At 36.7% G+C, this 57,671-nt stretch carries 58 protein-coding genes and 2 pseudogenes (2 of these 60 only partly in view); 31 read left to right on the forward strand and 29 right to left on the reverse strand.

Annotated features, from left to right (window positions below):
- Window positions 1-214, reverse strand: the 5' portion of a protein-coding gene (locus tag AA637_RS08145) for a diflavin flavoprotein (RefSeq protein WP_446682334.1). Its footprint begins 1,535 nt before the window's first position; only the first 214 of its 1,749 coding nucleotides appear in the window; it begins with the start codon at window positions 212-214; its stop codon lies beyond the left edge, outside the window.
- Between the two features lie 345 nt (window positions 215-559).
- Between AA637_RS08145 and AA637_RS08150 the strand changes: the two genes are divergently transcribed.
- Window positions 560-1,144, forward strand: coding sequence for a hypothetical protein (locus tag AA637_RS08150; RefSeq protein ID WP_446682335.1), 585 nt, complete (start codon window positions 560-562; stop codon window positions 1,142-1,144).
- 253 nt (window positions 1,145-1,397) lie between these two features.
- Here the strand turns inward: AA637_RS08150 and AA637_RS08155 are convergent, their stop codons facing one another.
- Window positions 1,398-2,687, reverse strand: coding sequence for a proton extrusion protein PcxA (locus AA637_RS08155; RefSeq protein WP_446682336.1), 1,290 nt, complete (start codon window positions 2,685-2,687; stop codon window positions 1,398-1,400).
- Between the two features lie 127 nt (window positions 2,688-2,814).
- Between AA637_RS08155 and hisD the strand changes: the two genes are divergently transcribed.
- A complete protein-coding gene (hisD, locus tag AA637_RS08160) occupies window positions 2,815-4,119 on the forward strand; it encodes a histidinol dehydrogenase (protein WP_446682337.1) in 1,305 nt (434 codons plus the stop codon).
- A 124-nt stretch (window positions 4,120-4,243) separates the two neighbouring features.
- Here the strand turns inward: hisD and AA637_RS08165 are convergent, their stop codons facing one another.
- From AA637_RS08165 to larE, 3 genes are all read right to left on the reverse strand, one after another.
- Window positions 4,244-5,017 (reverse strand): DUF1868 domain-containing protein, encoded by a 774-nt coding sequence (locus AA637_RS08165; protein WP_446682338.1) that lies wholly within the window; start codon window positions 5,015-5,017, stop codon window positions 4,244-4,246.
- Window positions 5,018-5,493: 476 nt separating this feature from the next.
- Window positions 5,494-5,994 (reverse strand): cupin domain-containing protein, encoded by a 501-nt coding sequence (locus AA637_RS08170; RefSeq protein ID WP_446682339.1) that lies wholly within the window; start codon window positions 5,992-5,994, stop codon window positions 5,494-5,496.
- Between the two features lie 168 nt (window positions 5,995-6,162).
- Window positions 6,163-6,996 carry an ATP-dependent sacrificial sulfur transferase LarE gene (gene larE, locus AA637_RS08175; RefSeq protein ID WP_446682340.1) on the reverse strand — a complete coding sequence of 278 codons (834 nt, stop codon included), beginning with the start codon at window positions 6,994-6,996 and terminating at the stop codon, window positions 6,163-6,165.
- A gap of 135 nt (window positions 6,997-7,131) precedes the next feature.
- On the opposite strand from larE, the gene AA637_RS08180 reads away from it, so the two are divergent.
- The 3 genes from AA637_RS08180 to AA637_RS08190 all read left to right on the forward strand — a co-directional run bounded on the left by AA637_RS08180 (window position 7,132) and on the right by AA637_RS08190 (window position 10,153).
- A complete protein-coding gene (locus AA637_RS08180) occupies window positions 7,132-7,524 on the forward strand; it encodes a hypothetical protein (protein ID WP_446682341.1) in 393 nt (130 codons plus the stop codon).
- Window positions 7,525-7,693: 169 nt separating this feature from the next.
- The gene (locus tag AA637_RS08185) at window positions 7,694-8,617 is read left to right on the forward strand and encodes a carbohydrate ABC transporter permease (RefSeq protein ID WP_446684558.1); all 924 of its coding nucleotides are present in this window, start codon (window positions 7,694-7,696) and stop codon (window positions 8,615-8,617) included.
- 234 nt (window positions 8,618-8,851) lie between these two features.
- Window positions 8,852-10,153 (forward strand): phospholipase D-like domain-containing protein, encoded by a 1,302-nt coding sequence (locus tag AA637_RS08190; RefSeq protein WP_446682342.1) that lies wholly within the window; start codon window positions 8,852-8,854, stop codon window positions 10,151-10,153.
- Window positions 10,154-10,211: 58 nt separating this feature from the next.
- Here the strand turns inward: AA637_RS08190 and AA637_RS08195 are convergent, their stop codons facing one another.
- The 6 genes from AA637_RS08195 to AA637_RS08220 all read right to left on the reverse strand — a co-directional run bounded on the left by AA637_RS08195 (window position 10,212) and on the right by AA637_RS08220 (window position 17,977).
- Window positions 10,212-11,282, reverse strand: coding sequence for a phosphotransacetylase family protein (locus AA637_RS08195; RefSeq protein ID WP_446682343.1), 1,071 nt, complete (start codon window positions 11,280-11,282; stop codon window positions 10,212-10,214).
- A 435-nt stretch (window positions 11,283-11,717) separates the two neighbouring features.
- Entirely contained in the window at window positions 11,718-12,362 is a 645-nt protein-coding gene (gene hisB / locus AA637_RS08200) for an imidazoleglycerol-phosphate dehydratase HisB (RefSeq protein WP_446682344.1), read from the reverse strand.
- Between the two features lie 355 nt (window positions 12,363-12,717).
- Window positions 12,718-13,530, reverse strand: a complete 813-nt coding sequence (gene recO / locus AA637_RS08205; protein ID WP_446682345.1) for a DNA repair protein RecO — start codon at window positions 13,528-13,530, stop codon at window positions 12,718-12,720.
- A gap of 87 nt (window positions 13,531-13,617) precedes the next feature.
- A complete protein-coding gene (gene murI / locus AA637_RS08210; protein ID WP_069790553.1) occupies window positions 13,618-14,496 on the reverse strand; it encodes a glutamate racemase in 879 nt (292 codons plus the stop codon).
- A gap of 521 nt (window positions 14,497-15,017) precedes the next feature.
- On the reverse strand, window positions 15,018-16,946 hold the full coding sequence (locus AA637_RS08215) for an N-acetylmuramoyl-L-alanine amidase (RefSeq protein ID WP_446682346.1): 1,929 nt from the start codon (window positions 16,944-16,946) through the stop codon (window positions 15,018-15,020).
- A 575-nt stretch (window positions 16,947-17,521) separates the two neighbouring features.
- Window positions 17,522-17,977: a hypothetical protein gene (locus AA637_RS08220; protein WP_446682347.1), complete on the reverse strand. Its 456-nt coding sequence runs from the start codon at window positions 17,975-17,977 to the stop codon at window positions 17,522-17,524.
- 192 nt (window positions 17,978-18,169) lie between these two features.
- Between AA637_RS08220 and AA637_RS08225 the strand changes: the two genes are divergently transcribed.
- On the forward strand, window positions 18,170-18,787 hold the full coding sequence (locus AA637_RS08225) for an SMI1/KNR4 family protein (RefSeq protein WP_446682348.1): 618 nt from the start codon (window positions 18,170-18,172) through the stop codon (window positions 18,785-18,787).
- Window position 18,788: 1 nt separating this feature from the next.
- On the opposite strand, the gene AA637_RS08230 is transcribed toward AA637_RS08225, so the two are convergent.
- From AA637_RS08230 to AA637_RS08245, 4 genes are all read right to left on the reverse strand, one after another.
- Window positions 18,789-20,327: a mercuric reductase gene (locus AA637_RS08230; protein WP_446682349.1), complete on the reverse strand. Its 1,539-nt coding sequence runs from the start codon at window positions 20,325-20,327 to the stop codon at window positions 18,789-18,791.
- The gene (locus AA637_RS08235) at window positions 20,324-21,064 is read right to left on the reverse strand and encodes a TVP38/TMEM64 family protein (RefSeq protein ID WP_446684559.1); all 741 of its coding nucleotides are present in this window, start codon (window positions 21,062-21,064) and stop codon (window positions 20,324-20,326) included. Before AA637_RS08235 ends, AA637_RS08230 begins: the two co-directional genes overlap by 4 nt.
- Window positions 21,065-21,098: 34 nt before the next feature.
- Window positions 21,099-21,833 carry a TVP38/TMEM64 family protein gene (locus AA637_RS08240; protein ID WP_446682350.1) on the reverse strand — a complete coding sequence of 245 codons (735 nt, stop codon included), beginning with the start codon at window positions 21,831-21,833 and terminating at the stop codon, window positions 21,099-21,101.
- Between the two features lie 244 nt (window positions 21,834-22,077).
- Window positions 22,078-22,938, reverse strand: coding sequence for a sulfite exporter TauE/SafE family protein (locus AA637_RS08245; RefSeq protein ID WP_446682351.1), 861 nt, complete (start codon window positions 22,936-22,938; stop codon window positions 22,078-22,080).
- Between the two features lie 186 nt (window positions 22,939-23,124).
- Between AA637_RS08245 and AA637_RS08250 the strand changes: the two genes are divergently transcribed.
- Window positions 23,125-23,679 (forward strand): sigma-70 family RNA polymerase sigma factor, encoded by a 555-nt coding sequence (locus AA637_RS08250; protein ID WP_446682352.1) that lies wholly within the window; start codon window positions 23,125-23,127, stop codon window positions 23,677-23,679.
- 2 nt (window positions 23,680-23,681) lie between these two features.
- A complete protein-coding gene (locus AA637_RS08255) occupies window positions 23,682-24,446 on the forward strand; it encodes an anti-sigma factor domain-containing protein (protein ID WP_446682353.1) in 765 nt (254 codons plus the stop codon).
- Window positions 24,447-24,519: 73 nt separating this feature from the next.
- On the opposite strand, the gene AA637_RS08260 is transcribed toward AA637_RS08255, so the two are convergent.
- Together AA637_RS08260 and AA637_RS08265 are read right to left on the reverse strand one after the other, a co-directional pair.
- Window positions 24,520-24,774, reverse strand: a complete 255-nt coding sequence (locus AA637_RS08260; RefSeq protein WP_446682354.1) for a hypothetical protein — start codon at window positions 24,772-24,774, stop codon at window positions 24,520-24,522.
- Window positions 24,762-25,115 (reverse strand): transposase, encoded by a 354-nt coding sequence (locus AA637_RS08265; RefSeq protein ID WP_446682355.1) that lies wholly within the window; start codon window positions 25,113-25,115, stop codon window positions 24,762-24,764. Before AA637_RS08265 ends, AA637_RS08260 begins: the two co-directional genes overlap by 13 nt.
- 130 nt (window positions 25,116-25,245) lie before the next feature.
- Between AA637_RS08265 and AA637_RS08270 the strand changes: the two genes are divergently transcribed.
- From AA637_RS08270 to glgB, 3 genes are read left to right on the forward strand one after another with little or no spacing between them, the layout of a single operon-like run.
- The gene (locus AA637_RS08270) at window positions 25,246-26,013 is read left to right on the forward strand and encodes an ATP-binding response regulator (RefSeq protein WP_446684560.1); all 768 of its coding nucleotides are present in this window, start codon (window positions 25,246-25,248) and stop codon (window positions 26,011-26,013) included.
- Window positions 26,014-26,047: 34 nt separating this feature from the next.
- Entirely contained in the window at window positions 26,048-26,197 is a 150-nt protein-coding gene (locus AA637_RS08275) for a hypothetical protein (RefSeq protein ID WP_446682356.1), read from the forward strand.
- 49 nt (window positions 26,198-26,246) lie between these two features.
- Entirely contained in the window at window positions 26,247-28,526 is a 2,280-nt protein-coding gene (glgB, locus tag AA637_RS08280; RefSeq protein ID WP_446682357.1) for a 1,4-alpha-glucan branching enzyme, read from the forward strand.
- A 122-nt stretch (window positions 28,527-28,648) separates the two neighbouring features.
- Here glgB and AA637_RS08285 read toward each other — a convergent pair whose 3' ends face one another.
- A complete protein-coding gene (locus AA637_RS08285; protein WP_446682358.1) occupies window positions 28,649-29,686 on the reverse strand; it encodes a PstS family phosphate ABC transporter substrate-binding protein in 1,038 nt (345 codons plus the stop codon).
- A 245-nt stretch (window positions 29,687-29,931) separates the two neighbouring features.
- Here AA637_RS08285 and AA637_RS08290 point away from each other — a divergent pair, with 245 nt between their 5' ends.
- The 4 genes from AA637_RS08290 to AA637_RS08305 all read left to right on the forward strand — a co-directional run bounded on the left by AA637_RS08290 (window position 29,932) and on the right by AA637_RS08305 (window position 35,452).
- Window positions 29,932-31,071: a hypothetical protein gene (locus AA637_RS08290; protein WP_446682359.1), complete on the forward strand. Its 1,140-nt coding sequence runs from the start codon at window positions 29,932-29,934 to the stop codon at window positions 31,069-31,071.
- Window positions 31,064-33,001: a phosphate ABC transporter permease subunit PstC gene (pstC, locus tag AA637_RS08295; protein ID WP_446682360.1), complete on the forward strand. Its 1,938-nt coding sequence runs from the start codon at window positions 31,064-31,066 to the stop codon at window positions 32,999-33,001. Before AA637_RS08290 ends, pstC begins: the two co-directional genes overlap by 8 nt.
- 35 nt (window positions 33,002-33,036) lie before the next feature.
- Entirely contained in the window at window positions 33,037-33,834 is a 798-nt protein-coding gene (locus AA637_RS08300) for a phosphate ABC transporter ATP-binding protein (RefSeq protein WP_446682361.1), read from the forward strand.
- 460 nt (window positions 33,835-34,294) lie between these two features.
- On the forward strand, window positions 34,295-35,452 hold the full coding sequence (locus tag AA637_RS08305; RefSeq protein WP_446682362.1) for a response regulator: 1,158 nt from the start codon (window positions 34,295-34,297) through the stop codon (window positions 35,450-35,452).
- A gap of 2 nt (window positions 35,453-35,454) precedes the next feature.
- Here AA637_RS08305 and ald read toward each other — a convergent pair whose 3' ends face one another.
- Entirely contained in the window at window positions 35,455-36,540 is a 1,086-nt protein-coding gene (ald, locus tag AA637_RS08310) for an alanine dehydrogenase (RefSeq protein WP_446682363.1), read from the reverse strand.
- Between the two features lie 307 nt (window positions 36,541-36,847).
- On the opposite strand from ald, the gene AA637_RS08315 reads away from it, so the two are divergent.
- Together AA637_RS08315 and AA637_RS08320 are read left to right on the forward strand one after the other, a co-directional pair.
- A complete protein-coding gene (locus tag AA637_RS08315) occupies window positions 36,848-37,723 on the forward strand; it encodes a mechanosensitive ion channel family protein (protein ID WP_446682364.1) in 876 nt (291 codons plus the stop codon).
- Window positions 37,724-37,930: 207 nt separating this feature from the next.
- A complete protein-coding gene (locus tag AA637_RS08320) occupies window positions 37,931-38,593 on the forward strand; it encodes a PEP-CTERM sorting domain-containing protein (protein WP_446682365.1) in 663 nt (220 codons plus the stop codon).
- Here the strand turns inward: AA637_RS08320 and AA637_RS08325 are convergent.
- Both AA637_RS08325 and AA637_RS08330 read right to left on the reverse strand, forming a co-directional pair.
- Entirely contained in the window at window positions 38,590-39,636 is a 1,047-nt protein-coding gene (locus AA637_RS08325; RefSeq protein ID WP_446682366.1) for a DUF3326 domain-containing protein, read from the reverse strand. The two genes, AA637_RS08320 and AA637_RS08325, sit on opposite strands and share 4 nt — an antisense overlap.
- 73 nt (window positions 39,637-39,709) lie before the next feature.
- Window positions 39,710-39,880, reverse strand: a complete 171-nt coding sequence (locus AA637_RS08330; protein ID WP_446682367.1) for a hypothetical protein — start codon at window positions 39,878-39,880, stop codon at window positions 39,710-39,712.
- Window positions 39,881-40,046: 166 nt separating this feature from the next.
- Here AA637_RS08330 and AA637_RS08335 point away from each other — a divergent pair, with 166 nt between their 5' ends.
- A complete protein-coding gene (locus AA637_RS08335; RefSeq protein ID WP_446682368.1) occupies window positions 40,047-40,319 on the forward strand; it encodes a 4a-hydroxytetrahydrobiopterin dehydratase in 273 nt (90 codons plus the stop codon).
- Here the strand turns inward: AA637_RS08335 and AA637_RS08340 are convergent, their stop codons facing one another.
- Window positions 40,320-40,712: a hypothetical protein gene (locus tag AA637_RS08340; protein WP_446682369.1), complete on the reverse strand. Its 393-nt coding sequence runs from the start codon at window positions 40,710-40,712 to the stop codon at window positions 40,320-40,322.
- A 185-nt stretch (window positions 40,713-40,897) separates the two neighbouring features.
- On the opposite strand from AA637_RS08340, the gene AA637_RS08345 reads away from it, so the two are divergent.
- The 3 genes from AA637_RS08345 to ilvC all read left to right on the forward strand — a co-directional run bounded on the left by AA637_RS08345 (window position 40,898) and on the right by ilvC (window position 44,569).
- Window positions 40,898-42,247 (forward strand): cation:proton antiporter, encoded by a 1,350-nt coding sequence (locus AA637_RS08345; protein WP_069791206.1) that lies wholly within the window; start codon window positions 40,898-40,900, stop codon window positions 42,245-42,247.
- Window positions 42,248-42,434: 187 nt separating this feature from the next.
- Window positions 42,435-43,397 carry a PRC-barrel domain-containing protein gene (locus AA637_RS08350; RefSeq protein ID WP_446682370.1) on the forward strand — a complete coding sequence of 321 codons (963 nt, stop codon included), beginning with the start codon at window positions 42,435-42,437 and terminating at the stop codon, window positions 43,395-43,397.
- A 179-nt stretch (window positions 43,398-43,576) separates the two neighbouring features.
- The gene (gene ilvC, locus AA637_RS08355) at window positions 43,577-44,569 is read left to right on the forward strand and encodes a ketol-acid reductoisomerase (protein WP_446682371.1); all 993 of its coding nucleotides are present in this window, start codon (window positions 43,577-43,579) and stop codon (window positions 44,567-44,569) included.
- A gap of 106 nt (window positions 44,570-44,675) precedes the next feature.
- Here ilvC and psbV read toward each other — a convergent pair whose 3' ends face one another.
- Complete coding sequence (gene psbV / locus AA637_RS08360; RefSeq protein ID WP_201150074.1) at window positions 44,676-45,164, reverse strand: photosystem II cytochrome c-550; 489 nt, start codon at window positions 45,162-45,164, stop codon at window positions 44,676-44,678.
- A 242-nt stretch (window positions 45,165-45,406) separates the two neighbouring features.
- Complete coding sequence (gene ispG / locus AA637_RS08365) at window positions 45,407-46,627, reverse strand: (E)-4-hydroxy-3-methylbut-2-enyl-diphosphate synthase (RefSeq protein WP_446682372.1); 1,221 nt, start codon at window positions 46,625-46,627, stop codon at window positions 45,407-45,409.
- A 223-nt stretch (window positions 46,628-46,850) separates the two neighbouring features.
- Between ispG and pabB the strand changes: the two genes are divergently transcribed.
- Window positions 46,851-48,902 carry an aminodeoxychorismate synthase gene (pabB, locus tag AA637_RS08370; protein ID WP_446682373.1) on the forward strand — a complete coding sequence of 684 codons (2,052 nt, stop codon included), beginning with the start codon at window positions 46,851-46,853 and terminating at the stop codon, window positions 48,900-48,902.
- Window positions 48,903-48,932: 30 nt separating this feature from the next.
- On the opposite strand, the gene AA637_RS08375 is transcribed toward pabB, so the two are convergent.
- The gene (locus tag AA637_RS08375; protein WP_446682374.1) at window positions 48,933-49,091 is read right to left on the reverse strand and encodes a hypothetical protein; all 159 of its coding nucleotides are present in this window, start codon (window positions 49,089-49,091) and stop codon (window positions 48,933-48,935) included.
- Between the two features lie 36 nt (window positions 49,092-49,127).
- A complete protein-coding gene (locus AA637_RS08380; protein WP_446682375.1) occupies window positions 49,128-50,009 on the reverse strand; it encodes an IS630 family transposase in 882 nt (293 codons plus the stop codon).
- A gap of 302 nt (window positions 50,010-50,311) precedes the next feature.
- Between AA637_RS08380 and AA637_RS08385 the strand changes: the two are divergent.
- Both AA637_RS08385 and AA637_RS08390 read left to right on the forward strand, forming a co-directional pair.
- Window positions 50,312-50,551: pseudogene (locus AA637_RS08385) on the forward strand (zinc ribbon domain-containing protein); the annotation flags it as partial.
- 337 nt (window positions 50,552-50,888) lie between these two features.
- Entirely contained in the window at window positions 50,889-51,416 is a 528-nt protein-coding gene (locus AA637_RS08390; RefSeq protein WP_446682376.1) for an RNA recognition motif domain-containing protein, read from the forward strand.
- Window positions 51,417-51,604: 188 nt separating this feature from the next.
- Here the strand turns inward: AA637_RS08390 and AA637_RS08395 are convergent, their stop codons facing one another.
- Both AA637_RS08395 and AA637_RS08400 read right to left on the reverse strand, forming a co-directional pair.
- A complete protein-coding gene (locus AA637_RS08395) occupies window positions 51,605-52,204 on the reverse strand; it encodes an ATP-dependent Clp protease proteolytic subunit (protein ID WP_069791200.1) in 600 nt (199 codons plus the stop codon).
- Window positions 52,205-52,305: 101 nt separating this feature from the next.
- Window positions 52,306-52,992 (reverse strand): ATP-dependent Clp protease proteolytic subunit, encoded by a 687-nt coding sequence (locus AA637_RS08400; RefSeq protein WP_446682377.1) that lies wholly within the window; start codon window positions 52,990-52,992, stop codon window positions 52,306-52,308.
- A 145-nt stretch (window positions 52,993-53,137) separates the two neighbouring features.
- On the opposite strand from AA637_RS08400, the gene AA637_RS08405 reads away from it, so the two are divergent.
- Entirely contained in the window at window positions 53,138-53,593 is a 456-nt protein-coding gene (locus AA637_RS08405) for a DUF4079 domain-containing protein (protein ID WP_446682378.1), read from the forward strand.
- Window positions 53,594-53,801: 208 nt separating this feature from the next.
- Here the strand turns inward: AA637_RS08405 and lpdA are convergent, their stop codons facing one another.
- The gene (lpdA, locus tag AA637_RS08410) at window positions 53,802-55,220 is read right to left on the reverse strand and encodes a dihydrolipoyl dehydrogenase (RefSeq protein WP_446682379.1); all 1,419 of its coding nucleotides are present in this window, start codon (window positions 55,218-55,220) and stop codon (window positions 53,802-53,804) included.
- A 221-nt stretch (window positions 55,221-55,441) separates the two neighbouring features.
- On the opposite strand from lpdA, the gene AA637_RS08415 reads away from it, so the two are divergent.
- From AA637_RS08415 to AA637_RS08440, 6 genes and pseudogenes are all read left to right on the forward strand, one after another.
- A complete protein-coding gene (locus AA637_RS08415; RefSeq protein WP_446682380.1) occupies window positions 55,442-55,789 on the forward strand; it encodes a hypothetical protein in 348 nt (115 codons plus the stop codon).
- A 44-nt stretch (window positions 55,790-55,833) separates the two neighbouring features.
- Complete coding sequence (locus AA637_RS08420) at window positions 55,834-56,529, forward strand: PDC sensor domain-containing protein (RefSeq protein WP_446682381.1); 696 nt, start codon at window positions 55,834-55,836, stop codon at window positions 56,527-56,529.
- A 24-nt stretch (window positions 56,530-56,553) separates the two neighbouring features.
- A pseudogene (locus AA637_RS08425) lies at window positions 56,554-56,610 on the forward strand (hypothetical protein); the annotation flags it as partial.
- Window positions 56,611-56,664: 54 nt separating this feature from the next.
- Complete coding sequence (locus AA637_RS08430) at window positions 56,665-56,805, forward strand: hypothetical protein (protein WP_446682382.1); 141 nt, start codon at window positions 56,665-56,667, stop codon at window positions 56,803-56,805.
- Window positions 56,795-57,070 carry a histidine kinase dimerization/phospho-acceptor domain-containing protein gene (locus tag AA637_RS08435; protein ID WP_446682383.1) on the forward strand — a complete coding sequence of 92 codons (276 nt, stop codon included), beginning with the start codon at window positions 56,795-56,797 and terminating at the stop codon, window positions 57,068-57,070. The genes AA637_RS08430 and AA637_RS08435 overlap by 11 nt, the downstream gene beginning before the upstream one ends.
- A protein-coding gene (locus AA637_RS08440; RefSeq protein WP_446682384.1) for an ATP-binding protein crosses the window boundary here: on the forward strand, window positions 57,067-57,671 show its 5' portion. Its footprint extends 289 nt past the window's final position; 605 of the gene's 894 nt are visible here — the first part of the coding sequence; it begins with the start codon at window positions 57,067-57,069; its stop codon lies off the right edge, out of view. The genes AA637_RS08435 and AA637_RS08440 overlap by 4 nt, the downstream gene beginning before the upstream one ends.

Consider the following 57,671-nt stretch of genomic DNA (forward strand, 5'->3'; position numbering starts at 1 on the left):
TTTGTTCTAGGGCATCGATAAAGGTTGCGGTGAAGGATTCCCCCGGGAGATCAAATAGGGCGATTTTTTCTCCTTCAATGACAAAAGAATTGGCGGTAGTGCCTCGATTTAGTCCGTATTCTACCTCAAATTTGAGTCTATCCCAAGTACGAGAACGGAATACCCTTGTGTTAAGGGCGATCGGGGTAATTTGAACATCTTTTGATTTTGTCATATTATACTCAGGGTTTAATATTTTTTTTGTTAATGGGGAGTGGAAATTTTATGTTTTATCGATATTTTCCATTTTATCGTCTAACTCTACCCTATCCATAATTTATCAGCAGGAGACAAAAGGAAAGGACTTTTTGTTGAAAAATCAGCTTTGTTAGTATCAATGACTGCTATTGGGGGGTAGTGAAAAAATAAAAATATTTACCAGTTAAACCTGTTAAAAATACCAACAAAGCCATTAATAATTGAGAATGAAACTTTTGATGAAAAAGTATTAAAACTATTCCCCGTTCCCTATTCCCTGTTCCCTGCCCTAAACAAAGTATTGTTTCATAAACACCTATCTATGAAATACAAAACTAACAAAAATCAACAACTAAGTTTATTTGAACCTTCTGCCACTTATAAGTTTAAAAAGCCATCTTTAAAAGCTGAATATAAGATGAGTGGGGAGTATTTACAAAGTTGGAAAAAAAGAATTTATAATTATCAACAAGAAGCGAAAAAAAAGCAAGTAAAACAAACTAATTTATTAACTTCTGAAAATAATATTACTTGGGATATAGATAGTTTTGATCCTTTTTCTATCCCTACCCATACAGATCAGTTTTATAATTTACCAAAATATAATGACAGTGAAAGCTGTTTATATTTTATTTTAGATACGGAATTACCTTTGTTATTGTATGTGGGAGAGACAAAATTATCGCCCTATCAAAGATGGATAAATCATGATTGTAAAGGTTATATTCAAAAGTATATAGAACTTCATCGTCAATACAAAATTAATAGTAATGTACGATCGGCTTTTTGGTGGGGAATTTCCCCTGAGCGTCATATTAGGCAAAGGTTAGAACGGGATTTAATTCTTAAGTGGCGATCGCCCTTTAACAAAGAATCATGGCAACATTGGGGACAACCTTTTAAATAAGGGTTGCTTAAAAAGCGGAATTGAGAGAAAAAAATGGATAAGTGAAAGAATACCTTACTCTCTAGCACTCATCCATTCTCAAGCAGTGAAAAATACTTGGAATGCGCGGGTACAGAGGAGAATATTTTGTGGTTATAAACTGAACAATATATTAAAAGACATTTAGCCGTGGATAGTCTTAGCTTTCCCTTTCTCACTTATTATACAAAGGCAAGTCCGATGATCGAAGAATTGAATTAATCATAATTATTCTTTAAGACTCATTCATATTTTTATAAGTAGCCACAGCAGAGGGGGAAATGCGATTGAGATAACGGAAAATCCAATATTTCAACACCGTATCAAGAATTACAGGGAAAGTGGCAATAAACAAAAAATTAAAATCCCGATTTTCTGCTAAGCCAAGATGACGAGCAACACTTTCCAAGACAATTTCCCAACCATGGGGAGAGTGGAAACCAACAAATATATCTGTAAAAAGAATGATTAAAAATGCTTTGGCAGAGTCACTTAAACCATAAATTAATTCATCCAAAAAAGATTTTAAAACCTGTAATTCTTGACGACTAGAAACGAGGATGATGGCAAAAGAAATAAAAGCAAATATGTCAGAAAAAATATTTTTGATACCATTGGCACTTTGACGACGATAATCTTGGGCTAACTCTTGGGCTTTCTCTTGGATGATAGTTTCTTTTTCTTGAGGGGATAAATTTGGCATTAAGCCAATCATAGTTTTTAGTTGTATATTCTCCTCAAAAATTCTCAATTCGTTGAGGGCTTCTTCCTGTAAGTCTTGATTGATAAAAACGATGTCTTGATGACTAGCAAAATAAGGATCAACAAATGCTCTACCAATGGCTATTTTACTAATATTGTGAACTAAAATAGGAATAATTATTAAGAATAAAAGAAATTTTACTGATACAGCAGTTTTATATTTGGAGCGACGAAAACGATTTATTAATTCTTCTTCTGTGTCGGTAGAATCTGGGTTAATTTCATCTTTTATTTTAGTTAATGTTCGTAAAAATGAACGAGGCAGGACGCTGGTTTTGTCGGAGACTGTTTCTTTTATTTTTTTATCTTCCCCTGCAGGGACATCAATAATGGGGTTTTTTGTTTCTTTGACAAGGTTCGGTACTGTTTTGGGATTAATTTCTGATTCTTGTTGATATTTATTAACTATTTGATCAATAAAATTTAATTTTTCAACAATTAATGATTGGCTAAGGGTTATATTTTTATTAGTCTCATAGGGATAATTTTGTTTATTACTAGCAAATAAGTTGTTAAAATATTGACTTGTTTTAAACTGAGTTAATTTAAGATCAATAGCTTTTAATTTACTATTTAATTCTCCTTGAAAATAGGCAAAAACTCGTTCGCTGTGATTTCCATTTTGAAGAGTTATTTTTTTGTTTTGAAAATGTTCTATTTCTATATTTTTAATAGTCAAAGCTGCTTGATAGGCAGATTCGAGGGAATTTTCGGCACTACGGGCAAGGGAGCGTTTTGTATAGCGAAAAATTTTGTTGAACATGAAAGCTAGACAACAGTTACATGATTTAATATTTTAGGGGTTATTTTTCGACATGGACGACAAATTGCCCAATAACATTGTTATCATAAAAAATATATTGTAAGGTACACCGTTTGATATATTACAAATGCTGAGAATAATCACAGATAAAGGTGAAGCAAAACAAGAGCTAAAAAGAATTGAAAACCGTACTCACAATGATGAGACTCATATTCAAGAGTCCATTGTGAAAGAAATCATTGCGACGGTGAGAAAGCATGGAAATCAAGCCTTGTTCGATTATACTCAGAAATTTGACCGACAAACTATCAATGAAAGTAACCTTAAGGTTAGCGGTGCGGAAATTGATGCGGCTTATCAGCAGATTTCTCGGGATTTATTATCAGCTATTAAGTTGGCAGCAAAGCAGATTGAAGCGTTTCATCAGCAAAAAGTACCTAAGTCTTGGGTAAATTTTCCTTGTGATGGGGTGGTTTTGGGGCGACGTTATACCCCTGTGGATAGGGCTGGTTTGTATGTGCCGGGGGGTAGGGCTTCTTATCCTAGTACAGTGTTGATGAATGCTATTCCTGCGAAGGTTGCTCGGGTACCTCGCATTGTGATGGTTACTCCCCCTAGTGAAGGGGGAAAGATTAATCCTGCGGTGTTGGTAGCGGCTAGTGAGGCAGGGGTGACGGAAATTTATCGGGTAGGGGGCGCCCAAGCGGTGGCGGCGTTGGCTTACGGCACGGAAACTATCCCTAATGTGGATGTGATAACTGGGCCTGGTAATATATTTGTAACTTTGGCGAAAAAGGAAGTATTTGGCACGGTGGGCATCGATTCTTTGGCAGGGCCTAGTGAAGTGTTGGTGATTGCTGATAAACAGGCAAATCCTGTTCATGTGGCGGCGGATTTACTGGCACAGGCGGAGCATGATCCTTTGGCGGCGGCTATCTTGATTACTGATGATGTCGCCCTTGCTCAGGCGGTACAAGGGCAGGTGGTAAAACAGTTGGAAAATCACCCTCGTAAGTTTTTGACGGAAAAGGCGATCGCCCACTATGGTGTAATTATCGTTACCGAAAACCTAGAGGAAGCGGCGGAATTATCCAACCTTTTTGCCCCAGAACATTTGGAATTAGAGGTGGAAGAGCCTTGGGATTTAACCACCCATATCCGCCACGCTGGAGCTATTTTCTTGGGTAATTCCACCCCTGAAGCGGTGGGAGATTATTTGGCTGGACCAAACCACACCCTGCCCACGTCAGGGGCTGCTCGTTACGCTTCTGCGTTGGGGGTCGAAACCTTTATGAAGTATTCGAGTTTAATTGAATATAGCCCCCAAGCCTTACAAAAGGTGTCTGACGCTGTTATTGCATTGACTGAGGCGGAGGGGTTACCCTCCCACGGGGATTCGGTAAGGTTGCGGGTGAATCCTGATGAAAAATAATATTTGATGGGGTGATAAGGGCGCTGGGTAACAAATACCTATGCTATTAGGCTTTGACTGCCACTTTGCGCACTGCGAAGCATCTCTGCGAGATCGCCCTTATAATAATCTAGTTTAGAGGTAATTAGTCTAACTTAATTACTGCCCAATCATCCTGACGAACAAAATTAGTCATATCAGTAAATTTTCTTAATTCAAACTGTTCTACTGTAAAAATAGAAGGGGAATTTGCTAACCATTGGTCATTAATTTTTTTCACCGCAGACTCTACTTTACCTTCGTCAAAACTATCTGTAACATCACCAAAATAACCCAGAGTGATATGCGCCGCAAACTCGTAGTTTTGTTCGATACCCAAAGAAACTATTTTTTCATCCTGATAAATCAGTTGACGCAATTTAATAATAGGTTCATAAAAAGTCTCCGTTGGTGCTAAACAAATGGCAATGGCACGGGGAAAAATAGAAAGTCCTAATACATCAAATTCATAAGGTTTTACATCTTTATAAACAGTCTTATAATCTTTAAAAATACTATCAATTTGTTTTATTAATAGCTCATCAAAATGAGCATCTTGGGCTACAGCATTTAAATATATATCGTCCCAAATTAAATCAGCTAAAGTAACATGAAAACTATCTGCTGGTACAGCTACAAAAAAATCTGAACCCAATGCTTTTACTACCTGTTGCTGAGTTTCAGCTAATTTTTGATAAAACTCTTGATTATGACTAGACTCCCCATGGGGAGGAGTAATAATGGTATATCCAGGAAATTTAACGGGTTTTTGTCCATCAAATTTAGGAGATGATTGGATATTTTGTATTTGTTGCTCATAGTTAGCAGGGGCAGTCATTTGCACAATTCTATTGATGTAGCTTTGATAGTTTCCATCCATTTTTTTATCCTCTATTTAGCTTTAAATTGATATTATTTATAACTTTTTTAAAAGTGATATTCATTATAATTTTTAATGGTATATTTGTCAATATATCTTTGCTTTAGTTGTGGTTGTTACGACTTTCAAGGAGGACAAGGTAGAAAAGTTAATATTAGTAATTATTGTGGTATTAACAAAATATTTTTTCTTTTTATTTACGAGTTTTAATATTTAGTAGTTTAGGTTTTTAATGGTTTAAACTGGTTCCTAAATGCCCTAGAAATCTATAAAATTAATCAAGGGTTTTACCATTATATTTTCTATGGTTAACCTTTAATTCTCACCAATACTATGTTTTGTCGGTGTTGTTAATTTTAGATATGATTTCTGGTTTATTAGGTGGGGAATAGATAATGGTGATAATATTTTCATGGCTCAATTTTGAGGGCAAGTAAATTATATTTCATACCACAACCTTGGCAACCCCGTGTTATTTACGAATAACTTAATCTAGTGATAAGTCGTTGATAATCTGGGTATTGATTAATTAATTCTTTTGCTGTGGCTAATTCAAAGTCTGTAAAGTCGAATCCGGGGGATACGGTGCAACCAATTAAGCTATAAGAGTTTGGTTGACTTACTTCTGATGCAAACCAATCTCCTTGATTAATGACTAACTGAAAAGTGGGATTTTTTCCTGTAGTATCTCCTAACAGTATGGATTTATATTCTCCTGATTTGGTGAGAATGTGGACTTGTAATGGTGTGCCACTGTAAAAATGGAATATTTCATCGCTTTTGAGACGGTGAAAGGCGGAAAATTCTTCCCCTGAGAGTAGGTAATAAATAGCAGTTGAGCAATTTCTTGATTCTGTGGCACGAGATGATAAACCGTTGCTTTTGATAATATCATTACTACGATAGGTTTCTCGATAGTAGCCCCCTTCGGGGTGTTTTTGTAGGTTGAGTTGTTTTATCCAATATTCTGCATTCACTGGTTTTATGGTGGTAAAGGTGGTTTTAAAAGTATTAGGTTATTTTTGCAAAATTTCTAATCCAACTAATTTTATCGTCATTAGAGGAAAGGAGACATTACTTTTGTCCTAATGGCTAACTCCTAACACTTCCAGCAGTAAAGCAATTTTTGTCACCCATGCTAAATACTACCGTAGGGCGAGGTTTTCGGATTGAGAGTTGTTGATAACTCGGTTTAGTTTTCCACTGCTATAACCTTCTAAGTCGAGGGTAACGTAGATAAATCCTAACTGTTGAAAGTAATGGACTAATGTGGGCAAGTCAACTTCATTGACAAAGGTGGCTATTTTTTGGGGTGATAGTTCAATTCTAGCGGTATCTCCTTGGGATCTCACTCTCAAATTAAGATAGCCTAAATTGCGTAAATAAACTTCTGCCCTACCGACACGATGGAGTTTTTGGATGGTGATTTCTTCTCCGTAGGGAAAGCGGGAAGACAGACAGGGTTGAGAAGGTTTATCCCACCATGGTAGGTTTAATAATTTACTGATCTCTCTTACTTGTATTTTTGATATACTTACTTCAGCTAATGGCGATCGCACTTTTCTCTCTTTTGCGGCTTCTATGCCGGGGCGATAGTCTTGTAAATCGTCATAATTTACCCCGTCTATCACATAAGGATAACCTCTTTTAAGGGCGATCGCTTTTAATTTATCGTGCAATTCACTTTTGCAAAAATAACAACGGTTGACAGGATTTGAGGTATAGTTAGGGTTATCCATCTCCTCGGTGACAATCATTTCATGATTAATACCAATTTGTTGGGCTTGATGTTGGGCTTCATCTAATTCTTCAGGTAAAAGGGAAGGAGATACCGCTGTAATAGCAAGGGCTTTGTCTCCCAAGACATCATAAGCAACTTTAGCAACTAGGGTGCTATCAATTCCCCCAGAATAAGCAATTAAAGCCTTATCCATGGTGGCAAAAATACTTTTTAATTTCTCTAGTTTTTCTTTGCTCATTCTATCTATTTCTAATAATCCTACACATAGTATTATATTCTAGTCTGAAGAAGTTTAAGTAATGTACCATTGACATTTAACAATTCAATTAATACATTTTTATTGATTATTAGTTATTAATTATTTATTATCATTATGTCTAAAGATTTAAAATTACAAACCGCTAACTTATATCTAAATATTTCAGATGAATGGTTAGAAAAGCTAGATAATCTTGCCGTAGAAAAAGAGCAAAACATAGAACAATTAGTATTAGATATTATTGGTAACTATTTATCAGATAGTGAGTTAAATTTAGAAAATAATCAACGACTAGAAGAATATCAAAACTTGAATCAGCGTTTAGAAGTTTTAGAAAAAAAAGACTATCAAATAGAAAGATTAACAACCAAATTAGAAATTTTAGAAAAGTTGGTGGCTACCTTACAAACAAAAGAGATTAAAGAAGATACTACAAATAGTAATCAAGATTGGGATGATGAATTTGAAGATGAACCTGATGAAGTTTTAACAGACTTTTTATTGTAGTCTTTTTTTTGGCAAATACTTTTGAACATATCGTCAATATTTTGAAACTAAATCCCCTAAATTATCTTTATATTATTACCTTTACTTTTTTCCATCATATTCGTTTCCGACACTAACTAAGCATTACCATGACAAGTTTTGCTACTACAAAAACAGTATCTTTATGTTTATTTTAAAGAAAAATATTTCTTCAGATAAGAAAACATCATCCTTCAAACAAACTATTACTAATATATTAGGGGAAAAATTAAAACCATTTTGGTTTTTAGCCCCCGCCCTAATTGTCTTAACTCTAATAGTTTTTTATCCTGCTATTCAAGCCTTTAGTCTTAGTTTTTCTAGTTATGGCTATGACTTAACACAACCCCCTGAGTGGGTGGGTTTACAAAACTTTGAAAGATTAGTCCAAGATGAATTATTCAGAAAAACTTTACTCAATAGTCTTCTTTACATGGTGGGAGTAGTACCAGCCTTAGTTATTTTACCATTGTTCTTGGCGATCGCCGTTAACCAAAAATTAAAAGGCATCAACTGGTTTCGTGCGGCTTATTACACCCCCGTAGTAATCTCCATGGTGGTAGCAGGAATCGCTTGGAAAGCCTTATATTGGTCAAATGGTATCTTCAACCAAATTTGGCTAGGATTGGGCTTCTCATCGGGTTTACCATGGTTAACTAGCCCTGACTGGGCTATTTGGAGTGTAATGGTAGTCACCATTTGGAAAGGTTTAGGTTATTACATGGTGATTTATTTGGCTGGTTTACAAAGTATCCCTGCTGAATTATACGAAGCAGGTGCTATCGATGGCTCAGATGGTTGGCAAAAACACTTTGATATTACCATTCCTCTCATGAAGCCTTATATTTTTTTGGTGGCAGTAATTTCTGCCCTCAGTGCGACAAAAGTATTTGAGGAGGTTTTTTTATTAACCCAAGGAGGTCCTAGAAATAGCTCTAAAACCGTTGTATATTACATATATGAAAAAGCATTTCAAGAGTTAGATATTAATTATGCTAGTGCCATGGGTTTAGTTTTATTTATGGCCATTTTGGTACTTTCTATCGCTAATTTAATTCTTTCTCGCACTCGCTAAATTAAGTAATGCATAATCAAAAAAAACTAACCATAAAACTCTAATAGGCATATCACAAATTATTTAATATCCCCATAAGTACCTTGGCGAAATTAATTATAGCTCTTATTTTGCTAAGTCTTTTATTAAGGAAGGGTTTAAGCTGTTTCTCTAAATTAATTTAACTACGCCTACTTTCATACACATATTTATTATTTATCAATTTTTCTCTCTCGATTTTACAGTTAAAATTAAATGAAAATTAACAAAATATTGATTACCATATTATCTAGTTGTTTACTGCTTTATGGTTGTCGAAATGAGCTAGAAATTCCTCAACTAAATAATCTTTCACCTTTACCCCAAGATCCTAATATTCAAGTATATTTTAATTATAATCAACAGGCTGAATATACTGAACCCTACCGACCAATTATTCGTGAAGGAGATAACTTAGAACAAATTTTAATAGAAGCCGTTAATAGTGCAGAAAATACCATTGATATTGCCATTCAAGATCTTAATTTACCAGATTTAGCAAGGGCGATCGCATCTCAACACCAAGCAGGAAAAAAAGTAAGAATAATCATTGAAAATAACTATAATTTAAGTTTAAATGAACTAGGAGCAGATCATGGTTTAGCTATTCTGAAAAAAAATAATATTCCTATCATTGATGATACAGAAGATGGTAGCAAAGGTAGTGGTTTAATGCACCATAAATTCTTGATTATTGATAACAAAAAATTGGTTACAGGTTCAGCAAATTTTACCCTAAGTGGTACCCATGGAGACTTAGATAACGAAAATACAAGGGGTAATGCTAACCATCTTTTGGTAATAGATAATGCACCCCTTGCCAACATTTTTGCTCAGGAATTTAACTATATGTGGGGTGATGGGATTGGTAGCAAAAAAGATAGTTTATTCGGCTTACAAAAACCCTTTCGCCCTGCCCAAACCCTAACCATTGGAGAAAGCCAAGTTACAGTAAAATTCTCTCCTACTTCTCGCACCCAACCATGGGAAGCAACAACCAATGGCTTAATAGATGAAACCTTAAAAAAAGCTAGTGAATCCATAGATTTAGCTCTCTTTGTTTTTAGTAAACAACCATTATCTAATACCCTCGAAAATAAAAGTTCACGAGGTACTCAAATAAGGGCATTAATAGATCCTCTTTTTGCTTATAGATATTATAGTGAAGGGTTAGATTTATTAGGAGTTGAATTGAGTAATAATTGTCAGTTTTATGGTGACAATAACCCATGGGAAAATTCTATTGAAACGGTAGGGATACCTAATATTTCTAGGGGAGATAAATTACATCATAAGTTTGCATTAATTGACAATAAAATTATCGTTACAGGTTCTCATAATTGGTCAGCAGCCGCCAATTATACTAATGATGAGGCTTTATTAATTATAGATAATTCCACCATTGCCAAACATTTTAGCCAAGAATTTGACCGTCTTTATGATGATGCCATTTTAGGAGTCACAAACAGATTGCAACAACGCATTGAGGAAGATAAGAGAGAATGTCAAATTAACTGATAATTCATAAAAAAGTTTATTCTGGTGGGCAATGCCCACCCTATTCATAATAAATATCTTAGTTATTTAAACCAATTTTTTCTAATAATTTATTAAGGTTAAAATGCTCTTCAATTAACTGTTGTACACATTCTACTTTGATAGTTTCTTGGAGACGCACGGTTCCGAAGGCTCGATCCACAATTTCCACGGTGGTGAGAGTATCGCAATCTACGGTTAAAATGGGGATTTCTAGGTCTTCAGCCCTTGCTAAAATGAGTTGCTGAGGGGGGATATGTCCTGTTAGAATTAGGCAGTTTGTAGAGCTTTCTAGGGCTGCTAATTGGAGGTCTGTGCGATCGCCCCCTGTCACCACAGCCATATTCTGTCGTTGGCGAAAATACTCTAAAGCAGAGTTAACATTCATCGCCCCTACGGTTAAACTTTCTACCATCAAATCTAAGCGATCAGGACGACATAGTACAGTCGCTTTCAACTGTGCTACTAATTCCCGAACGCTAACACTTTGTAAAAGTCTGTCGGTAGGTAACATCCCTAATACATCAATGCCATGGTCTTCTAAAAAAGGTTTAATAACATTAGTCATGGTATCGAGTTGATCATGGGGAATACTATTGATACTAACACCTAAAAGGCGATCGCCAAACATTTGTTTAGCACAAAGAATTTGATCCACAATTTGTAAAGCATCATACTTGACTACCAACAAAACAGAAGCATCAATTTTTTCGGCTACTTCTGGACTAGAAAGATTAAACAAATTACCTTGAGAGAGATTTCCAGCACCCTCTACCAACACCAAATCACCCTCAATGGAGTTACAGTAGCTAAGTACATCAAAACTATCATCTCCATGGGAATCTAAAGCATCAGTGATGGTTTTTTGATTGAGTAATACCAAAGGAGACTTAATTTGAGTAGCAGATAAGTCCAAAGTTTGAGTAATAAAACTTATATCTTGCTCATCTTGGGTAGTATCCAAATCATTAAAACAAGTGCCGATGGGTTTAGCATAGCCCAATTTAATACCCCTTTGTCTTAGTTGATGGGCAACCCCCAAGATTGTTGCCGTCTTTCCCGTATAAGGCTGATTAGAAGCAACTAATAAATATTTTCCTTTCTTAGACATGATAAATTTTCCTCTAAATATTATTATTTTTAAGGTTGACAAATACTACATAAAAATAATTGAAAACCAATGTAATTCAAAATAATTAACACAGCTTAAAAAAAGTATTTACAATTTTGTTTTGGCTCAAATAAAATATAATAACCATTGTATTTATTTTATGACTTAATTATTAACCATTATTTCATCGTCCATGGGATAAAAAATTAAACCCCAAACACTTTTTAACTATAGCATTCCTAAATGAATCAGAAAAAATGCTTGTGTTTACTCCTGCAAAAATCGACTAACTAGGGAAGTAAACACTTTACAAATCATTGAGTTATACTACATTTATTAAGAAATATTAATTATAAAAATCAAACTAGAATATCTATAAAATCAAAAAATATAGACTATAAAATAACTTACTGTGTTTATTGTAATCAGATTTCTTTACAAAACTCCTTTAGAACTAGGAATTTCATTTAAACGACGTACATCATATTCCAATGCCATACGCATTGCCCTAGCAAAAGCCTTAAAAGTTGCTTCGATGATGTGATGAGAATTAATACCATCCAATTGACGGATATGTAAAGTAATCTGACAATGATTGACAATCGCCACAAAAAACTCCCTTACCAATTGGGTATCATAAGTGCCGACTCTCTGGGTTGGTATATCTAAACCATAACTTAAATGAGGTCGTCCCGAAAAATCAAGGGTAACTTGTACTAAAGCCTCATCAAGAGGGGCGATAAAATGTCCGAAACGATTGATTCCCTTCCTGTTACCCACAGCCTTGGCTATGGCCATCCCTAAAGTTATACCAACATCCTCATTAGTATGATGATCATCAATTTCAATGTCTCCTGTGGCTTGAATATCTAAATCCAATAGACCATGGGATGATAGTTGATGTAACATATGGTCAAGAAAAGGCACTCCTGTATTAACGTCACATTTTCCTGTACCGTCTAAGTTGACTTCTACCTTTACATCTGTTTCCTTGGTGTCACGACTGATAGCGGCAACACGGGGAGTAATAGAAGCTAATTCTGCTTTTGGGGCAGCGATTAAGGTGTTATTAACTGTCATTATTTAACTATAAAATATTCAATACATAAAATAAGGGTAAGATGATTTATGGTATCTTATTCATCACCTGAAGTTGTTTTAATGATATACGGTCATTATTCTTGTTTTTGATATATTCAAGATACTATCAGTGTGATAATGGTTGAATTTTCATCCTATGAATACCCTTGTATATATGATAATCCTTTTTGAGATCCGATAATTAGGGGTTGTGGAAAAAATGGAGCTATGAAGGTGGGAATAACAAATAATAACAATGCTTTAGATATGGAATGTTGATGATAATTTAAGAATATTTCATACCATCATTGACGTAATTTATTTTCTAGTTTTACGGTAAAATTAATTTTTTCTGTTAAGTGTAATTAAGAGCAAAATTGATCATTGCGGCAGATTTTAAGGAATGACCAAGATAAAATTCTATATAGTTTTTTAGGCTTCTTTCAATATTTATCCAAGCTAAATTAATTGTTTCTGTAGAGTATGTCTGTTTGATTTCCATTTCCATTTCCTGTTGTTTTCCGTTAGATAAACATTGTAAAAAAAATAATTCTAAGGCATTAATTTTAGTATTAATATAATTGTTTTGACTATTATTCATAGATGATAATTGAATTAAACCACCATTAGCAAAACTAAATCCTACTCGCCAATGGGATTGAGCAAAGTTAGGAATTAGAGGGGTTTCTGTGGTGAGGCAATAGTTTACTTCTGGAGCTATACCTGTCAGAATTAGTATATTAAATACTCCTTGGGCTAAATAGGGGGTGAAATTAATTTGATTATCTAATGTTTCTAAAGTTTTTAAGTGTTTATTAAAAGTATTATATAATTCTATTTGAGGTTGTTCTGTGGGTGCTAAATTAAGGATTATTTCTGCCAAGTATTGACTGATGGTTAGTTTTCCTAAATTATGACTTAGTTTAGGGTATGATTCTTTGGTTTCTGCCTGAATTAATCGATCTAAATTTGTTCCTTTAACGATTAAAAATTCGTTTATTACTAGGGGTTGAATCCTTCCTCTTAATCTTGATTTATATTTTCTGGCTCCTGGGGCGATCGCCCGTACTAACCCATATTCAGGGGAAAAGATAGTGACTAATAAATCATTTTCCTTAAACGGATTTTGTTTGAGAATAATGCCCGTAGTTTGATAAGTTTGGCTCATGGTATTTGATACAAAAAGGAATAATTAACTTAAAATAGGGACGTAAAACATTACGTCCCCCAAACTTTTATTTACTCCCCATAAAAGTTAGGCGATTAAACTCTCCGCATAAACATCCTCTGAAGAATTATCCCTAATCTCCATGGAAGTATCAACTAATTCAAAATGAGGTTGTAACTGAATTTGTTCCACATTAGGAGTAAAACCCAACCAGCCCCTAGAGGCATGGGCAAATTCATCGGGATTTCCACTCACACAAAAACGGGTTGCCAAGGCATCTTCTTGGTTGCGTAATCCATTGATTTCCAACTCCTTAGCCATAGCCCTCACCACCGCATAGGCTGGATCTACTAATTTTACATAGGAAGGCAAAATTTCTCTCAAAACTCCTTCTAAATGGGGATAATGAGTACAACCATATACCAAAGTATCAATTCTATTTCTCAGTAAAGGCTCAAGATATTTTTGGGCTACTTCTTTCGTATAGGGGTCATAAATTTTATTGTCTTCGATAAGAGGAACAAATTCAGGACAACCAATTTGCCAAACCTTCGTATCAGGCTCAAGTTCATTAATAGCGTTACGATAAGCATTACTAGAAGCGGTAGCAACGGTGGAAATAACCCCAATTCTTTTTCCTTGTTTAATAGCTGCCTTTGCCCCAGGATGAATCAAGCCCAAAATAGGAAAATTAAACTCCGTTCTAACTTCCTCAAGGGCAAGGGCAGAGCTAGTATTACAGGCCATAATCACCATTTTTACTCCCTCTTCTTGCATCCAGTAGAGAATCTCTCTAACGAATTGTAAAATTTCTTGAGGTGACTTAGTACCATAGGGGAGACGTTTAGTATCTCCAAAATACAAAATAGACTCCTGGGGTAATTGACGATATATCTGTCGTAATACCGTTAACCCTCCCACCCCACTGTCAAATACACCTATTCTGTTGTTAAACGCATTTGTCATAAATCTAGTTATTATTTCCATTGAAATTAATATAATATAAGCAAATTTACTCAATATTGTAAATATTTTGTGAGGAATTAAATATATGAAACAAATCAAAGACTTATGGGTTACAAAAAAACGGTTAGAGATTTTACCGAATATTTATAATTAAGTATCTTATTGAGATAAAATTGCATCTTTTTATGTTTACTTTTCGTCTGATTTATTGCTTCTTATTAAATGTAATCTCTTATCATTAAATATTTTCACTCATTTTATGTTATGTAATAAAATGTTATAAACCAGAAGTTTCCGAAGGATAATTATTAATCTATTTGGGCTGGGACAATCAAGAATAGCTTTTTTAATCCTTTAATTTTTTCCATGACGATAATTGAGAACCTTTTAGCTCAAAAGTACAAAATAAATGATTTTGTTTTTTAAGTTTTTAGTAATTAATTGAGTTGTAAAACTTTTCCCACTCCCTTAGATTAAATCAAACCAAGAGGGTGGGAGCAAAAGGTTTTGTCTGGACTAGTCTAAAGTCTATTGGTTCTAACGTATTCGACAATTCCCGCGGCAATGCCTTGAGCCATCTGTCTTTGAAAATTAGGATCTCCTAGACGAGCGGCATCTTCTCTACCCGTGACAAATCCAGTTTCGACTAACACAGAGGGCATTCTCGAATTACGGAGTACATAAAACCTTGCCTGACGTACTCGGCGATCGCGTATATTAAGCCTTTGTAAAATATTACGATGAATAACATTAGCTAAATTACGACCACTCTGAAAATAGTAAGTTTCCAAACCATTAACATCAGGACGACTCATACTGATAGCGTTAGCATGGATGCTCACAAACAAATCAGCATTAAGACTATTTGCCATATTAGTACGCCCTTCCAAACTGATAAAATTATCATTATTACGAGTAAGACGTGCTTGGATACCCTGTTGTTCCAAAATTCGGGCAACTTCTAAAGAAATCGGTAAAATAACATCCTTTTCCCGCAAACCACCAATGCCCACAGCCCCTGGATCTCTACCTCCATGACCTGGATCGATTATGACCAAAGGACGGGATTGGTTAGGGCGATTATTAGCAGGGGGAGTAGTATTCGCGGGGGGGGGAGTAATACTAATATTCCGAGGGGGGGGGTTAACGGGGATCGCCGCCGTGTTATTGGTGGGGTCATTGACCACGGGATTATTATTGCGAATGGGTGCGTTATTAGTGGCTGTACGCCCTCCCAAAAGAGAAAGACTAACAGAACGGTCATTAGGTTGATTTAAACGTCCAATTCTAACCCCAGGGGATGGTTGAACCAATAAAATAACGGTATTATCATCAGGTTGCCAAATGCGTAGTCTGGAAAGAGGACTATTAGAAGATAGTTGAGGGTTCCGAAAATTGGGAGATAGATCCGCATTATTAATGCGAATTTGATAAGTACCATCCTGCTGAGACCAAGTACCTGTAGCTCTTAAGCTCTGATTAGCTCTAATTAATAAGTCATTATTGTCAAAATTAATAGACTCAATGATTGTTTTATCTTGATTTCTGGCAATATTAACAGGTCTGGTGGTATTTTGAGCCACCGTTATCGCACTAACAGATTTTGTGCCAACATTGCTACTAGAAAGAGATTCTACCCTTCCCATACCCCCTTGAGGCCATAAAACTAATCCCCCCATACGGCTAAAACTCGCCTGCCAATCGGGGCTATCGGGATTAACATTCATTTTTAAGGATGCAACGGGGGGAGAAGAGCGTTTTTGACTAACATCAATAGAACTTACTCCATATTCATTCACATCCCATGAGTTAATTAATTCATTGCTAAGGGTAATACCTTGTAACTCAAATTCGATCTCGCGGCGATCGCGACTACGACTATAACGAATAGCATTATTAGAATTCCCATCAATCCCCATCAAAATGCCACTAGAAGAAATCTGAAAAGGAGACCTACTATTTGCCCTCGCAGTGGTGTTATTAGGATTACTAGGAGGAGGATTATCAATAGAAGAATTATTATTACGAGGAGGAGTCGGAGTAACAGGAGGAGGAGTTGTCATCCTCTCAGGCTGAGGAATATCCACACTCCACTGAGTAGGAGAAATGCCCTGAACCCTTACCTTTTGAGGATCGATGGTATAACCCTGAGCGATCTCTACCACCACCCTTGTCGTATTATTATCAAATTGACCAATTCTTAGATTAGTGATCAAACTACCCAAATTTTCATTGACAGTGCCTCTACCCAAATTTGTACCGGGTAAATCAATAACTAAACGAGTAGGATTAGATATTAATTGAGCCGTAGGCTGAACACTTCTGTCCGTAGTAAAAACCAGTCGATTTTGATTCGCTTCAAAGCGCCAAGAAATCAACCTCCCCGCAAAAGCAGGAGTCGTCAAAAATAAAAAAGTTAGACAACTGAGAATAAAAGAATAAAATTTCACTGTAGTATTACTCCTCAAATCAATTTAATAAAGTTTAATAGTCATAGATTTTCACCGCCTTTAGTGACAATGAATTGAGATTTAAATTAATATAGTTATTGATATTTATAAGTCTTTGTTGTATAAAATGGACGTTCTCTAAATTTAATTGATAATATTTTACTGATAATCCGAGCAACTCAAGAAAGATAAATCATATTTTGACCTACGTAATAACTAACTACAACCTCACTACCCCAAACTGCTATACAATCATAGATCATAAATAAAAGTTAGTGTTTTCAAACCCCAATGACAGCTAAGTTAATTATCTAATTTGGTTGTGGTTTTTATATATACTTTGATGACATTATTTTTTATCTTTTTGTTTCTGTGTATTTTAGCTATCAATGTAAATTATCAGTAAGTTTAATTGTCCATGGTTTTTAATATCCATTGGTGGAATATTTATAATTGAACTGGCATTAATTTTAATAAAAATTTAATAATTGTCACAAAAAAAATATTGAATGGGGAGAAATCTGTAATTCCCCCCTATGGACAGATAGACCAAATAATAATTGATCTAATCGCAACTATAAAATTTTATGGGTGTTTGGATGTTGCTTTACATTATCATCATCAGACACGGTTTTGATGTTATTTAAAATTCTTTTTCTTGCTAACGAATAATTAAGGTCAGCTTTTTGCTCTCCTAAAGCCAGAAATTCCTTAGCAGAGGGTTTCTTTTTATAAGTGCGGGTTGCGGCTAAAGTCATCTCAATAAAATTATGACAAAATTGGCTATTACTAGGGAAATCATTGGGTTTTTGTAAACTGTCATTAACTAAAACCTCTCCCACTGTTTTTGCACAAACGAACTTATAAGAAGTTTCAACTCCCTTCAACAAAGTTTCCCAGTAGGCGGATGGAATAGGCTCAATTACTTCTACTTCCTGAATATCTCCCTCTTCTCTGACAAAGCAGGTTGCTAAACCGAAGATACAATAATCATCGGCTGATACTTCTGCTTGATTTAATGTGGTGGTCATGGGTAATCTTTAATCTATATGGTTATCTCTGTTCAAATTTTACAATATATATTTTTGTCTAGGCTTTATTTTATATTTCTGTAACAAATAGGGTCACAACATAACAATGTACTATTACTATTTTCAAATAAAATTCCCTTTTTATGACTCAAGTAATATCATAAATTTTTCATGATTTAGTGAACATTAACCATGGATAAAATAGTACAAGTAATTCAAGATATTCTTAAATATACTGACAAAAATAATTGCATCAGCAACAGCCTAAATCAAGGCTTAAGTCCATTAGAGATAGAACAAAAATTAAAGGACTTTCCTTTTAAACTACCTCAAGAAGCAAAGCAATTATATCAATGGCATAATGGCACTAATATATATGATGATGTCCAAATTTTTTACTACCATTATTTCTTAAATATAGAAGAATCATTAAACGTTTACCATAGCTGGATTGAAGAGAATCAAAGCCATGATTGGATTATTTACCCAGAGCATCTATTTCCTTTACTGGGTTTTGAAGGAGAGTATTATGCGATCGCATGTTCTTCAGAGCAACAAGAAACAGGAAAAATATGGCACATTTATCATGAAGATATTTGTGTTTATAATAGTCTTTATTCCATGTTAAAAAGTTTCTTAGAATGCTATAAAAAAGAAGCCTATAAAATGATTCTAGTTGATGGTTATTGGGAAACAGAAGAAGATCAAAAAATGGTAGCAAAAATTAAACTAAAATATAATCCCATCAGACAAACGATTGTTACAGAATTAGAAAAAAGAGGTGAAAACGACTATTTTTCTTATCCCTAAATTACGACAACCTAGTTAAAATACCTAAAATCTTCTTAGAAGTTGGAGTTAACAAAGTACGCCGATAAGCATCAGCAGCTTTTTTAATAGCATCAGCTTGGGTAGGATAAGAATGAATCACCGACGACAAACCATTTAATCCCACCCCATTAACCATGGCTGTGCTAATTTCTGAAATCATCTCCCCTGCATGACTTGCCACAATGGTAGCCCCCAAAATTTTATCCGAGCCTTTTTTGTGGATAATTTTTACAAAACCTTCCTCCTCGCTATCTACGATCGCGCGATCGACCCCACTAAACAAAATTTTGATAACATTATATTCAATGCCCTTATCCTCCGCATCATGAGCATACATACCCACATGGGCAATTTCAGGATCGCTAAAAGTAACCCAAGGAATTACCAAATCACTAAACTTCGCCTTACCCAACCCAAAAGGAGAAAACAGAGTATTCTTGATCACAATACGCGCCATAGCGTCCGCCGTGTGGGTAAACTTAAAACGGCTACAAATATCCCCTGCTGCAAAAATTTTCGGGTTAGTAGTCCGTAAAAAATCATTCACCACAACCCCCCTACGGTTATCATATTCCACCCCCACCGCTTCGAGGTTCAAACCCTCCACATTGGGCGCCCTTCCTGCCCCCATCAAAATCTCATCCACAATTATAAAATCTTCCCCCTTATCAAAGCGATAATATATCTTCTTACCCTCTTCCGTATTTTCCACCCGCACAGGTTGAGCCGATAAAATTAAATTCATCTTTTCCCTGATAAAAGTATCTTCGATAATCTGCGCCGCCTCCTCATCCTCCTTATTCAAAAGATGGGGATATTTATGAATTAAGCTAACCTGAGAGCCTAGACGATGAAAAGTTTGGGCTAATTCACAACCAATGGGCCCTCCTCCTATGACTGCCAACCGAGGGGGTAATTCCGTCAACGAGAAAATAGTTTCATTGGTGCGAAAACCAACCTTCTCAATGCCTTCTATCTTCGGAGTAACAGCCCTTGCCCCCGTAGCAATCACCGCTTTTTTATAATTTAACTTTTGCCCATCCACTTCAATGGCACTACCCCGCACAAAATGAGCCTCCCCCAAAAATACGTCAATGCCCAAATTTTTGAACCGAGTTGCCGAATCATGGTGACTAATCCCCGCCCTTAATTTACGCATCCTTGCCATAACTTGAGGAAAATCAATGGTAACACCATCCACATTTACCCCCAAATCAGGCGCTTTGAGTATTTCCCCAATCACCTTCGCCGAACGAATTATCGCCTTAGAAGGTACACACCCAAAATTGAGACAATCTCCCCCCATCAGGTGCTTTTCTACGAGGGCAACCTTCAAGCCTAAATCTAATCCTGCAGCCCCTGCCGCCACTACTAGCCCTGCTGTACCTGCCCCGATGACCACTAGGTCATATTTATCTTTGGGGCTGGGATTTTGCCAATCTGGAGGGTGTACATAGGAGATGAGTTGTTGGTTATATTCATCCATGGGAGGAATGTTTATGGATTGTTGTTTGTTCATTTTGTAGGTTCTAATACTTGATTTTCAAGGGCTTTTCTAGCTATTTTGGTAACATAAACGGTAACGGCAACGGTGGCAATAAAACCAATAATTCTGATAGTCCATTCTACGGTGGGGTTACTGGGAGTATCTGTGCCGATGGTGGCAATATTTCCTGCTAATGAGCCGATATAGACATACATAATGGTGCCTGGTATCATACCCACTGAACCGATAAAATAATCTTTGAGAGATACCCTTGTGACTCCGTAGGCGTAGTTAAGAAGGTTGAAGGGGAAAACGGGGGATAAACGGGTAAGTAGCACAATTTTTAATCCTTCTCGCCCTACGGCTTCATCGATGGCTGCAAATTTTTGGTTACCTTGTATCTTTCCTGCTACCCAATCTCGGGCGATATATCTACCGACTAAAAAGGCTAGGGTGGCGCCGATAGTTGCCCCAATAAAGACGTATATGGAACCTAAAACAACTCCGAAGACGACTCCGCCCCCAAGGGTGAGAATGGAACCGGGTAAGAAGGCTACGGTAGCTATTATATATAACAGGATAAAGGCGATCGCCCCTAATCCTCCTAAACTATCAATCCATTGCAAGGCATCGAGTAACCATTGTTGAGGGTTAAAGCCTCCTCCTGTTTCTTGGGCAAATACGGGATGGATATGGAAAAGTAGGGTTAGAGCCAGTGTGGATAAACTTAACATTATTAGCTGTGAAAAATTGGATATTTTATCTTTCATTTTATCGACACTTTTGTTTAATGGTGTCATTGTTTTATTCTCTATTTTTAAGGTTATCTGTAAGAGCTTTTTTTGCTAATTTATTAAGATATAATGTCAGCAAAATGGTTGCTAATAATCCCATTATGCGCAAGGTTAATGCTAAAAATTGACTGGTATTATTAGGAGCATCATTTAATCTATCTACACTGGCTAAATCTGTAGCTAATGAACCGATATAAACATAAGCGAATACACCGGGAAACATTCCTAATGAACCAATCAAATAATCTCGCAATGAAATAGTAGTAATACCTAATAGGTAGTTAAGTAAATTAAAAGGAAACAGGGGAGAAAGACGCATTAAAAAGACTATCTTCCAACCTTCTTGGGCGATGGCCCGATCAACTGCTTTAAATTTAGGATATTTTTCTAGTTTTTTTAAGACTAAATCTCTACAAAAATAACGCCCTAATAAAAATGCAAAAATAGCTCCTAAAATGGCGGCTATTAAAACATAAAAGGTTCCCCATACTGTTCCATATAAACAACCTCCTTTCATGGTTAATAGTGAACCAGGGATAAATAAAAGAGTAGCAACATTATAAATAATAATAAATAATAGGGATCCTAAAATTCCCATTTCTTTAATGCGACTCAAAGATTGAATCCAAAAAGAAGAAAAATCAAGTTGATAGGAAGCGATAAAGGCGATCGCACTTAATCCCAAAATTATCAGCCACTTAATTTTAGTAAATTTATTGCTCTTAACAGAAGATTTAGAATTCATATCTTCGTGATATTCCATCAATTGATTTATCAAGGATACGAACTCTATGAGAAAATGGATTTAAAAGTTTTGAAAGTGTCAAATAAATAGTATTATGGCTATGAAATGAGCTTTTATTAAAATAAATATTGAAATTATTTCTAAAAAATATAATTCTACTATCGATAATTTTGTAAAAGGATTTAGGGGTTATTAAATTGAATCTCAAAATGTTCTTACAAGAACATTTCTAACTTTGAAAAAACTAAAATATAGCTAATTCTCCCACAATTAATAAACCAACAAATATAAATAGTATTCCCATGGCACGTTCTAATTTTTGTTGAGATAATTTTGTGGCAACTATTGAACCTAGCTGCGCCCCCATTAAAACCCCTGGAACGGTAAATATAACGATATTTAACACCATTTGTAATTCTTCTCCCCCTGCTTGGGCAAATTGAATAACATGACCAATGGATGCAATTAGGGCGGTGATGGCGACTATAAATACGCTAGTGGCGATCGCAACTGGACTCGGTACACGGCATCTTTGAATAAGATAAAATCCATTTAATTGACCTAATCCCGTGGATACCATGCCCAAAAATAATGCCCCTATACTTGCCAATAAACGTCCTTCAGTGCCGTTGTAGATGGTGTAATAGTATGTTTTGTTATTTTTGTCAGTAATGCAGGTTTGAAGTTCTTTTTTTTCTTGAATATTTTTTATATCCTCATCCAATAATTCTAAGGTATGTTTATCAGGGGATTTCAAAAAACTGGTGGCAATGACAAATAAACCCACTGCCAAAATTCCTTTGAGGACATCAGCAGGAATAATATTTCCAAACCATGTACCTAGTAACGCCATGGGAATACTAACCAGTAAGAGCATTCTACCCAACTTGAAATCAATTAAACTTTTGCGAATATAGGCAAACAAACCACTGGAAAAGCCAAAAACCTCGGTAATTAAACCGATACCGATGGCTACTTCTGGAGGTAACTTTAGGGCAATGAGGAATAAAGGAGTAAAAAAAGTGGCCCCCTCTACCCCCGAAGCCATGGCAATGGTAGCGATACCGATGGCAGTGGGAAACAAATACCAGTATTCTAAATTCATTGATTGTAAATCCTTTTTTCCTTGGGCTTCGTATTTTTATTAAATGTATATAGCAATCCCATTTGAGTTGTAAAATTTAAATCCCCCCCTACTGCCCTTGATAAGGGGAAAATTAAAGGTAGGTTGTTTACAAATTGTTTGGAATTACCATACATTACTCTTTTGTAAAATAATCAGTTAATCACCATGCTGTCAAATCAGACAGATGCAGAACTTTTTAAGCAATTACGTTCAGGAAATATTAATGCTTTAGGAATTTTCTATGAGCGTTATGGTGAGATTGTCTATCGTGTGGCGTTACGTATGTTGGGCAACACTCAAGAGGCGGAGGATTTAACCCAAGAGATTTTCCTTTATCTCTCGAAAAAGGGAAATTATGATGAAAATCGAGGCTCAATGGTAGTTTTTTTGGTGACAATGACTCGCTCACGGGCTATTGATAGACACAGGCAAAAAAATTCTCATCGACAACGGATTGTTAAATGGTTCAATAATTCTCCTTCTCAGGAATATGGTGGTTTGATGGATAAAGTTGCCCTTAGGGAAGTGTCACACAAGGTTAGAAATGCGATCGCCCGTTTACCCATGCAACATCAACGGGTATTAGAAATGGCTTATTTTGACGGTTTAAGCCAATCAGAAATTGCCGAGCAGTTAAATATGCCCCTTGGTACGGTGAAAACCTATAAACGCAAAGGATTATTAAAGCTCAGAGAATTATTACAGGAGTTAGTAAATTAATTATGCAAGAATTTACAGAAGAAGAAATTAGAGGGCTTTTAGCCAGTTATGTTTTGGGAGACTCTACCCCCGAAGAAACAGCTATGGTAAATGATTTATTACAATCCCACCCAGAGTTACAAGAGGAAATTGATAGCTTACAAAAAACCCTTGCCCTTTATCCTCTTGCCTTACCAGAGGTAGAATTACCAAAGGCATTGGGCGATCATATTTTAGCTCAAGCCCAACAAGAAAATCAAGTAAATCAAACCATAGTTAAAAATTCATCCTTACCCTTAAAACCTTTTCTTAGTGTCATTGGTGCTACCTTAATCGTAGTTTTGGGAGGTTATAACTATAGTCTGCAAAGGCAAATTGCCCAAATGGATAGGGAATTACAAGAATATCAAAGTGCAATCCTGAAAGAATCTGCTTTGCCGCACGCACTTTCACGCCAAGAAAATGATAATCTTGTTTCCCTCAGAGGCACAGAATCCAACCCCCAATCATCAGGAAGTTTGTTACTCAATATTGAGGCAGATACCATTATGATAACAACCCAAAATTTAGATCCCATAGAACAAAATCAGGTATATCGTCTTTGGGGAATAGTAGATGGAAAAGAAGTATATTGTGGGGAATTTAGACCAGATTCACAAGGTAATAGTTTGATAAAATTACCCTTAGATCCAAATATGGTCAATTCTTCTCAAATAGTAATCACCCTAGAAAACTCAGAAAGTGATCTAACTCCGCAAGGACAAGCCGTTATGGTCAGTAACTTATAAAGTAATAAAATCTGACCGTCAGGGTAAACACGAATAAGTTTAAGCCTTTTAGCTTTAAATTGTTTTTAAATTATCAACTATCTTTTTTTTGCAAAACTGCAGTTAAATAAACTAGATTTCCATCGACAAAACCATTGTAAGTTTTACTATTTTTTACCCCCGCAAATTCAGAAAAAACATGACGTAAAATTGTAGGTACATTCTTATTGATTTTTTCTTTTTTTAATTGATCAATTAATTCTAAAGCCTTAATTACATTAGGGGTGATATTTTGTTTTTCTACTAAAACTAAACCAGACTTAGTCAAACTTTTTTCTAATTTCTCCACTCCAAATCATTTACAGGACGTAAATCAGCCCAGGAGAACAAACCATGAGGCTTTAAAACTCTATGAACTTCTGCTAAAAATTTATCCATAGAACCGTATCCTTGAGCAATTATATCAAAGACACCTTCTTTTTTCCAGTTTTTATAATGCCAATAAATGGTAGAATCGGGAGGTAAATCCTTTGGTAAATCAGAGCCATTACAGCGATTTTTGAGTTGATAAAAGATACCATCCCAAATTTGTCTTTTAGACCACTTTGGTGGATAAGTTCTTTTTTTCTTTGGTAATAGAGGTTTAATTATTTCCCATTCTTGATCACTTAGACTGCTAGAGTAAGCCATTATTCCATTTATCAATTTGTTCCTCTCAATATTCTACTAGATACCAAATGGGTTCTATAACAGAGAGGGGTTTGAGGTAGGGATCAGAAATTGTGATTTTTATATTTCCATTGAAGATAGTGGTATTGGTATTCCAGAGGAAGATATAGAAAGGGTATTTGAGTCTTTTACTCAACAAAATGGGCAAAATAATCGTAAATATGGTGGCACGGGATTGGGGCTGACAATTACCAAAAAGCTGGTTGATATGCTTGATGGCAAAATGGAGGTGTCTAGTACGGTGGGCATTGGTAGTATTTTTACGGCTACTTTTCCTTTGGTGAGTTGTGCGCTGGAGTCTCCTTCTCCTTGTGTATCTTTTCCTGATTATAATTTGGAACAGTTTGAGCCTTTAACTATTTTGGTGACGGATGATGTGGCTTCTAATTTGGAGTTGATTAAAGGATTTTTTCATAGTACTCTCCATCATCTTATTTTTGCAAGGAATGGTCAAGAGGCGATCGCCAATACCCTGCGATATAAACCTCAACTAATGCTCTTAGATCTAAAAATGCCTGTGTTAGATGGTATTGAAGTGGTGAAATTTTTGAAAAATAACCCTAGTACCGAAAATATTCCCATTATTATCGTCACCGCATCACCCCACGCAGAAAGTATAAAAGAAATTGCATCCTCAATATTCGCGTTACTCCCTAAACCCCTTAGCCGTGGCAATATTGTGGAAATTCTCAAAAAATTATTCCATGAAAATAAATCTCTCAAAAGTACCTATTTTGCCATTCCCAAACCGAAAATCAAAAATCTACCAAACCTAGACCATGGGCAACGGGCAGAAATGGTCAACACCCTGATTAACAACTACCTACCCCTATGGGAAAAAGAAAGCCCAGAGAACTAAAATAACCGCTTATATTAGGGAATTTGCCCAAAATTTGACCAAAGAAGCCAAAAAGTATAATTATCAACCTCTATGGGACTATAGCCACCATTTACAAGAACAAGTAAACTCCTTTGAAATTGATTTATTAGAGCAAACTCTCAATGATTTCCCTCATTTAATCGAATCAATCCAGAAAAACTAGGTATCATGATGACAACATATAAAAAAACCCTTTAACTGAATAAGATTAAATGCCTAGCAATATTACCAGTCAGCAAGTAGAACAAATTGTTCATAATCTACATAATGATCCCTTTGAAATATTGGGTATTCACCTTCTTTCCGAGGAGGACGATAAAAAAACCTATGTGATTAGGGCTTATTTACCCAAAGCATCCGAAGCCTATGTTATCGCCCCAGAGCTTAGGGAAGAGTATAAGATGCGATCGCACCATCATCCCAACTTTTTTGAGTGTGAAATAGAAGCCCACGAACTAAACAACTACCAACTAAAAATTAGACAAGGAGATCAAGAAAAAGTAGTCTACGATCCCTATCAATTCAAATCTAGCACCATCACCGACTACGACTTATACCTATTCCAAGAAGGAAACCACCATCGCATCTACGAAAAACTAGGCGCCCACGTCATGGAACAAAATGGCGTAAAAGGTGTTTACTTCGCCGTGTGGGCGCCCAATGCCCGTAACGTTTCTATCCTCGGAGACTTCAACAGTTGGGACGGTAGAGAACATCAAATGCGTAAAATTAATAATATCGTCTGGGAACTATTTATCCCCGAATTAGACTTCGGCACCCACTACAAATACGAAATCAAAAACTGGGAAGGGCATATTTACGAAAAATCAGACCCCTTCGGCTTTGCCCAAGAAGTAAGACCAAAAACCGCCTCCATCGTTGCCGACTTAGACTCCTACCAATGGAATGACCAAGACTGGCTAGAAAAGCGCCGTAATACAGACCCCCTCACCCAACCCATCTCCGTCTATGAACTCCATATCGGCTCATGGTTGCATACCTCAAAAGAACAACTCCCCAAAAACTACGGCAAACAAACCGAAGTTGTCACCGCCTCCGATGCCAAACCCGATGCCCGTTTCCTCACCTACTATGAATTAGCAGAAAGCCTCATTCCCTATATCAAACAATTAGGATACACCCACATCGAACTATTACCCATCGCCGAACACCCCTTCGATGGCTCATGGGGTTATCAAGTAACAGGATACTACGCCCCCACCTCCCGTTATGGCTCCCCCGAAGACTTGATGTATTTTATTGATCAATGTCACCTCAACGGCATCGGCGTAATTGTTGATTGGGTACCAGGACATTTTCCCAAAGATGGTCATGGACTCGCCTTTTTCGATGGTACCCATTTATTTGAACATGGAGATCCTAGAAAAGGAGAACATAAAGGTTGGGGTACATTAGTATTTGACTACGGACGAAATGAAGTACGTAACTTCCTTGTTGCTAACGCCTTATTTTGGTTTGATAAATACCACATTGACGGAATCAGAGTTGATGCGGTTGCTTCCATGCTTTACCTCGACTATGACCGAGAAAATGGTGAATGGGTAGCCAATGATTATGGGGGTAGGGAAAACATCGAAGCCGTGGAATTTTTACGACAGGTCAACGGAACTATTTTTAACTACTTCCCAGGTATCCTTTCCATTGCCGAAGAATCAACCTCTTGGGCTATGGTATCCCGTCCCCCCTACATGGGCGGTTTGGGCTTCAATATGAAGTGGAACATGGGCTGGATGCACGATATGCTCGACTATTTCGCCATGGATCCTTGGTTCCGCCAATTTCATCAAAATAGCATCACCTTCAGTATGTGGTATCACCACACGGAAAACTATATGTTGGCCTTATCCCATGATGAAATTGTCCACGGTAAGAGCAATATTATAGGTAAGGTACCGGGAGACGAGTGGCAAAAGTTTGCTAACATCCGTAGTTTGTTTACTTATATGTTTGCACACCCCGGCAAGAAAACCATGTTTATGAGCATGGAGTTTGGGCAATGGACGGAATGGAATGTCTGGAAGGATTTAGAATGGCACCTCCTCAATTATCAATCCCATGGACAATTGAAAGGGTTTTTTAGTAACCTTAACGCTATTTATAAGGCTGAACCCGCACTGTATGAAAGGGATTTTGAAGAAGAAGGTTTCCAGTGGATTGACTGTAGTGATAGTCGCCATAGTGTGGTTTCTTTTATTCGTCGTGCCAAGGATTCTGCTGATTTTATCCTTGTGGTTTGTAACTTTACTCCCCAACCCCATAGCCATTATCGTGTAGGAGTGCCAGAAGCTGGATTTTATAGCGAAATTTTTAACAGTGATTCTAAGGATTATGGCGGTAGTAATATGGGTAATTTAGGCGGAAAATGGACTGATGAATGGTTTTTCCATGATTATCCCCACTCCCTTGATTTATGTTTACCTCCCCTCGGTGTGCTGATGCTCAAGTTAAATCGTGATAAGTCTCCAAATTAGTAGTTTTATGGGTAGGAAAAACCTACCCAATATGGAATTTTACTATTTTTTAATGGTTAAAGGGCTTTTTAATGGTTAAAGGGCGATCGCCTATTATCCTCTGAAAAAAAATGTATTAACAATTAAAGTACCTCATCCAACTTAACTCCAATGGTAGAAATCTTTTCAAAAACAGAACCAGTAGTCATGTTCTGCAACCTACTTTTCGCCCTATCATAAACCGAAGCCGATAATTCAATTTGTCCAGCTTCCCTAACTAATTCAGCATTTTCTTGGGTTAAGTAAAAATCAACAAAAGCCTTTACCTCTGGACGTTCAAGGGAAGTTGTTTTAACATAAATAAATAGAGGACGAGCCAGGGGTTGATAAATACCTGCCTCCACACTGGCAACACTAGGCTCAATACAACCATCTCCACCATCATTAGAATCTTCATTATCCAATGCTACCGCCCTAAGTTGATCTAAATTTTCGTCTAGGTAAGATAAACCAAAATAACCGATACCACCGACATCACTACTCACCCCTTGCACAATGACATTATCATCTTCCGTCGCCGTAATATCTCCCCTACTCAAGCCCTCCTCACCGTTGACAGCTTCAGTAAAATAATCAAAAGTACCAGAATCAGTACCAGGAGCATATAAACTCAAAGGTACATCGGGAAATCCTTCCCTCACTTGACTCCAATTATTAATTACCCCCTGAGATTCAGGACTCCATATAGTCTGCAATTCATCAGCGGTAAGACAAACAGCCCAGTCATTTTCTTTATTAACCACCACCGAGAGGGCATCAAAGGCAACGGGTAATTCGATAAATTCCACCCCATTTTGATTACATTGTTCTATTTCTTCTGCTTTGATAGGCCGTGAAGCGTTAGAAATATCCGTTTCTCCTGCGCAAAATTTACTCAATCCTCCCCCGCTGCCAGAAATACCGATAGCAATACGCACATTAGGATTATCTCCCTCAAACTCCTCACTGACTATCTCGGTAATAGGATAAACCGTCGATGAACCATCAATGGCAATGTCACCCGTTAAACCACTACTACCACTCACCGAAGAGTCGTTGGCACATCCAGCTAATCCAGCGGCAAAGATTAAAGAGACGGTCAAACCACTTCTTAATAAACTATTACTGTTATTAATAATCATAATATTCTGTATATTTGTCAATATATATTTAACTAATAATTCCCCTTTCTAATAAAACATAAAATCATCCATAATAAATTAACAGAAGGTTAAGATAATAGCTATATTATCTCCGTAAAAATACTGAATAATGTTTTTTTATGGTTATTAAGTTAAGAAAACATTAAGACAAATAAAGTTGAAAAAAAGCAGTTTATTTTTTACAATAAACCTATGTAAATAAATGAGCAATTCTGCTAAATGATATGCCCCCTAAATCGAATATCGTGGAGAGGAAAAATATTCTAGCCGAGTTACCCCTTGATAATTATCGAGTTGAGGTAAACGTTTTAACTAATCTAGTTGAGAATCATCTTTTAGCAAATCCTACTCTTTCAGGATTTTTTGTAGTAGAGGGTAGAGAAATTTTAGGGGTTATACCCAGACAAAAATTTTTTGAAATCATGAGTCGGGAATATGCTAGAGACATCTATGCTAAACGCCCCATTAAATTATTTCTAAACAACTATGATTATCAATCTTTAAAAATAGATATTTCTACGGAAATAAATGAGGCCGTACAAAAGGCATTAACTCGCCCTCCGAAACAAATTTATAGTCCTATTGTGGTGACAGAAAATGGTAATGAAGTGGGAATGTTGGAATTAAGTTCTTTGATTTTGGCTCAAGCCCAGATGTTTTCTAGTATTAATGAAACGTTAGTTTCTCAAGAAAAAGATTTGAGGCGTTATGCTCAAAAAATAGAACGAGAAAAAGAGAAGGTGAAAGAATATTCTCAACAGTTAGAAGAACAACAAGTTAATCTAAAAACCAGTAATAGTCTCTTAAAAACTCAAACTCAAAAGTTAGAGTTACAAAAGGAGGAGTTATCCAAACAAAGTAAAGAGATAAATCTTCTCAATCAGAGTTTTAATGAATTAGGTTCGTTACTTTCTAAAAAGGGTAAAACTACTTTTAATTCCCTTGAGAATAGTATCAAATCAATTATTGAGTTTACTTCAGAAGTTGCTCAGATTTGTGATAGTTTTCGAGAAAAATTTAAGGGTATCGATAAAAGTACTTTCTTAATTGAAAGAATTAGTAAAAAAGTAGATAATTTATCTCATCAAGTTGCCATTATTTCAGCTAGTTTACCTGCTGATAATAGTCGTTCTAGCTCTTTTAATATCATTGCAGATGAAATTGCGGCTTTAGGAAATCAAATCACTGAGGCAAATACTACTATTAATAGTATGGCACAACAGTTAAAGCCAGAAATCAAATTTTTGCTAAAAATTTCTGAAAAAAATAAAACTGTAGTTAAAAAACTAGAGCGTGATTCCCTCGGTACTCAATCAGCTTTAAGCTCTCTCGAAAATTTAATAGAAAAGGGGAAACATGATTAAACAAGTTGATTATAAAAAAAGTTTTAGTGTTGATAATTTTCCTAGTATTATTTCAGAATTTATTATCACTATTTTGGGTTTCATTCCCATTTTTATTACCTTTGGTATTGTGGGTATTTTCCTTTTTGAAACTTGGGAGTTTTTTAGGGAAGTATCTATTTTTGAATTTTTAACTAGCACCGAATGGACTCCTAATTTCTCCAATCCCCAATTTGGCATAATTGTTTTACTTGCAGGAACTTTTTTGGTGACTGTTATTGCTTTGTTGGTGGCTATTCCCATCGGCATTTTGGGTGCTGTTTATCTGTCGGAGTATGCCCCTAAAAATATGAAAAGGTTTCTAAAAATAGCGATGGAATCTTTGGGGGGTATTCCTGGGGTTGTTTATGGTTATTTTGCGTTGCTTTTTCTCACTCCTTTGTTAAGAAATACTCTGTTTCCTGATATGGGGGGCTTTAATGCTTTGAGTGCGGGAATTTGCGTGGGGATTTTGATTATTCCGATTATTTCTTCTCTCACCGAAGATGCTTTGAGTATAATTTCTGATGATTTACGTAATTCTGCCTACGCCCTGGGTTTTACCCGTTTGGAAATGATTTATAAGGTTTTGTTGCCTTTGGCTTATCCTGCTATCCTTTCTTCTTTTACTTTGGCTACTTCTGTAGCACTGGGTGAGACAATGATAGTTGCGATCGCATCTGGGCAAAGACCAAATTTAACGCTAAATCCCTTAGAATCTATAGAAACAATTACTTCATTTATTATTAAAGTAAGTTTAGGTTCGGTTCAATTTGAATCTCTTTTATTTAAAACTATTTTTACATTAGGTTTTCTTTTATTTGTAATTACTTTTAGTCTCAATAGCATTAGTTATTGGCTACAAAATAAATCAGAAAAGCAACTATTTTCTTTTAGTAAAAGTGTTACTAAATTAGCTCAAGAAGAATTGACAAATGCCAACGTCGATGTAAATTCTATTCCTTCTTTTTATCCTTCTGCCAATAGTGAAAAAAGTAAAAAAAGGCAACCCATTCTTAACCCCGATTTAGATGCACCCATTTCCAATGTTCGGCTATGGTGCGATCGCATTTTTACCATCTTGGCATTTTTAGGAGCAAGTTTTGGTATTGTCTTTATCACCATCTTTTTATGGAATTTATCTCAGACAGGGTTAGAAAAAATCAACTGGGCATTTTTAACTAGCTTTGCATCCCGCCGTGCGGAAGACTCGGGAATATTATCAGCCCTAGTAGGTAGCCTGTGGCTGTTTATCTTATCCCTAGTGATGGTAATTCCCTTGGGGGTAGGTAGTGCCATTTACCTAGAAGAATATCGTAAAAATAAACGCATTGATAACATTCTCGAAATCAGCATCGCCAACCTTGCCTCCATTCCCTCCATTCTTTATGGCTTATTGGGTTTAGAGATTTTTGTGCGCTGGATGCGCCCTATCACAGGAGGCCCCACCATTCTATCAGGGGCGTTGGTGTTAACGGTAATGAGTTTACCCACCCTCATCATTGCCAGTCGTAGTGCCATAAAAAGCAGTAGTAAACGCCTAAGAAGTGGGGGTTATGCCCTAGGAATGTCCAAACAACAGGTATTAAGGAAACTTATTCTTCCTTCTGCCCTCCCCGGAATTTTAACAGGAGTAATCCTTTCTCAAACCAGAGCATTAGCCGAAACTGCTGCCCTCATTGGAGTTGGGGTTGCCGCTTCCGTGCGTTTTTTACCCCCCTTATCTTGGGAAGGATTACAGAGTAGTTATACAACCCTACCAGTACAAATATTTAACTGGTTACAAAATCCTAGTGCAGAGGTGCAACAGTTAGCGGCTGCAGCCACCATTGTTTTAGTAGTAATTTTGATTGTTTTAAACTTGTTCTCGGTACTTATTCGAGAGTATTTTAACAATATTCAACGTAATTAATATCTTAATTAAATTAATAGCAAAAGAGAGGATTTATGGAAAATTTAAACAGTATTATCACCGTCCAAAACTTATCTGTCTATCATGAAAATATACCTTTATTATTAGGGGTAAATTTAGAGATTGCTGAAAACAAAGTAACAGGCATTATTGGTCGCTCAGGCTCTGGAAAAAGTATGTTATTAAGATGTTTTAATCGTCTTAATGACTTAATGGAAGGTATTCGGGTTGAGGGAAAAGTTTATTTTCGGAATCAAAATATTTATACCTCCCAAATTCAACCCATTCAGCTTAGACGCCGCATTGGCATGGTATTTCAACGCCCTACCCCTTTTCCTACTTCCATTTATGAAAATATTGCCATGGGGTTAAAAGTCAATGGTTTCCGTCAAAATCTTGATGAAATTGTCGAAGATTCCCTCAAACGGGTGGGATTATGGCAAGAAGTGAAAAACAATCTCCGTAAAAATGCCATGCTATTATCGGGAGGGCAAAAGCAACGATTGTGTATTGCAAGGGCGATCGCCCTTCAACCAGAAGTGATATTATTAGATGAACCATGTTCAGCATTAGACCCCATTTCTACCTTAGAAATAGAAAACTTGATCTATGAGCTAAAAGATGACTATACCATCATCATGAGCGCCCATGACCTCAAACAAATAGCTAGGGTATGCGATGACGTGATTTACCTTGACGTAAGAGACAATCAACTGGGGCAAAGAGTCGGTTTTGTACTCGAACAAAATTCTGTAGAAAAAATCTTCCTTAGCCCAGAGCAATCACAAACCCGTAACTATACCCGTGGTGTTATGCTTGAAGTAGATTCATAATACAAACACATCACTACAAGGGGTATAAAACTTATTCTTGTTCAATTTAGTTGTTTTACTTTTGGTAGTAAATAGGCAATGGTAATCTAATCATATTTTGAACATTAAGCCCCATTGTAGTTTTACCATGTTTCATATGGTAGTTAACTTAATTTGGTCAAGTTTTATGATGATTATTTTTATTGGATTTTTTTTCTGAAATATAACAATTTTGATAAAAAAAGATTTTATTTAATGACAAGGGATTTAAAATTCTTTTGAAATATTTATCAGATATAAGTAATATATACTATCTTATTTCTCACCAACTCCAAAATATTTTAACTAGCTATACCCACTACCCCATAAGGAAAAATATAGATATGAAGAAACAATAAAATAAAGAGACACTTAAGATTATGCGTCAAAAAATATGCTCATAATAGATAATAAGAGTAGATGACCCAAAAGAACAAGAGTAATGACGCTAAGACAAAAACTTGAATCTGCCAACGAAAAAAAGTTTACAGGTAGAATAGATATAATCGAAAGTCAAGGCAAAACTTGGCGACTATATCTATGTCTTGGTAGAATTGTATGGGCTGATGGAGGTTATCATCCTTATCGCTCATGGCAAAGGTTAATTCATAAATATTGTCCCCAATTAGACTTAAGTTTAATTGATTTAGAAAAGGCGAAGGATTTTGAGTGTTGGAATTATCAGATTATCGTTAATTTATTAAAGCGTTTTTTGATCAACAAGGAACAGGCATTATTGATCATCAAAATAAGAATTAATGAAATTTTATTTGATATATTATATGCAGAAGTAAAGCAAAAACTATTATATGATTTTATAATAGCAGAAAATGGGTTTTCAGAAGAATCAGGCTTAAAAAGTTCTCTTAATTTATTCAACTTTCAGGAAGTATTAACAGAAGCAGAAAACCTATGGTTAATATGGCAAAAAGAGAAATTAACCCCTTGGTCCCCCAATACTGCCCCTGTAATAAAAAATCCAGCTATTCTTAGAAAAAATTTTAATACCCCTACTTATACCAAATTAGTATCACTTTTTAATGGAAAATTAACTTTAAAAGAAGTTGCCGATAAATTAAAATTAAACATTGTCAAAGTTACTACCTGGTTAAAACCTTACTTTGAAAGAGGTATTATTGAGCTAGTAAATGTTAGTGATAGTTCCTTGAATGTACCCTTAATTGGAGTTAGTAATAATAACAATTATAAAATTACCAAACCCACTAGACAAAAGTTAATTATCTGTGTGGATGATAGTGTGCAAATAGGTGAAATCATGAAGCACATTATTACAAAGTCGGGTTATCAGTTTATATCTATTCAAAATCCCTTGAAGGCTTTACCTGAAATTATTACCCATAAACCTGATTTAATTTTTTTGGATTTGATGATGCCCATTATTAATGGTTATGAAATTTGCTCTCAGATTCGTCGAGTATCTCAATTGAAAAATACCCCCGTCATTATCCTAACTAGCAATGATGGTATGGTGGACAGGGTAAGGAGTAAGTTGGTGGGGGCTTCTGGATTTTTAGGGAAGCCCGTAAATGAAGAAAAAGTAATAGAAAAAATTGAAAGTTTGTTATCCCACGGCAATTAATTTTATTGGGGTAAATCGGGGAAAACTTGCTGCACGGCGGGATGAACTAAGCGAGAATAATGGACGTTTAACCCCTGAGCTAGAGTAGGATCTTGTTTTAATGCCCCAATACCTTGATTAGCAAGTTTCATTACATAGGGTAAAGTGTTGTTATTAAGGGCTTGGGTAGAGGTACGAGGCACGGCACCAGGTAGGTTAGGAATACCAAGATGAATTACTCCTTCTTCGATGTAACTGGGTTTACTGTGAGAGGTGGTGTGTAATGTTTCGATGCAACCTCCTTGATCTACTGCTACATCGATGATTACTGAGCCGAGAGACATTTTTTGTACTAATTCTCTGGGTACTAAGATGGGCGCTTTTTTCCCTGCTATTAACACTGCCCCGATAAGTAAGTCGGCTTTCATTACGCTTTTGGCAATGGTTTCAGAGTTGCTGTAAAGTAGTTCTACCCGTGAACCAAAAATGTTTTCTAAGTACGCTAGGCGGTCGATATTTACGTCTAAAATGGTTACTTTGGCTCCCATACCTACAGCAATTTTGGCTGCTTCTGTGCCAACAATACCGCCCCCTAAGATAACGATATTTCCTTGGGCTACTCCCGGGATTCCTCCTAGTAAGATGCCTTTGCCTCCTTGTTGTTTTTCAAGGTATCTAGCCCCAATTTGTACGGACAAACGTCCTGCAATGATACTCATGGGGGTGAGCAGGGGAAGTCTGCCATCGGGTAGTTGTACGGTTTCATAGGCGATCGCCGTTACCCCGCTTTTGATCAGGGATTCGGTTAAAGTGCGATCGGCTGCTAAGTGAAGATAGGTAAATAAAATTTGTCCTTGTTTAATATATGAATATTCTTGCGGTAAAGGCTCTTTAACTTTTACCACCATTTCTTGATTCCAAGTCGTTTCATGGTCGGTAGTAGTCGCCCCTGCTAATTCATAATCCTCATCAGTAAACCCCGAACCCAAACCAGCACCATTTTCGACAAAAATTTCATGATTTTGTGCAGATAAAATTTTGACACTCGCAGGGGTTAAACCCACACGAAACTCTTGATCTTTAATTTCCTTGGGAATACCTATCTTCATGATATTTTTTTTGTTTGCTTACTTTACCACCGAATTATTATATTATCAATTGACCATAGTCAATAACATGAGATTATCAATAATTTCTCATCATAAACAAATAAATTAACCCCCATTCAACAAAAATAAGGACATACTTAAATTACTCAAAATTAATTATAGGAACTGCTCAAGATTTCTCTATTAAATGACAGCAAAAAATATTATAAATATAATAAAGTTAGTTTAACAACATAATAATTATCGATAAATTTAGTAAAAATAAAATTTAATGCTACACTAACCATAGTTAAAATTCATAAAGATAATGACGGAAATTATTGACACAATACAAAACAGTATTAACGAGCTGATTGGCAGTGCCGTAAAAATTTTACCTGCTCTCATCAGCGCCTTAATAATAATCGCTCTGACCAGATATGGAGCCGAATTTACCCAGAGAGTAGCAAAAAAAGTTAGCGAAAAAACTGTCAAAAGTCGTTCATTGCAACTACTCTTTTTAAAATCAACCTATATTCTTACTTGGATCTCTGGGGTGGTAATTGCGTCTATTATTGCTTTTCCAGGACTTAGATTAGGAGATATTATTGCTACCCTCGGACTTGGTTCTGTGGCCATTGGTTTCGCTTTTCAAGACATATTTAAAAACTTCCTTGCAGGGATCTTAATATTATTAGAAGAGCCTTTTGTTATTGAAGATCAAATTCAGGTTAATGACTACGAAGGTACCGTAGAAAATATCAATATTCGTACCACAGAAATAAAAACCTATCAGGGGGAAAGAGTTTTAATTCCCAATTCCACAGTTTTTACCAGTGCCATCAAAATTAGGACAGCTTTCCCCTATAGACGTACTGATTTCATGGTGGGAGTAGATTACAACACCTCATTGCCCCAAGCCAAGGCTATCTTAGAGCAAATTCTTGTGACCATTGATGGGGTAGTCCATGAACCTATCCCAGAGATTGATTTGGTGGCATTTAATGACAGCTCTATTGATTTGGTGGTAAGGTATTGGACACACTCTCGTCAAGCAGATGTTCGCCGTATCCAGACTAGGGTTGTAACGGCTATTAAACAGGCGTTTGATAATCAAGATATTGTTATTCCCTATCCTATTCGTACTGTTTATCATTTTGATCAAGAAAAATTCAATGACTATTTGCCCCCTGCGGGACAATAATTGGGAATTAGAGTGAGCTGAATAAATCTAAAGCTATAAATAGTAAATATTTAGACATACTAAAATGTTTCAAAAACACTCAAAAATAACGTTTTTTGAGAGAAATGGTGTTAAAAAGACAACATTAAAAATACTGTAGTAAAAAATGTATTTTTAATCCTTTTTGGAGTTACTATGTAACAAGAAAGTAATCTTGACCAATACATTATGAAAAATAATCAGTACAAAGTTCCCCCCTACAAAAATAAGGCTTTAGGATTAAGTGCTAGTTTAACATTTGCGACTTTTTTAAGTACTATTGGCTACATGACATCAGCGGAAGGTGCTGTTTTAATTACAGGCATTGAAACGGGAAATGACGTCGTATTAACCCTCAGTGGCAGTTTGAATACCACAGGTTTAACTTCGCCCGGTGGCGGCTCTACAAGTGCTAGTATTATTTCTCCGTCCAACAGAGGTACAATTTTCTTTAGTCCTATACTCAACGTGATACTATTTGAAGATGCTATCGCTAATCCAGATGCCTTAATCTTTGGTACGGGTGGATTCGCTTTTCCTAGTTCTAGTAATGTGAGTGGCTTTTTAAGCATTGATACTATCGGTAATAATAACAAGGTTTTCTTACCTAGCACTTACCAAAGCGGTGACCCTTTAAGTGGTGAGATGATTTTTAATAATGAAACTTTTGCCAGTTTGGGTATCACTCCTGGTACTTATATATCAGCCTTTAATAGTGGTGCAAATGAAGATACCATTACTTATCAGTTTGTAGCAGCGTCTAGCACAACACCAGAACCAAGCACGATCTTAGGTAGTATTGTGCTATTGGGTCTTGGTTCAGTATTTGCCAAAAAAAGAGTAGTTAATTAATTCTCTCTTGTTTTGAGGGTTTCGGGGGTTAAACTTGAAAAATTTATTCCCCCTTTATGGGCTACCATTACGCCGATCGCCTCTAGGTATGATTTGACCCGAATAGGATTGATACTAAGGGGTTCAGGAGGTACTCTAATAATGGTTTCGTTATCTTCTACCACAATTATTTGGGTATGGGAATGGGCAAAACTTAGAGTCGCACTACCCCCACAGGCATGGTGGGGAATTATCAAAGCGTCAATATCCTCCGCCCATAAACTAGGACTATTTTTTTCTTGGGTAAACTGGGGGGCTTTATTTAAACCCACCAACACACAGGGCAAAAATGTATATCCCAATTCCTCGGCAGCTGCCCGAGGGGAAATATCTATATCCAAAGGTAAAGGAGACAAAGCAGGGGCGTGGGCGCAAGGAATTTGGAACTCCCTCACCAATAAATGGGAAATTACCGCTTCTGCCCCAGCGAGCGCATCTACCCCACTACCATGACGATAATCGGTAAGGGCTTGAGAATCACTATCATCAGGAAATCTGGCCACAACAGCGATCGCATTTATACCCTGACTAACCAACTTTTTCCCTGCCCTCAAAAGACTATCAGGATTACCAATAGTACCCCAACTCGCCCCACTATCCGCCACTCTCAATTCCACATTCAGAGGGGCATCCGTGACAACATAATCCCTCACATTTATCCCCACCGTGGCCCGAAGGGCATCCACCGCTTGAAGGTGACGATGACGTAATTCAGGCTCTATGGCTTGATCCAAAATTACCCCAATTTTATTTTGGTGGACGGATTTTAAACCCCATTCTCCCCCCGCAAACTTATCGAGAGCATAACCTTCCACATAATCAATATTATCCCCAGACCAATATAAACTTGCCCCATTCATCACATTGGGATGGGTTACAAGGCGATCGCACACCTGCCCCATAACCCTAGCCACAGGTAAAGCATCCCCCGCATAGCCACCCACAGAAGCCCCCACTCCCGTCGGTACAATTAACACCGCACAATAAGGTTTTTTGTAAAGCATTTTGATAAAAAGGAAAATAGACAAAAAAAGAGGGACATAGTACTACTATGCCCCAAAAAAAAATATAAACCAATTACTTAGTCACAATAGCCTCAACATGAGCCTTTTGAGTTTCCTTGTCCACCTCAGTCACAGCCCAACGTAAAGGCTCACCCTCTTCATTTAACCTTGCCTCCACATCCTTTTTAAACTTCAAAGGATTTTCTTTTAAATCAACTTCTGCCGTAATAAAATGAGTAGTCATAGCCAATGTAATACCTAATTTTTTTTGTTTAATTATGATAGTACATCATCGTCCCCTAGCACATCCCCCTTCATTCCATGATAAATTATCTTGTTGGGATTACCGAAAAAAAAGACCCAAGAAATAAGCTAACATCGAGATCAAACAACAAATAAAAATAAATAATATGCTATTAGATCAACAACAGATTAATCAGAAATTAGAAAGCCTAAAATCATGGACTATCGAAGGTAAAAAACTCGTTAAAACCTTTAAATTTGAGGACTTCATAAAGGCGATCGACTTTGTCAACAAGTTAGTTAGCCCCGCCGAATCCGCAGGACACCACCCAGATATATTGATCTCCTACAACAAAGTTACCATTAATTTAACCACCCATGATGAAGGAGGACTAACCCAAAAAGACTTTGATCTAGCCCAAGAAATAACCAACCTGTAACTAATTCGAGTTCTCCTCCTCACTCCCCATCCCTTGGGAGTCCTGAAGAAAAGCCTTAAAACAATCATCATCGCTGATAATGTGAGTAAAAGCTCCCCTCATCAACTCTAAGCTTTCAGGATCATCTCCAATGTCATCCACCATAATTAAATTCACCATCAACGACAAAAACTGTTCCGACTCCTCATCACTATATTTTTCCATGGCCTCAAGGGCAAACTCATCTAAAATAGTAGGGTCATTCATATTTCCTGTTGTCAACAAAGATTTGCACATATAACCACCCATCAAATAACCCACATCTCCAGCATCGATAGTGGTACTTTCAGCCCTGACCGCATCGAGAGGCAAAATCAACAGCACCGAACTAATCAGCAGAGTAAAATATTTCATAGCAATATTTAATTAAGATAATAATTAATCATACATTTAATTTATAAAAATCACATTAAAAACCTGAGCATATATCATACATTAGAAATTCCAAACAACTGTAATGAACAATAAACAGAAACTCCGTGTGATAATCTAAGGGAGATATGAAGTACAGATTTTTGTGGGTGAAAGTATAAAAATTTATGTCTTGGTTTTATCCTATTTTTGCAACAGAAACAGAAACAGCAGAACCATCCTTGGTTTTAGCAGGAGTTTTACTTAGTTTAGTTATCATCTATTTTGCCAGTAAATTAGGGGGAGAACTTTGTTCCAGAATTAACCTTCCTTCCGTATTAGGTGAATTAGTAGGCGGTGTAGTCATTGGGGTTTCTGCCCTCAAATTCCTCGTATTTCCCGAAGGAGGAATGGAAGCCACCGACTCCCTTATCATTCAACTGCTCCAATCTACTGCTAATCTGAGCCCTGGGGGAACAGAATTAGTATTCGAAAGCATGAGTGAGGTTATCTCTGTCCTAGCGGAATTGGGGGTAATCATTCTTTTATTTGAAATTGGTTTAGAATCAGATTTAAAAGAATTAATCAGGGTAGGTCCTTCTGCAGCCATTGTAGCGGTGGTGGGGGTTGTAGCTCCCTTTGTAATGGGAACTGCAGGTTTAGTCTTTCTCTTTGGTTTACCCGTAATTCCTTCTGTATTTGCCGGGGCAGCTCTCACGGCTACAAGTATCGGGATTACTGCCAAGGTATTAGCCGAATTAGGTAAATTAAGTTCTACGGAAGGACAAATTATCATCGGGGCGGCGGTATTGGATGATATTTTAGGAATTATTGTTTTAGCAGTAGTGGGTAGCTTAGTTAAAACAGGAGAAGTGGAAGTTAGTCAAATTCTGATTCTTATTGTTAGTGCTGGTACTTTTTTGATTGGTACTATTTTGATTGGTCGATTAATCTCTCCTTTTTTGGTGAGTTTGGTTAATCAAATGAAAACCAGAGGACAAGTTTTAATTACAGGTATCATTTTTGCTTTTCTACTAGCTTATGTAGCCAATATTATTCAGTTAGAAGGTATTTTGGGTGCTTTTGCCGCAGGATTAGTTTTAGCTGAAACGGAGAAAAGAAAGGAATTAGAAGAGCAGATTATTCCCGTGGCGGATTTATTTGTACCTATTTTCTTTGTGTGTGTGGGGGCAAGAACTGATTTAGGGGTGTTGAACCCTGCTATTCCTAGTAATCGTGAGGGTTTAATTATTGCTTCATTCCTTATTGTAGTGGCGATCGTGGGTAAAGTAATTACTGGTTTCACCATCTGGGGCAAACCTGAGATTAATAAACTTGCCATTGGGGTGGGTATGATACCCCGAGGAGAGGTTGGTTTAGTATTTGCTGGGGTAGGTTCAGCTAGTGGTGCTTTATCCCCTGCCACGGAAGCGGCTATCATTGTGATGGTAATTGCCACGACATTTGTTGCTCCTCCTTTACTTAAGGCTGTGTTTAAGGATGAACCAGAAAAGGTGGTCGAATCAGAAGCTAATTAAAATCTCTTAAGATAGAAGATAAAGTAACTTGAGGCGCAAGGGTTAATTATTTATAGCTAAACCTGCCTTGGGTTTCTCTTATCTTTTGTTTTCTGCTATTTTTATTGATTTTGAGTTATTATCATAGCACTAGCAGTGAATAAGGGTTATTAGATAAATTTAGTTCGTATTTTATATATAAATTATTATGGCAAGTGAACAAAGTCGTTTACGCAATGAGTTTTTAAATACACAGGTAATTACTCGAAGCACTGGTAAAAGGCTAGGGGTAATTAAAGAAGTATTGGTAGATGTTGATCGCCGAGAAGTGGTCGCTTTTGGTTTACGAGATAATATGTTGGCACTATCGGGCATTCCCAAGTATATGTATATTGATAGTGTTTCCCAAACAGGAGATGTGGTTTTAGTCGAAAGTGAAGATGCGATCGAAGATATTAATATAGAACTTTATAGTGCATTAATTAATTGTGAAGTAGTCACAGAAACTGGTGAACCTCTAGGAAAGGTTAGAGATTTTCAGTTTAACCAAGAAACAGGAGAGGTTGACTCCTTAACTATTGCTACTTTGGGTTATCCTCAAATTCCCGATCAATTAATTAGTACCTATGAAATATCTGTGGATGAAATCGTTAGTAGTGGTCCTAATCGCATAATTGTTTTCGAGGGAGCAGAAGAACGCATAACTCAAATTACCGTAGGCGTTTTAGAACGTTTGGGCATTGGTCGTCCTCCTTGGGAAAAGGATGATGATGATATGTACTATGCTCCTACTACTCCTCCAGAAAATCAGTTACCTACGGGAATGCCTGTTCGTCCTGTGGCACCACCGATTAAAACTCAACCTCCCGTCGTCGCCAGAGAGAATTCGGAAGAAGATGAATGGGAAGAAGTCCGTCCTGTGGCACCTCCAGCCCGTCGTCAACGTTCTGCTCCTTTATATGAAGAGGAGGAGTATGAAGGGGATAACTGGGGAGAAGATACCCTTGAAAGACAAGCCCCCCCTCGTTATGAGTCTGCCACCCGTGAAGTGGATAATTATAACGCTGATTTGATGGAGGAAGATGTTTGGGATGATGAAGATGAATATCGTCCTCAAAAAGTGAATATTCCCCAAAAGCAAAAAATGCCTGAATATGAGGAGGAATATTAAATATAAGGTGTTAGGTGTGAGGGATTAGGTGTTAGGTTTCAACAATTGAAAACTATTCTTGATCCCCTCTCTCAACCTAAGCACTTTTTCATCAAACTGTAATTACCAAGTAGCAATTAATAGGCTATGATATAAGATTGCTTACTAAATTGAAAATTTTATATTGAGGTAATTATATAATGGCTCAAATGTACTATGATAATGATGCCAACTTAGATTTATTTGCTAATAAAACCGTTGCTATTATCGGTTATGGTTCTCAGGGTCATGCCCACGCTCTTAATTTAAAGGAAAGTGGTGTTAATGTCATTGTTGGTTTATATGAAGGTAGTAAATCTACGGCTAAGGCTGAAGCAGAAGGTTTAAAGGTTTATAGTGTGGCTGAGGCTTCTTCTATGGCTGACTGGATCATGATTCTTTTACCCGATGAGGTTCAGCGCACCATCTATGAAAATGAAATTGCTCCTAACTTGAGTGCGGGTAATGTTCTTTCTTTTGCCCATGGTTTTAATATCCATTTTGGTCAAATTGTACCCCCTGCGGATGTGGATGTAGTAATGATTGCACCCAAAGGGCCTGGACATCTTGTGAGACGCACCTACGAACAAGGTCAGGGTGTACCTGCTCTGTTTGCGGTATATCAGGATGCTAGTGGTAAAGCTCGTGATTTGGCGATGGCTTATGCTAAGGGTGTTGGTGGTACCCGTGCTGGTATCTTAGAAACTAGCTTTAGGGAAGAAACTGAAACTGATTTATTTGGTGAACAAGCGGTATTATGTGGCGGTTTGTCTGAGTTGATCAAGGCTGGTTTTGAAACTTTGGTTTCTGCTGGTTATCAACCTGAAATTGCTTATTTTGAATGTTTACACGAAGTTAAGTTAATTGTTGATTTGATTGTTGAGGGTGGTTTGGCTTCGATGCGTAGTAGTATTTCTAACACTGCTGAGTATGGAGATTATACCCGTGGTCCTCGTGTGGTTACCGATGCAACCCGTGCGGAGATGAAGAAAATTCTCAGTGAGATTCAATCTGGACAGTTTGCCCGTGAGTTCGTTTTAGAAAATCAGGCTGGTAAACCAGGATTTACTGCGATGCGTCGTCAAGAAGCTGAACAGCCTATTGAGGAAGTAGGTAAGGATTTACGTGCTATGTTTAGCTGGTTGAAAAAATAATTAGTTTTTCTTCTAACCCCTCTCCCCATGGGCGAGGGGATTTTTTTTGTCAAAAAAAGGGGGCTATACATTAGCCCCTAGAAAGCCTAACAAACTAGCTTAAGGATTACGGTTCGATTAAGGAACGTTTACCCCATTTGGGATCAGCTTGAGTTTGAATTAAGATGTAACCTGCGATCGCCTCTAGGTCATCATCAGTATAATTTCTCATTTCAGACCAAATATCGGATCTGTCAGTGTTCATGTGTAATAAAGAAAGATCATCTTCACCGTCATAGGTAGTAGGATATTTCATGTAGTCCACCAAAGCTAAAACATTGTCCCTTGCAGGAATTGCATTGGAAAGTGCCTCAATACTAAGACCTACGTTAGGGTTAGTTTTGGTTTTACCTTGAATATGACACTGAGTACAACTAGCTACAAATAATTGAGAACCTAATTGAGCTTCTTGGTTACTAAGGGTGATTAAATCCCCTTGATCATTTAAAGGAACAGTGCGAAGTTCTTCGCTTAAACTGAGTGCATTTGCAGTGCCAGTGAAAGACTGCCACATTAAAAACATCCCAGCTAGAATTATTAAAAAAAATCTTTTCATAATTGGCAAACTAATATTTTTTTTCTGTATTTTCTTGGGATTTAAAAGATTATACGTTACTTATTTTCCCTTAAAATAGGTTCTTATTTTGCCCTTTATTGTAAACTTTTGTTAATATATGGGGGTTTTATGGTTTTTTTAGAAACGAAAACAATGGAAGATCAGATTTTTATTTTTGGTCATTTATCTTTTGGAAAATTAAATCATATTTTAACTGGTGGGCAATGCCCACCCTATAATATTTAAGGATCAACCCATCTGCCATCATCTTTAATAAGCTGGATAAGTTGTTCAACCCCTTCGGCTTCGGGTACTTTTCTGATTTCTTCTCGTCCACGATAAAGGGAGATAAAACCAGGTTGTCTGCCCACATAGCCATAGTCTGCGTCCGCCATTTCCCCTGGTCCGTTAACGATACACCCCATAACCGCAATGTCTAATCCTGTGAGGTGTTTGGTGGCTTCTCTGACTTTGTGCAATACTTCTTCTAGGTTAAACAAAGTTCTACCGCAAGAGGGACAGGCAACATATTCCACCATGGTTTTGCGTAATCCAAGGGCTTGGAGGATGCTGTAGCACACTGGGATTTCTTTTTCTGGGGCTTCGGTGAGGGATACTCTGATGGTGTCACCAATGCCTTCGGCGAGTAATGTTCCAATGCCTGCGGTAGATTTGATTCTGCCATATTCCCCGTCTCCTGCTTCGGTAACCCCAAGGTGGAGAGGATAATTCATGCCTAGGTCGTCCATTTTTTTGACCATTAAGCGATAAGCTGAAAGCATTACAGGCACTCTGGAGGCTTTGAGGGAGATGACTAAGTTTTTAAAATCGAGGGATTCACAAATTTTGATAAATTCGAGGGCTGATTCGACCATACCTTCTGGGGTATCCCCATAGGTGAAGAGCATTCTTTCGGCTAATGAACCATGGTTTACACCAATACGCATGGCTTTTCCTTGATCTCGTAGGGAAATAACCAAGGGTTCGAGGGTTTCTTTTATTTTTGCTCCGATTTCTGCAAATTCTGTTTCAGTGTATTCGGTGCGATCGCCCTTAGGCTTTTCAAACACATATAAACCGGGGTTAATCCTAACTTTGTCAACGTGTTTGGCTACTTCAAGGGCAATTTTCATGCCATTGTGATGGACATCGGCCACCAAAGGCACGGGTTGATAAGTTTGGGCTAATTTTTGCTTAATTTCTGCTAAGGCTCTGGCATGGGCTATGCTAGGCACTGTCACCCTTACAATTTCGCAACCAATCTCATGAAGACGGCGAATTCCAGCCACTGAGCCATCTATGTCCAAAGTGTCTTCGTTAATCATTGATTGTACAACCACGGGATTGTTTCCGCCGATGGTGACATCACCCACTTTTACTGCACGGGTTTGGCGGCGGTGAATGGTGGTATCAAATAGTTTATCTTCCGCACTAGGGGCGATCGGTTGTTCTATAGTTTGCATCAATTTATACAGATAGTTGCTGTTCTTTTTACTTTATATTTTACTGTTCCTTGGTATTTAATAGGCAAATGGCATTTGTGATCAATTATGAATTATTGATGAAGTATTTGAGATTCTTGATTCCTTGGCTATACTAAAAATCATCGCTAAATGTAACAACCCCTCATAAATACAGGTTACAATTTTAAGAGAAATTTAGATGTATTCTGTCTGTCGTATTTTAATGAGAAGTTTAATAATTGATAATTTCGATTCTTTTACCCACAATATCTATCAATTATTAGCCCAAGTTAATCAAGTATCTCCCACCGTTATTACTAACAATCAATGGTCTTGGGAACAAATTAAGGCGGAAAAATTTGATAATATCGTTATTTCTCCAGGGCCTGGTAATCCTTCTAAAAAACAAGATTTTGGGGTATGTGCAGAAGTTTTAACAAAGGCAAATATTCCTATTTTAGGAATTTGTTTAGGACATCAGGGACTAGGCTATTATTACGGTTCAACTATTAGTAAAGCTCCCATACCGATGCACGGGAGAATGAGCAAAATTTATCATGATAATGATCTTCTTTTTGAGAGTATTCCTTCTGGGTTTGAAGTGGTACGTTATCATTCTTTGATAATTGATAATCTGGGAAATAATTTAGAGGCGATCGCACATACTGATGATAATTTAATCATGGCAATTCGCCATAAATATAAACCTTTTTGGGGTGTTCAATTCCATCCTGAATCTATCGGTTCTCAATATGGCTATAAGTTATTAAATAATTTCAAAAAAATAACTATTGATTATCATAAAAAAAGAAGTATTAAATATTTTATAGAATCACAACAAAAATATTTTAAAAAAGACGAAAAAGAAAGTATACATAAAATTTACTATCATAAGATTACTAATTGGCAAGACCCAGAATTAGTTTTTAAAAATCTTTACAGCTTATCATATAATACTTTTTGGCTTGATAGTAGCATGATTGCTGAAGGTTTATCTCGCTTCTCTTTTATGGGAGATACTCAAGGAGATGAAAGTTTTACTATCAAGTATAACGTTAACAATAATCAAATATTTATCAATCAAAAAGATAATCAAGAAATATTAAATAATATTGATTTTTATGAGTATTTAGATAGTCTATTAGAGAAATATTACTGTGATAATAATAGTTTACCTTTTAATTTTTGTGGTGGTTTAGTAGGCTATTTTGGTTATGAATTGAAGCAGTTATCAGGATATGACAATAAATATACTTCCTCTTTACCTGATTGTTATTTGATTAAGGGCGATCGCACTTTAGCTTTTGACCATCAAAAAAAAGAAATTTATTTACTATATATAGGTAAAAAAGGAGAAGATAGTGAAGCACAAAAATGGTTTAAAAAAATAGAAATAAAGCTATTAAAAGTATCTAAGCAAACTTTAAATAAAGAAAAAATAGAGTATAAACAAGAAATTTATTTAACTAGAAATAAACAACAATATCTTGATAATATCGATATTTGTTTCGAGAAAATTAAACAAGGAGAAAGTTATGAAATATGTTTAACAAATCAAATAAATTTACCTCCCATTGATAACCCTTTAGAATACTATTGCCGTTTGCGAAAAGAAAACCCAGCCCCTTATAGTGCCTTTATTCAATGGGAAGATGCCACCATTATCTGTTCATCTCCAGAGCGATTTTTACACCTTGACAAACAAGGTTGGCTAGAGTCCAAACCTATAAAAGGCACGGTGAGAAGGGGCATTACAAAAGAAGAAGATGAGCAACTACGACAGCAATTGAGTCTCAGTGAAAAAGAAAAAGCCGAAAATTTGATGATTGTTGACTTATTACGCAATGATTTAGGCAAAATTTGCGAGATAGGTAGTGTATCTGTACCAAAGTTAATGGCGATCGAAAGTTATAGCAGTGTCCATCAAATGGTATCCACCGTTAGGGGTAAACTCAAACAAGGAATTACTACCCTGGATTGCTTGAGATATATATTCCCCGGGGGTTCCATGACAGGAGCCCCAAAAAAACGTACCCTCAAAATAATTGATCAACTGGAAACGGAAGCGAGGGGTATTTATTCAGGTAGTGTCGGCTTTTTGAGCTTTAATGGTACTCTGGATCTCAATATTGTTATTCGTACTGCCATCGTGACGAAGGATAAAACTACCATTGGTGTAGGGGGTGCAATCACTGCCCTTTCTGATAAAGATCAAGAATTTGAGGAGACAAAGCTAAAAGCTCAAGTTCTTTTAAAGGTTTTAAAAAATATCTAATACCAAATCCTGTTTAAGTAGTCTACTTATTTAGAGAGAAAAATTAAGCCAGTGATAGTTAGTTAACTTTCTAATTTCTTCCTGCATTTCTTGCCGAAGAAAATTACAGCGTTGGATAAGAATGTCTTCGATTTCTTCTATACTTTCAAAATATTGGTTAACTAAAGGTTCATCTACTAAACTCCACAATCTTTCGGCTGGTTGTAGTTCTGGAGAGTATGGTGGTCAATATTCTATTTCAATTCCTTGAGGCACTTTTGATGATTTACTCCGATGCCAACCGGCATTATCTTCTACTAACAAGACTTTTTTATTGTCTACCAGAGCATCCTTGGCAAAAAATGCTTCATAGACTAAATTTAACCATTGTGTATTTACTCTCGGTATTAAATACCATAATGTTTCTCCCGTTTTTGGCTTGACAAAACCGTAAATATATAACCACTCATAACGATGATTGACTATTGCAGTGGGTCTTTCTCCTATTTTCCCCCACACTTTCCTTAAAATCGGTTTTAATCCTACTCTGTGTTCATCAAAAAACCACACATCTACTTGTTCTCCACTATGTTTGGCTTCAAGAGCTTTTACTTTCTCTTTAAAATTGTGCTTAAATTCTTGTTGTTCCTTGGCATCTCCTTTTCTATGTTTTGGTCTCGGACTCTGCCAAGAGTATCTGCACTTTTTTAGATAGTCCCACCCCCTTTGATTCCACACTTTTTCTCTTCCTGTTTCTTTTTCTATCCAACGAGCTACTTTCGGTCCTGTCCAAAGTCCTCCATCTTCTGGTTTCGATTCTAATTCTGACTTTAATTTTTGTAATTGCTGGTCTGTTAATAGGCTTTTTTTTCCACCGAAATATTTTTTTCTTGTTTTACGACCATTTAATATTCCTTGTTCTCCCTGATTGTTATACTTTTTAATTATTTGTTTGGCGTAAATGTAACTTATTCCTACTGCTAAGGCACTATTTTTTACGCTCCATCCACAAGATATTTTCCACAATAAGTGCCATCGTCTTGATTCCACATTATCTTTATTGGAAAAATATTTTTCTTTTAATTCTTCTCTACTCAAATAATCTGCTAAATATACTTTTCTTGCCATTGATTCTATCTAACATTATTTTTATTACTATTAGTATAGTATATCTTTCGGATTTGGTATAAGATGTCTAAAGATGGAAGTTTGAATCGTACCCATGATAAAGGGTTTATCAGAGAGAAACCGTGTGAAGCGAAAGTTTCATGCACGGTTTTAAAGACAAGCTTGAGTGGCGACATCCAAGCTTAGCTTAACCTAAAAGTATCAATGATGCTAGTTCGAAAGTATTTTTCGATTGGTTAGAATACTACGGTAAGGTTATGGGTGAGATTGTTTCTGGTGTAAGTCCATAATACACCAGTCAAGAATGTTCTAATTGCCAAGCCATAGTCAAGAAAACTTTATCTCAAAGAATACATATCTGTAAATGCGGTTGTGTAATGGATAGAGATGAAGCAGGGGCAATCAATATCTTAGCTAGAGCATTGAGAGAATTAAGTAGGGATGGGCAGCCCCTAACTTCCAGTCTTGAACTGGTAAACGCTAATGGACACATGAACCTCTGTCAGCTAAGCGACAGTTTGGCTGATAAGTTGGGTGGTTGAAATTAGAATCCCCTGAATTTATTCGTGGGGAGTGTCAACAATCTGGTACTATTATAATTGTAATGGTAATTTTAAATTAACAAAAAATAGTCAAACTTCAGATCGTCCTTACTCGAGTTCAAAACTTCCTCAAAATTCTTCAATTTAACCTTGGTATTAAAGCAAGAAATGGTTGTAAAGGCACACAGAGCCGATAATAAAATAGAAATTGATAAGAAGCAGTTAGTGGCTGATTTTAGCATACTAACTTTTTTGTTGTCTGAGTGTGGGTTATTCTGGGGTGATAATTATATAGTTAGAAAATTTTAGTAAATATTTAATCTTTGGAGGATATAAAATGTCTGTACGTCTTTATGTAAAATTACCCAAAGCAGAATTAGAAAAAGAAAGTTTGGAAAAAATGTTTAGTGAGTTTGAACCTCCCTTCACTACTAAACTTATTAAGGAACGTAAAAAAAATGAATGTCGTGGGTTTGGTTTTGTAACTGTACCTACTGATGAAGCTGCGGATGAATTTATCGCTAAGTATAATGACCAACCTTTGATTTATAATGACGCACCTTTTAAGGATGAAGAAGGTAATGATTTTACTTTATTCATCGAGAAGGCTTTACCTCGCAATAAAAATGAGAAGGAAGGCTCTGAAAATGATGCGGCTGAGGCTGTGCCTAGTGCAGATGGTGAAAAAGTAACCGAAAAACCCAGTAAGCGTACTGCGGCGAAAAAAGGTAAGAAAGGTCGTAAAACTTCTTCTAAATCTGGTAGTAAGTCTTTCTCTGTGGCGGATTCTGCACAACCAGATCCTCGTTGGGCTGATGAGTTAAGTAAATTAAAAGAGATGTTTACTTCTCAAACTACTAACTAATCAAGGCTTAGATAATGACCTAATAAACTCCTCCAAATGTTTTTGGGGGTTTTTTTTGGTTAAAAAAAGAGAGAGAATCGGCGACTTACCTTGTTTCGTCTCGATTCTCTTTCTTATTCTCTCCCCACACATAGTGATTAGTGTAAAGGATAGGTTAAGGGTTTGTCAATGTACAGATGTACTATAAACTAGACTCTATCTTCAATAACTTTATCGATTAGACCATATTCTTTGGCTTCGTGGGCAGACATGAAGTAATCTCTATCGGTATCTTTTTCAATTTTTTCGATAGTTTGACCTGTATGGAATGCCATGATGCGGTTAAGATCGTTTTTGATGCGTATAATTTCTTTGGCTTCAATTTCGATGTCGGTGGCTTGACGGCGCCCTTGAATGCCTCCTAGGGGTTGGTGAATCATGATTCGGGAGTGGGGTAGGGCGAGTCTTTTGCCTTTGGCACCAGAGGCAAGTAGGAATGCTCCCATGGAGGCGGCTAAACCAACACAGATGGTGACAACTTCTGATTTGATATGTTGCATGGTATCATAAATTGCCATTCCTGCGGTGACAGAACCCCCGGGGGAGTTGATATAAAGGTAGATGGGTTTGTTGTTGTCTTCGGAGTCGAGGTACAACATGACGGCAATAATTTGGTTTGCTAAACTATCGTTTACGCCTCTACCAAGGAAGATGATGCGCTCACGATAAAGGCGATCGTATATATTCACCCAGTCGCTGTAGGCTTGACCGGGCATTTGATAGGGAACTCTTGGTACTCCAATGGGCATCTTTTTTCCTCTTATTCTTATTGATTATTTTAATTTATTTTGGTTTGGTTCGGGGCGCTCTTGGTAGTAGATATATGGGCGATCGCCCCTTATTATAAGGGTTAAATGGTAGTTAGGGCGGGGGATGGTAAGTCTTTACTACTTTCTAAGACGCGATCGATTAATCCATATTCCTTTGCCTGTTGAGGATTCATGTAGAACATGCGATCGGTATCTTTTTCTACTTTTTCCACTGGTTGCCCAGTTTTATCAGCCAAAATATTCATCATTACCCTTTTATTGGTAATAACTTCTCTGGCTCTAATTTGAATATCCGTAGCTTGTCCTTGCGCCCCTTGACGAGATTGATGTAAAATAATGGTTGCATTGGGTAAACTCGCCCGACATCCTTTCGTACCAGAAGCCAAAATCATCGCTGCTGTACCCATGGCCTGACCTAAGCAAATGGTATGCACAGGGGGTTTAATGTAGCTCATGGTGTCACAAATAGCAAAAGCCTCGGTTTCAAAACCAATGGAATCGCCACCATACCAAGATGTCCCAGTGGAATTGATATAGAGATAAATAGGTTTATCGGGGTCATCAAATTGTAAAAATAACAATTGAGCAATAATTAATTCTGTCACGTCAAGACCAATTTGATCCTTATATTCATCAGGAGAAACAAGGGGTAAACCCAGATAAACAATTCTCTCCTTCAACAACAATGAGGGTAAGTCAGGGGGTGGTGTACGATAGGAAGCATCACCTCGATAGGGTGCTTGTACTGCTTGAATAGGTAAATTCATATTCTTTTTTCTCACTTTGAGCTTAAACTATCTCCTTTTGATTGTGACATAATCTCGGTACTCTGTGCATTTACGGGATTTGCTACTTTTATGTTAACTTATATTAAGTTTTATAATTAGTTTTTAGATCAATTGAGGAAAACAAATGGAATCAGTTAAAGTATGGTCGCAATTTGCCCATCCCGTCTTGATGTGGGTGTTATTCGGTACGGCAATTTATTCTCTTTATTTAGGTATTAAGGTAAAGCGTCTTCGTCAGGCAGACAAGGAAGAAAGAAAAGAATTAATCAAAGGTAATTTTATCAACCGTCATCACAAAGTGGGCTCTTTGTTTATGGCTTTAATCGTTTTGGGTACTGTGGGAGGTATGGCTGTTACTTATATTAACAGTGGCAAATTGTTTGTAGGACCTCACCTTCTCGCTGGTTTGGGTATGATGGCCATGGTGACTACTTCTGCTTCTTTGGTACCTTATATGCAAAAGGGTAGTAGTTTTGCTCGTTTTTCCCATGTGGGTTTAAATATGACCATGTTAGGTATTTTTGCTTGGCAGGCGTTTACTGGGGTGCAAATTGTCCAAAAAATTATTGAAAGAATGTAGGCAGAAGAGTAATTGATAATTGATAATTCATAACAAATTTTTATCCAGTACAACACTCGAATAATTGTTTGCAATAAAAATCCCCCACAATTGGGGGATTGTTGACTAAATCCGTATAAAAAATAATAATAAGACGAACAATGGACTCGGGGCCCATTGCCCATAAACCATAAATAACAGTATGGTTTATAAATCGGATATAATATGCTTAACTAGCCCGTTTGTAGGCTTCGTCGAGTACCTCAGAAAGGGTAGGATGGGCATGAACATTGAACGCCAATTCATGGACTGATTGACGAGATGCGATCGCATTTGCCGCCTCTTGAATCAAATCAGAAGCATGAATACCGATAATATGTACCCCTAACAACTCTCCTGTATCCTTACGGTAAATAACCTTGGCGATACCATCAGTTTCTTTCTCCGCTAACGCCTTAGAATTCGCCTTAAAGTAAGTTTTAGCCGTTCCCACCTCAAAACCTTCATTTTCACCCAACTCCTTGGCTTGAGGCTCATTAAGCCCCACATAGCTAATCTCGGGATGGGTAAAAGCAGCTGCAGGAATACTACGATAATCGATGGTTTTTTCATTACCACACATATTCTCTACGGCCACAATCCCTTGCCCAGAAGCCGCGTGGGCTAACATCATTTTGCCATTGGCATCACCCACCGCCCAGAGATGGGGTACTACTTCACCATCTTTTAAGACTTGCATTTTGTCATTAACAGGGATAAAGCCTCTTTCGGTTTCGATGCCCAAGTTTTCTAAGCCTAGATTTTTGGTGGCAGGGATGCGCCCCGTGGCCACTAAACAGGCATCCACTTCCAACACTTCTACCACTTCCTTGGTTTTCGCATCGGTTAATTCAATCATTACAGGAGTACCGGGAATTACCTTGGTGGCGAATACCCCCGTATAGGTTTCAATGTCACGGCTATTGATTAATACCTTCTCGGCAATTTTAGCAATATCGGGATCAAAAGTGGGCATCAATTTATCCATGGCTTCAATCATGGTAATTTCTGAGCCAAGGGCAGTATAAACATCCGCAAATTCCAAGCCTATATAGCCACTACCAATCACCGCTATCCATTGGGGCAAAGACTCCAATCTGACGGCGTCATCGCTAGTATATACAGTTTTACCATCAATCTCTACACCCCTTGGTACAAAAGGCACTGACCCAGGGCAGAGCATAATTTCCTTGGCGGTAATGATTTTTTCCCCTGATTCGGTTTCTATGGCTACTTTCTGGGGGGCAATCACTTTTCCCCAACCTCTGATAGTCTCAACCTTTAATCTTTTTAAACTATTGGTTAAGTCTCCCCTAATTTTACTCACTAAATCATTGGCATGATGGGCGATCGCACTGCGGTCAAAAGTAATATCACCAACACTTACACCCATTTCCTGTAGATGGGAAGTATCAGCCAATTCCCGAACCTTCCCAGAAGCCGCCAAAAGAGCCTTAGAAGGAATACAACCACGGTTAACACAAGTACCACCCATATCAGCCGCTTCGATGATGGCAGTCTTTAAACCCATCTTAACGGCGTGTAAAGCAGCCCCATGGCCACCCACACCAGCACCAATAATAACTAAATCATAATCAAATTGACTCATAATTTTTTATATTTAACGAGAGTTTCAATCTCTCTATTTTACTTATATCTGCACCTCTGGATGATGGATAATGGATAATAAACCATTAAACTTTAATTCATTTTTTCTGCTTATTTTACCTCCTCATCACTGGGTAAATAGTTTTACATAGCAATTATTTTTATCAAGTATTTTCATTTAAACCAACTACATAATAAATATTTTTTACTTCTTCATCTCTTATGCAACCATTCACCTCTCTGCGTTTTAAAATCATTGTTCTTTTCGTTGCTCCCCTTGTTAGTAGCGTTAGCTTAGTTGGTTATGTCTCCTTCCAGAATAGTAGTAAAGCTGTGGAAGAAATTGCCCTACAAATACCCATAGAAATAAACAGTAAAATATCACAACAACTAAATAACTATTTATCCCAACCCTTAAACATTAATCTACGAAATCTGGACAACCGTGACTTAGGAATCCTCAACTATGAAGACTTTGATTTGATGGAAAGATACCTGTGGAAACAAATTAAATTAATAGTTCTCCTGACGTTGGCTTTATTGGTTATGCTTCATCCCAAGGAGAATTAATCGGAGTTGAAAGACTAGAGAATAATGAAATTGACTTGAACTTAATGGATCAAACTTTTCCCACTAATTTACGCATTTACGGAATCGATAATCAAGGAAATAGACTAGCACAAAAAACCGTAATTCCTAACTTTATCAATGAAAATCGTCCTTGGTATCAACAAGCTATAACTACGGGTGAAATTATTTGGAGTGATGTTTTCATATACAAACCGACTCAACGCTTAGCTATTTCCACAGTAGAACCTGTTTATGATCAAAATAATCAATTAGACGGAGTTTTATTCAGTGGTTTACCATTATCTTTATTTAGCAATGTTTTGGATGATTTAACCATTGGAAAAACAGGAGAAATTTTTATTATTGATGCTTCTAGTAACTTAATTGCTAGTTCCCTAGAAAATTCTGTTGTGATCACTAATCCTGAAGCAGATCCACTAGAACAAGTTATCAAAAGAGTTAATATTGCTAACAGTACATCTTCTTTTGTCAAAGAATTAGATAAAATAATTAGTAATGAATTAAGTACAATTCAAGAACCAAATTTTTTACAAGTTAATCTTGATAATCAACCTACTTTTGTGCAAGTCTTTCCTTTTGATAGTATTATAAATGAAAAATGGTTTGTAGTCATTATCTTACCAGAAAAAGATGTGATAGGGGAAGTGCAGAAAAATATTAAAATTACTATTTTTATTTGGTTAATTACCTTGGTAATTTCCCTTGTAATTGGTTTGTGAATAACTAACTATATTATTAGACCAATTTTTGCACTCAATAAGGCTGTCAATCGCTTTAAAAATGGTGATTATAAAAAACCTATTCCCATTACAAGAAATGATGAGTTAGGAAATTTAGGTGATGCTTTTAACCAGATGGCTTACACCATTAAAATTTTATTGGATGGCTTAGAGGAAAAGGTAAAACTAAGGACAGAAGAATTAGTTAAAGCAAAGGAAAAAGCAGAGGTTGCTAACCATGCCAAAAGTGAGTTTTTAGCAAAATATGAGTCATGAATTACGCACTCCTTTAAATGCTATTTTGGGCTTTACTCAAATTATGTTGTGGTCTAGCAATATTCCCCCAGATCACCAAGAAAGTCTTGATATTATTAACCGTAGCGGAGAAAATTTATTGACTTTGATTAATGACATTTTAGATTTATCTAAAATAGAAGCGGGTAAAATAACTCTTAATTTGGAAAAATTTGATTTATATAAATTATTAGATGATGTGAAGATATTTTTAAATATAAGTGTGAGAAGAAAGGTTTACAATTGATTTTTGAGAAATTAGATAATTTACCTCATTTTATGGAAGCTGATGCACCAAAGTTAAGGCAAATTTTACTTAACTTAATTAGTAATGCCATTAAGTTTACTGGGCAAGGGGGCATATCGGTACAAATTGCTAATATCCATAATGCAGAAGTAAATATGCAAGAAAACCAAGTAAAACTTTTATTTATTATTAGGGATACGGGAAAGGGTATTAGTCAGGATGAATTAAAAAATTTGTTTCAACCATTTACTCAAACTCAAACAGGAAAAGAGGTTAATAATGGTACGGGTTTAGGGTTATCTATTAGTAAAAGATTTGTACAATTAATGGCAGGGGAAATAAGTGTTTCTAGTGAGGAAAATGTAGGCAGTGTTTTTTCTTTTTCTATTAATGCCAATTTGGCTGCGGAGGATGAGGTTGAGATTCATAACCCTGGTTTACAGGTGGTGGGTATTGAGGAAAATCAGCCACAATATAGAATTTTGATTGTCGATGATAAGGATATTAATTGTCAGTTATTATTCAAATTATTAGAGCCTTTTAAGTTTGATTTAAAGATAGCAAATAATGGTCAAGAGGCGATCGCCCTTTGGCAAGAGTG

Source organism: Cyanobacterium sp. HL-69 (genome assembly GCA_002813895.1).
Classification (GTDB): domain Bacteria; phylum Cyanobacteriota; class Cyanobacteriia; order Cyanobacteriales; family Cyanobacteriaceae; genus Cyanobacterium.

Coding starts and splice junctions, on each gene's coding strand:
- AA637_RS08190 (WP_446682342.1), top strand. CDS start 8,852: ATGAAAATTAACAAAATATTGATTACCATATTATCTAGTTGTTTACTG.
- AA637_RS08400 (WP_446682377.1), bottom strand. CDS start 52,992: ATGAATTTACCTATTCAAGCAGTACAAGCACCCTATCGAGGTGATGCT.
- AA637_RS08345 (WP_069791206.1), top strand. CDS start 40,898: ATGTCTTGGTTTTATCCTATTTTTGCAACAGAAACAGAAACAGCAGAA.
- AA637_RS08225 (WP_446682348.1), top strand. CDS start 18,170: ATGGATAAAATAGTACAAGTAATTCAAGATATTCTTAAATATACTGAC.
- hisB (WP_446682344.1), bottom strand. CDS start 12,362: ATGACAGTTAATAACACCTTAATCGCTGCCCCAAAAGCAGAATTAGCT.
- AA637_RS08330 (WP_446682367.1), bottom strand. CDS start 39,880: ATGACTACTCATTTTATTACGGCAGAAGTTGATTTAAAAGAAAATCCT.
- AA637_RS08285 (WP_446682358.1), bottom strand. CDS start 29,686: ATGATTATTAATAACAGTAATAGTTTATTAAGAAGTGGTTTGACCGTC.
- AA637_RS08390 (WP_446682376.1), top strand. CDS start 50,889: ATGTCTGTACGTCTTTATGTAAAATTACCCAAAGCAGAATTAGAAAAA.
- recO (WP_446682345.1), bottom strand. CDS start 13,530: ATGAGCCAAACTTATCAAACTACGGGCATTATTCTCAAACAAAATCCG.
- AA637_RS08180 (WP_446682341.1), top strand. CDS start 7,132: ATGTCTAAAGATTTAAAATTACAAACCGCTAACTTATATCTAAATATT.
- AA637_RS08395 (WP_069791200.1), bottom strand. CDS start 52,204: ATGCCCATTGGAGTACCAAGAGTTCCCTATCAAATGCCCGGTCAAGCC.
- psbV (WP_201150074.1), bottom strand. CDS start 45,164: ATGAAAAGATTTTTTTTAATAATTCTAGCTGGGATGTTTTTAATGTGG.
- glgB (WP_446682357.1), top strand. CDS start 26,247: ATGCCTAGCAATATTACCAGTCAGCAAGTAGAACAAATTGTTCATAAT.
- hisD (WP_446682337.1), top strand. CDS start 2,815: ATGCTGAGAATAATCACAGATAAAGGTGAAGCAAAACAAGAGCTAAAA.
- AA637_RS08245 (WP_446682351.1), bottom strand. CDS start 22,938: ATGAATTTAGAATACTGGTATTTGTTTCCCACTGCCATCGGTATCGCT.
- AA637_RS08405 (WP_446682378.1), top strand. CDS start 53,138: ATGGAATCAGTTAAAGTATGGTCGCAATTTGCCCATCCCGTCTTGATG.
- AA637_RS08320 (WP_446682365.1), top strand. CDS start 37,931: ATGAAAAATAATCAGTACAAAGTTCCCCCCTACAAAAATAAGGCTTTA.
- larE (WP_446682340.1), bottom strand. CDS start 6,996: ATGAGCAAAGAAAAACTAGAGAAATTAAAAAGTATTTTTGCCACCATG.
- AA637_RS08315 (WP_446682364.1), top strand. CDS start 36,848: ATGACGGAAATTATTGACACAATACAAAACAGTATTAACGAGCTGATT.
- AA637_RS08305 (WP_446682362.1), top strand. CDS start 34,295: ATGACGCTAAGACAAAAACTTGAATCTGCCAACGAAAAAAAGTTTACA.
- AA637_RS08155 (WP_446682336.1), bottom strand. CDS start 2,687: ATGTTCAACAAAATTTTTCGCTATACAAAACGCTCCCTTGCCCGTAGT.
- AA637_RS08265 (WP_446682355.1), bottom strand. CDS start 25,115: ATGGCTTACTCTAGCAGTCTAAGTGATCAAGAATGGGAAATAATTAAA.
- AA637_RS08235 (WP_446684559.1), bottom strand. CDS start 21,064: ATGAAAGATAAAATATCCAATTTTTCACAGCTAATAATGTTAAGTTTA.
- AA637_RS08415 (WP_446682380.1), top strand. CDS start 55,442: ATGCAACCATTCACCTCTCTGCGTTTTAAAATCATTGTTCTTTTCGTT.
- AA637_RS08325 (WP_446682366.1), bottom strand. CDS start 39,636: ATGCTTTACAAAAAACCTTATTGTGCGGTGTTAATTGTACCGACGGGA.
- AA637_RS08165 (WP_446682338.1), bottom strand. CDS start 5,017: ATGGATGGAAACTATCAAAGCTACATCAATAGAATTGTGCAAATGACT.
- AA637_RS08290 (WP_446682359.1), top strand. CDS start 29,932: ATGCCCCCTAAATCGAATATCGTGGAGAGGAAAAATATTCTAGCCGAG.
- murI (WP_069790553.1), bottom strand. CDS start 14,496: ATGACAAATGCGTTTAACAACAGAATAGGTGTATTTGACAGTGGGGTG.
- AA637_RS08195 (WP_446682343.1), bottom strand. CDS start 11,282: ATGTCTAAGAAAGGAAAATATTTATTAGTTGCTTCTAATCAGCCTTAT.
- ispG (WP_446682372.1), bottom strand. CDS start 46,627: ATGCAAACTATAGAACAACCGATCGCCCCTAGTGCGGAAGATAAACTA.
- AA637_RS08240 (WP_446682350.1), bottom strand. CDS start 21,833: ATGAATTCTAAATCTTCTGTTAAGAGCAATAAATTTACTAAAATTAAG.
- AA637_RS08430 (WP_446682382.1), top strand. CDS start 56,665: ATGGCTTACACCATTAAAATTTTATTGGATGGCTTAGAGGAAAAGGTA.
- AA637_RS08250 (WP_446682352.1), top strand. CDS start 23,125: ATGCTGTCAAATCAGACAGATGCAGAACTTTTTAAGCAATTACGTTCA.
- ilvC (WP_446682371.1), top strand. CDS start 43,577: ATGGCTCAAATGTACTATGATAATGATGCCAACTTAGATTTATTTGCT.
- AA637_RS08435 (WP_446682383.1), top strand. CDS start 56,795: ATGAGTCATGAATTACGCACTCCTTTAAATGCTATTTTGGGCTTTACT.
- lpdA (WP_446682379.1), bottom strand. CDS start 55,220: ATGAGTCAATTTGATTATGATTTAGTTATTATTGGTGCTGGTGTGGGT.
- AA637_RS08380 (WP_446682375.1), bottom strand. CDS start 50,009: ATGGCAAGAAAAGTATATTTAGCAGATTATTTGAGTAGAGAAGAATTA.
- AA637_RS08150 (WP_446682335.1), top strand. CDS start 560: ATGAAATACAAAACTAACAAAAATCAACAACTAAGTTTATTTGAACCT.
- AA637_RS08220 (WP_446682347.1), bottom strand. CDS start 17,977: ATGACCACCACATTAAATCAAGCAGAAGTATCAGCCGATGATTATTGT.
- pstC (WP_446682360.1), top strand. CDS start 31,064: ATGATTAAACAAGTTGATTATAAAAAAAGTTTTAGTGTTGATAATTTT.
- pabB (WP_446682373.1), top strand. CDS start 46,851: ATGAGAAGTTTAATAATTGATAATTTCGATTCTTTTACCCACAATATC.
- AA637_RS08335 (WP_446682368.1), top strand. CDS start 40,047: ATGCTATTAGATCAACAACAGATTAATCAGAAATTAGAAAGCCTAAAA.
- AA637_RS08350 (WP_446682370.1), top strand. CDS start 42,435: ATGGCAAGTGAACAAAGTCGTTTACGCAATGAGTTTTTAAATACACAG.
- AA637_RS08300 (WP_446682361.1), top strand. CDS start 33,037: ATGGAAAATTTAAACAGTATTATCACCGTCCAAAACTTATCTGTCTAT.
- AA637_RS08230 (WP_446682349.1), bottom strand. CDS start 20,327: ATGAACAAACAACAATCCATAAACATTCCTCCCATGGATGAATATAAC.
- ald (WP_446682363.1), bottom strand. CDS start 36,540: ATGAAGATAGGTATTCCCAAGGAAATTAAAGATCAAGAGTTTCGTGTG.
- AA637_RS08255 (WP_446682353.1), top strand. CDS start 23,682: ATGCAAGAATTTACAGAAGAAGAAATTAGAGGGCTTTTAGCCAGTTAT.
- AA637_RS08420 (WP_446682381.1), top strand. CDS start 55,834: ATGGATCAAACTTTTCCCACTAATTTACGCATTTACGGAATCGATAAT.
- AA637_RS08340 (WP_446682369.1), bottom strand. CDS start 40,712: ATGAAATATTTTACTCTGCTGATTAGTTCGGTGCTGTTGATTTTGCCT.